This window comes from Cohnella sp. (assembly GCF_041641335.1).
Taxonomy (GTDB): Bacteria; Bacillota; Bacilli; order Paenibacillales; family Paenibacillaceae; genus Cohnella.
This window is the reverse complement of the sequence record NZ_JBEPYQ010000051.1, coordinates 1-47,196: the sequence shown is the minus strand read 5'-3', so window position 1 is coordinate 47,196 and position 47,196 is coordinate 1. Positions and strand designations below refer to the sequence as shown.

The 47,196-nt window shown below is 56.3% G+C and carries 41 protein-coding genes and 2 pseudogenes; 13 read left to right on the top strand and 30 right to left on the bottom strand.

Annotated features, from left to right (window positions below; translation table 11 throughout):
- Positions 1 to 346 (top strand): ArsR/SmtB family transcription factor (locus tag ACESLM_RS17225; RefSeq protein WP_372632815.1); only part of this gene is annotated, 346 nt, incomplete at its 5' end.
- Positions 347 to 561: 215 nt separating this feature from the next.
- Complete coding sequence (locus tag ACESLM_RS17220; protein WP_372632814.1) at positions 562 to 3,888, top strand: DEAD/DEAH box helicase; 3,327 nt, start codon at positions 562 to 564, stop codon at positions 3,886 to 3,888.
- 132 nt (positions 3,889 to 4,020) lie between these two features.
- Here ACESLM_RS17220 and ACESLM_RS17215 read toward each other — a convergent pair whose 3' ends face one another.
- From ACESLM_RS17215 to ACESLM_RS17205, 3 genes are read right to left on the bottom strand one after another with little or no spacing between them, the layout of a single operon-like run.
- Positions 4,021 to 4,848 (bottom strand): hypothetical protein, encoded by an 828-nt coding sequence (locus tag ACESLM_RS17215; RefSeq protein WP_372632813.1) that lies wholly within the window; start codon positions 4,846 to 4,848, stop codon positions 4,021 to 4,023.
- A 15-nt stretch (positions 4,849 to 4,863) separates the two neighbouring features.
- Positions 4,864 to 5,688, bottom strand: a complete 825-nt coding sequence (locus ACESLM_RS17210; protein ID WP_372632812.1) for an imm11 family protein — start codon at positions 5,686 to 5,688, stop codon at positions 4,864 to 4,866.
- Between the two features lie 18 nt (positions 5,689 to 5,706).
- Positions 5,707 to 6,519, bottom strand: a complete 813-nt coding sequence (locus tag ACESLM_RS17205; protein ID WP_372632811.1) for a polymorphic toxin-type HINT domain-containing protein — start codon at positions 6,517 to 6,519, stop codon at positions 5,707 to 5,709.
- A gap of 39 nt (positions 6,520 to 6,558) precedes the next feature.
- Here ACESLM_RS17205 and ACESLM_RS17200 point away from each other — a divergent pair.
- The 3 genes and pseudogenes from ACESLM_RS17200 to chrA all read left to right on the top strand — a co-directional run bounded on the left by ACESLM_RS17200 (position 6,559) and on the right by chrA (position 7,966).
- Positions 6,559 to 6,830 (top strand): annotated as a pseudogene (locus ACESLM_RS17200) (AsnC family transcriptional regulator).
- Positions 6,831 to 6,833: 3 nt separating this feature from the next.
- Complete coding sequence (gene chrB / locus ACESLM_RS17195; protein ID WP_372632810.1) at positions 6,834 to 7,424, top strand: chromate efflux transporter ChrB; 591 nt, start codon at positions 6,834 to 6,836, stop codon at positions 7,422 to 7,424.
- A complete protein-coding gene (gene chrA, locus ACESLM_RS17190) occupies positions 7,421 to 7,966 on the top strand; it encodes a chromate efflux transporter ChrA (protein WP_372632809.1) in 546 nt (181 codons plus the stop codon). Before chrB ends, chrA begins: the two co-directional genes overlap by 4 nt.
- 178 nt (positions 7,967 to 8,144) lie before the next feature.
- Here the strand turns inward: chrA and ACESLM_RS17185 are convergent, their stop codons facing one another.
- From ACESLM_RS17185 to ACESLM_RS17155, 7 genes are all read right to left on the bottom strand, one after another.
- Positions 8,145 to 8,687, bottom strand: a complete 543-nt coding sequence (locus ACESLM_RS17185; RefSeq protein WP_372632808.1) for an RNA polymerase sigma factor — start codon at positions 8,685 to 8,687, stop codon at positions 8,145 to 8,147.
- A gap of 104 nt (positions 8,688 to 8,791) precedes the next feature.
- Positions 8,792 to 9,469 (bottom strand): TIGR00266 family protein, encoded by a 678-nt coding sequence (locus ACESLM_RS17180; protein WP_094044119.1) that lies wholly within the window; start codon positions 9,467 to 9,469, stop codon positions 8,792 to 8,794.
- An 18-nt stretch (positions 9,470 to 9,487) separates the two neighbouring features.
- Positions 9,488 to 10,084: a hypothetical protein gene (locus ACESLM_RS17175; RefSeq protein WP_372632807.1), complete on the bottom strand. Its 597-nt coding sequence runs from the start codon at positions 10,082 to 10,084 to the stop codon at positions 9,488 to 9,490.
- 263 nt (positions 10,085 to 10,347) lie between these two features.
- Positions 10,348 to 12,453, bottom strand: coding sequence for a beta-galactosidase (locus tag ACESLM_RS17170; protein WP_372632806.1), 2,106 nt, complete (start codon positions 12,451 to 12,453; stop codon positions 10,348 to 10,350).
- A 79-nt stretch (positions 12,454 to 12,532) separates the two neighbouring features.
- The gene (locus ACESLM_RS17165) at positions 12,533 to 14,116 is read right to left on the bottom strand and encodes an ABC transporter substrate-binding protein (RefSeq protein ID WP_372632805.1); all 1,584 of its coding nucleotides are present in this window, start codon (positions 14,114 to 14,116) and stop codon (positions 12,533 to 12,535) included.
- A 42-nt stretch (positions 14,117 to 14,158) separates the two neighbouring features.
- The gene (locus tag ACESLM_RS17160) at positions 14,159 to 15,718 is read right to left on the bottom strand and encodes a response regulator (protein WP_372632804.1); all 1,560 of its coding nucleotides are present in this window, start codon (positions 15,716 to 15,718) and stop codon (positions 14,159 to 14,161) included.
- 110 nt (positions 15,719 to 15,828) lie between these two features.
- Positions 15,829 to 17,577, bottom strand: coding sequence for a sensor histidine kinase (locus ACESLM_RS17155; RefSeq protein ID WP_372632803.1), 1,749 nt, complete (start codon positions 17,575 to 17,577; stop codon positions 15,829 to 15,831).
- Positions 17,578 to 17,784: 207 nt separating this feature from the next.
- Here ACESLM_RS17155 and ACESLM_RS17150 point away from each other — a divergent pair, with 207 nt between their 5' ends.
- The 4 genes from ACESLM_RS17150 to ACESLM_RS17135 all read left to right on the top strand — a co-directional run bounded on the left by ACESLM_RS17150 (position 17,785) and on the right by ACESLM_RS17135 (position 22,594).
- Positions 17,785 to 18,705 (top strand): ABC transporter permease, encoded by a 921-nt coding sequence (locus ACESLM_RS17150; protein WP_372632802.1) that lies wholly within the window; start codon positions 17,785 to 17,787, stop codon positions 18,703 to 18,705.
- A gap of 15 nt (positions 18,706 to 18,720) precedes the next feature.
- Complete coding sequence (locus tag ACESLM_RS17145; RefSeq protein WP_372632801.1) at positions 18,721 to 19,656, top strand: carbohydrate ABC transporter permease; 936 nt, start codon at positions 18,721 to 18,723, stop codon at positions 19,654 to 19,656.
- A 212-nt stretch (positions 19,657 to 19,868) separates the two neighbouring features.
- Positions 19,869 to 21,452, top strand: coding sequence for an ABC transporter substrate-binding protein (locus ACESLM_RS17140; protein ID WP_372632800.1), 1,584 nt, complete (start codon positions 19,869 to 19,871; stop codon positions 21,450 to 21,452).
- Between the two features lie 449 nt (positions 21,453 to 21,901).
- Positions 21,902 to 22,594 carry a class I SAM-dependent methyltransferase gene (locus ACESLM_RS17135; RefSeq protein ID WP_372632799.1) on the top strand — a complete coding sequence of 231 codons (693 nt, stop codon included), beginning with the start codon at positions 21,902 to 21,904 and terminating at the stop codon, positions 22,592 to 22,594.
- Between the two features lie 281 nt (positions 22,595 to 22,875).
- Here the strand turns inward: ACESLM_RS17135 and ACESLM_RS17130 are convergent, their stop codons facing one another.
- From ACESLM_RS17130 to ACESLM_RS17070, 13 genes are all read right to left on the bottom strand, one after another.
- Entirely contained in the window at positions 22,876 to 23,973 is a 1,098-nt protein-coding gene (locus tag ACESLM_RS17130; protein ID WP_372632798.1) for a toxic anion resistance protein, read from the bottom strand.
- A 22-nt stretch (positions 23,974 to 23,995) separates the two neighbouring features.
- A complete protein-coding gene (locus ACESLM_RS17125) occupies positions 23,996 to 24,748 on the bottom strand; it encodes a hypothetical protein (RefSeq protein WP_372632797.1) in 753 nt (250 codons plus the stop codon).
- Positions 24,749 to 24,866: 118 nt separating this feature from the next.
- Positions 24,867 to 25,889, bottom strand: coding sequence for an ATP-grasp domain-containing protein (locus ACESLM_RS17120; RefSeq protein ID WP_372632796.1), 1,023 nt, complete (start codon positions 25,887 to 25,889; stop codon positions 24,867 to 24,869).
- Complete coding sequence (locus ACESLM_RS17115; RefSeq protein ID WP_372632795.1) at positions 25,886 to 26,701, bottom strand: HAD family hydrolase; 816 nt, start codon at positions 26,699 to 26,701, stop codon at positions 25,886 to 25,888. The genes ACESLM_RS17120 and ACESLM_RS17115 overlap by 4 nt, the downstream gene beginning before the upstream one ends.
- Positions 26,698 to 27,843, bottom strand: coding sequence for a cysteine protease StiP family protein (locus ACESLM_RS17110; RefSeq protein ID WP_372632794.1), 1,146 nt, complete (start codon positions 27,841 to 27,843; stop codon positions 26,698 to 26,700). Before ACESLM_RS17110 ends, ACESLM_RS17115 begins: the two co-directional genes overlap by 4 nt.
- Positions 27,840 to 29,204 carry a phosphoribosyltransferase family protein gene (locus ACESLM_RS17105; RefSeq protein ID WP_372632793.1) on the bottom strand — a complete coding sequence of 455 codons (1,365 nt, stop codon included), beginning with the start codon at positions 29,202 to 29,204 and terminating at the stop codon, positions 27,840 to 27,842. Before ACESLM_RS17105 ends, ACESLM_RS17110 begins: the two co-directional genes overlap by 4 nt.
- The gene (locus ACESLM_RS17100; protein WP_372632792.1) at positions 29,197 to 30,405 is read right to left on the bottom strand and encodes an HpcH/HpaI aldolase/citrate lyase family protein; all 1,209 of its coding nucleotides are present in this window, start codon (positions 30,403 to 30,405) and stop codon (positions 29,197 to 29,199) included. Before ACESLM_RS17100 ends, ACESLM_RS17105 begins: the two co-directional genes overlap by 8 nt.
- A 125-nt stretch (positions 30,406 to 30,530) precedes the next feature.
- Positions 30,531 to 31,331 carry a TerC family protein gene (locus tag ACESLM_RS17095; protein WP_372632791.1) on the bottom strand — a complete coding sequence of 267 codons (801 nt, stop codon included), beginning with the start codon at positions 31,329 to 31,331 and terminating at the stop codon, positions 30,531 to 30,533.
- Positions 31,332 to 31,377: 46 nt separating this feature from the next.
- On the bottom strand, positions 31,378 to 32,670 hold the full coding sequence (locus ACESLM_RS17090) for a TerD family protein (protein ID WP_372632790.1): 1,293 nt from the start codon (positions 32,668 to 32,670) through the stop codon (positions 31,378 to 31,380).
- A gap of 21 nt (positions 32,671 to 32,691) precedes the next feature.
- Positions 32,692 to 33,273 carry a TerD family protein gene (locus ACESLM_RS17085; RefSeq protein WP_094044155.1) on the bottom strand — a complete coding sequence of 194 codons (582 nt, stop codon included), beginning with the start codon at positions 33,271 to 33,273 and terminating at the stop codon, positions 32,692 to 32,694.
- 16 nt (positions 33,274 to 33,289) lie between these two features.
- Positions 33,290 to 33,868 (bottom strand): TerD family protein, encoded by a 579-nt coding sequence (locus tag ACESLM_RS17080; RefSeq protein WP_094044157.1) that lies wholly within the window; start codon positions 33,866 to 33,868, stop codon positions 33,290 to 33,292.
- 80 nt (positions 33,869 to 33,948) lie between these two features.
- Positions 33,949 to 34,524: a TerD family protein gene (locus ACESLM_RS17075; protein WP_372632789.1), complete on the bottom strand. Its 576-nt coding sequence runs from the start codon at positions 34,522 to 34,524 to the stop codon at positions 33,949 to 33,951.
- 33 nt (positions 34,525 to 34,557) lie between these two features.
- Entirely contained in the window at positions 34,558 to 35,142 is a 585-nt protein-coding gene (locus ACESLM_RS17070) for a TerD family protein (protein WP_372632788.1), read from the bottom strand.
- Between the two features lie 277 nt (positions 35,143 to 35,419).
- Here ACESLM_RS17070 and ACESLM_RS17065 point away from each other — a divergent pair, with 277 nt between their 5' ends.
- From ACESLM_RS17065 to ACESLM_RS17055, 3 genes are read left to right on the top strand one after another with little or no spacing between them, the layout of a single operon-like run.
- Complete coding sequence (locus ACESLM_RS17065; RefSeq protein ID WP_372632787.1) at positions 35,420 to 35,908, top strand: DUF4358 domain-containing protein; 489 nt, start codon at positions 35,420 to 35,422, stop codon at positions 35,906 to 35,908.
- 6 nt (positions 35,909 to 35,914) lie between these two features.
- Entirely contained in the window at positions 35,915 to 37,318 is a 1,404-nt protein-coding gene (locus ACESLM_RS17060; protein ID WP_372632786.1) for an MBOAT family O-acyltransferase, read from the top strand.
- Between the two features lie 16 nt (positions 37,319 to 37,334).
- On the top strand, positions 37,335 to 38,474 hold the full coding sequence (locus tag ACESLM_RS17055) for a DHHW family protein (protein WP_372632785.1): 1,140 nt from the start codon (positions 37,335 to 37,337) through the stop codon (positions 38,472 to 38,474).
- A gap of 849 nt (positions 38,475 to 39,323) precedes the next feature.
- Here the strand turns inward: ACESLM_RS17055 and ACESLM_RS17050 are convergent.
- From ACESLM_RS17050 to ACESLM_RS17020, 7 genes are all read right to left on the bottom strand, one after another.
- Positions 39,324 to 39,800 carry a C40 family peptidase gene (locus tag ACESLM_RS17050; protein WP_094044170.1) on the bottom strand — a complete coding sequence of 159 codons (477 nt, stop codon included), beginning with the start codon at positions 39,798 to 39,800 and terminating at the stop codon, positions 39,324 to 39,326.
- 189 nt (positions 39,801 to 39,989) lie between these two features.
- Positions 39,990 to 40,466: a DinB family protein gene (locus tag ACESLM_RS17045; RefSeq protein ID WP_372632784.1), complete on the bottom strand. Its 477-nt coding sequence runs from the start codon at positions 40,464 to 40,466 to the stop codon at positions 39,990 to 39,992.
- 83 nt (positions 40,467 to 40,549) lie between these two features.
- Positions 40,550 to 41,623, bottom strand: a complete 1,074-nt coding sequence (locus ACESLM_RS17040) for a cation diffusion facilitator family transporter (protein WP_372632783.1) — start codon at positions 41,621 to 41,623, stop codon at positions 40,550 to 40,552.
- A gap of 176 nt (positions 41,624 to 41,799) precedes the next feature.
- A complete protein-coding gene (locus ACESLM_RS17035) occupies positions 41,800 to 42,981 on the bottom strand; it encodes an asparaginase (protein WP_372632782.1) in 1,182 nt (393 codons plus the stop codon).
- A gap of 275 nt (positions 42,982 to 43,256) precedes the next feature.
- Positions 43,257 to 44,144 carry an ROK family protein gene (locus ACESLM_RS17030; RefSeq protein WP_372632781.1) on the bottom strand — a complete coding sequence of 296 codons (888 nt, stop codon included), beginning with the start codon at positions 44,142 to 44,144 and terminating at the stop codon, positions 43,257 to 43,259.
- 30 nt (positions 44,145 to 44,174) lie between these two features.
- The gene (gene thrC / locus ACESLM_RS17025) at positions 44,175 to 45,578 is read right to left on the bottom strand and encodes a threonine synthase (protein ID WP_372632780.1); all 1,404 of its coding nucleotides are present in this window, start codon (positions 45,576 to 45,578) and stop codon (positions 44,175 to 44,177) included.
- A gap of 96 nt (positions 45,579 to 45,674) precedes the next feature.
- Positions 45,675 to 46,622 carry a TRM11 family SAM-dependent methyltransferase gene (locus ACESLM_RS17020; protein ID WP_372632779.1) on the bottom strand — a complete coding sequence of 316 codons (948 nt, stop codon included), beginning with the start codon at positions 46,620 to 46,622 and terminating at the stop codon, positions 45,675 to 45,677.
- A 348-nt stretch (positions 46,623 to 46,970) separates the two neighbouring features.
- Between ACESLM_RS17020 and ACESLM_RS17015 the strand changes: the two are divergent.
- Positions 46,971 to 47,196: pseudogene (locus tag ACESLM_RS17015) on the top strand (RNA-guided endonuclease InsQ/TnpB family protein); the annotation flags it as partial.

Sequence of the window (47,196 nt, the reverse complement as noted above, 5' to 3'; positions counted from 1 at the left end):
AGCCGGACAGAGGGAGTTGGAGAAAATGAGCGACCGATTGGGCGAAATGGCGGAGCTGTTGAAGCTGCTGGGGGATCGTACGAGGTTGGCTATTTTGGGCTTGCTGCAGGAAAAGGACCTCTGCGTCTCGGACATCGTAGAATTGCTGGGCACGAGCCAGCCGAACGCGAGCCAGCATCTCCGCAAGCTCCGTACGGCCGGACTCATCAGCGAGGAAAAACGCGGCCAGTGGGTCTACTATACGTTGAATCTGAGCGATTTCCCGGATTTGCGGATCTTCCTGTCCCAACTGCCGGGGCGCAAAGAGCGACTCCGCTCTCTTGCCAATCTGGAGGAACGGAGCTAGTCTCCTCTCCGGATATCTTAGTCTCGGTCCGTTAGCTCATCTGGAGCAGCGGACTTTTTTGTATTTCTCCGTCAGCTGCCGTCTAGTCGCATCCAGTGATGGACCGTACTCGCCCCGTATTCGCCGCGACGGAATCCGTCCTGATCCCACGTTCGTCGGCCCGACGAATTTCTGGTATCATGGGGACAACAAGTTCCGAATCAGGAGACCCTTCCATGAGCTTCCAACTGACGAAAAAAAAGATCAAAACGATGTGCGGCTCCTACTCTTACGAGAGAGGGGAGGTCGATTTCCGGGCGGGCAAAGTCGCGATCGTCGACTACGACCCCGCCCTTCTCGTCTGCGCGGCGACGGTCAAAGGCACGCACTCTCTTTTCCGCGTCGATATTCGCGCCGGAGATAACGGGGACGTTCGCGCCGATTGCGAGTGCCTCAGCCTTAACTTATCCGCCAGCCAGAGCTGCCGCCATATTGCCGCCGCCCTGTTGACCCTGTACGAGCTTCAGCAATCCGGACAGCACAGCGCCGTCAAATCGGCCAAGAGCAGCCCTGCGGCCCCTGTCCGGTTACCGGATAGAAGCCCCGCTTCGACTGCCGCTCCCACGGAAGCCGCGTTAACGGACGTCATGCTCGGCCTGTTCGACCCGAAGCCCGTCCGCTCCAGCCGGGCGTCGACGATCTTCGATTCCCGCCAGCCGCTAAGCGTAGAGTTCATCATCAGTCTGTTCCCGTACGGATATCGCAAAAACATGTTCTCCATCGAGCTGAAAATCGGATCGCAGCGCATGTACGTCGTGCCGAAGCTGAGGGACTTCCTGGAACGCGTCGGCCAGCGGGAGCGATGCGAGTGTTCCAGGCATTTTACGTACGATCCCGAGCTGCACTGCTTTCACGAAACGAACGACGCCATCATCCGCAAGCTGATCGAAATTCATCGCAACGAGAAAATGTACCGCGACACCTCGGGCTTATACGCCTCCCATACGACTCCCGCAGGAGGAGAACGCGCGCTGCTGATTTCGCCTTCCTCATGGGAAGGGCTCGCTCCTTTGTTGGCGCAGGCTCCATCCGTTCGGTTGGAGTACGACGGCCTGTCCTACGAGGGCCTGCGTTTTTCGGACATGCCTGTACCGCTGCTGTTCGATCTTGAGAGAGACGACTCCAGCGCTCGGACGGAGAATTCGCCGGGATATCGAATGAACGTGCAAGGACTCGACCGGCTTACCGTGCTCGAATCTTACGGCGCCATCTTGTCGGAAGGCGCGCTGCTTAAGGTGAAGCCCGAGCCTTGCAGACGTCTAGCCGAACTCCAGAAAATGCTGGCCAATGCCCGGGACGCCCGCACGATTCGAATCTCGCCCGAACAGATGGCTCCTTTCATGGAGAGAGTCGTTCCCGGCTTGATGGGGCTCGGCAGCGTCCGACTGTCCCAGGACGTCTCCGAGGAAGTCGTGCAGGCTCCATTAAAAGCGAAGCTCTACCTTGACCGCGTGAGAGACCGGCTGCTGGCCGGACTTGAATTTCATTATGGGGACATCGTCCTTAACCCGCTGGAGAACGCCGAACGAAGCCGCAAGGCGGGCCGGATCCTGATGCGGGAAGGGGACAAGGAAGCTCGCATTCTGGAGCTGATGGAACAGGCGAAATTCATTCAAACGGAGAGCGGCTACTTCATGGAGGACGAGGAGGGGCAGTACGATTTTCTGTACCATGTCATTCCGCAGCTCGAGAAGCTGTTGAAGGTATACGCCACCACCGCGGTGAAAATCAGGCTCCACGTCGGGCATGCCCCGCCGAGAATCTGCGTCGACGTAGACGAACGCACCGATTGGCTGGAATGCAAATTCGAGCTGGACGGCGTGCCGGTGACGGAAATTCGCCATCTGATCCAGTCTCTCAACGAGAAAAGACGATATTACAAGCTTCCGAGCGGAGCGCTGCTGCCGCTGGAGACGCCAGATTACGAAGCGATCAACCGTTTTATCGCCGTTATGAAAGTGGACAAGGGTACCTTACACGGTGCGGAATTCCGGCTTCCCGCCGTTCGGGGACTGCATCTGATCGACGCGGAAAACCGGGAGCTCGCCCTGAAGCTGGGCAAGTCTCTGCGCGGGATGCTGGAGAATATGCGCAATCCGGACAGCCTTGATTTTCCGGTGCCGGATTCTCTCTCCTCTATTATGAGAGACTATCAGAAATTCGGTTACCAATGGCTCAGAACGCTGGCCCATTACCGGTTCGGCGGTATTCTCGCGGACGACATGGGGCTTGGCAAAACGCTCCAAAGCATTGCCTATCTCGTATCGGCGCTCCCCGAAATCCGCAGCCACGGGCAGCCTGCCGTTATCGTCTGCCCCGCTTCGCTCAGCTACAACTGGCTGAACGAGCTTCGCAAGTTCGCTCCCGAAGTTCGCGCGGTCGTCGCCGACGGAGACAAGGTCGAGCGCAGCCGCACTCTGGCGCAGCTCTCTCAAGTAGACGTGCTGATCACCTCTTACCCTCTGCTTCGCAGAGATGTCGAGGTGTATGCGGAGGTTTATTTTCACGCGTTGATTCTGGACGAGGCGCAAGCGGTCAAAAACTACGCGACCCAGACGGCCCAATCGGTGAAAGCTCTGCAAGCCCGCCACAAGTTCGCTTTAACGGGTACGCCGATCGAGAATTCGCTGGAGGAGCTGTGGTCGATCTGCGACGTCGTGTTCCCCGAGCTGTTCCAGGACCGCCGAACGTTCTCGGAGCTTACCCGGGAAGCCGTCGCCAAGCGAATCCGGCCGTTCCTGCTGCGCCGCCTGAAGACCGACGTGCTCTCCGAGCTGCCGGAGAAGATCGAGTCCGTACAGCCTTCCGTGCTGCTGCCCGAGCAGAAAAAGCTCTACTTGAGCTACCTCGCCAAGCTGCGCAAAGAGACGCTGAAGCATCTTGACGAGGAAGGCTTCGGCAGAAGCCGGATCAAGATTTTGGCGGGGCTGACCCGGCTTCGCCAGCTTTGCTGCCATCCGGGCCTGTTCGTCGAGGGATACGACGGCGGCTCGGCCAAGTTCGACCAACTCATGGAGCTGATCGAGGAATGCCGCGCCGCAGGCAAGCGGATGCTCGTATTCTCGCAGTTTACGGAAATGCTGGGCATGATCTCCCGGGAGCTCGGCTATCAAGGCGCTTCTTTCTTCTATTTAGACGGGCAGACCCCGGCGGCCGAGCGCGTGGATCTGTGCAGCAGGTTTAACGACGGCGAACGCGAGTTGTTCCTCATCTCGCTGAAAGCCGGCGGAACCGGCCTGAACTTGACCGGCGCGGACACCGTCATCCTATACGATCTCTGGTGGAACCCGGCGGTCGAGCAGCAAGCGGCGGACAGGGCCCATCGCATGGGGCAGAAGAACGTCGTCCAAGTGGTGCGACTCATCGCCCAGGACACGGTCGAAGAGAAGATGTACGCGATCCAGCAGCGCAAAAAACATCTCATCGACGAGGTCATCGAACCGGGACTGGAAGCTCTGTCTTCGATTACCGAGGAGGAGATTCGGGATCTTCTGATGATTTGATGATCGAATAGCATCGGGGTACAGCAAAAAGATGAGAACGCAATTGCGCCTCATCTTTTTACTATGCCGCTATGGAGTAACTCTCCAAATATTCATCTTAAACACCCTTGTCTTGTATATCCACACTTTGTCTTAGAGTTCAGATCTGTCCACTTCATGCCAGAGATAACCCAGAAGAACAGGCGGAATGTATACCGGCATCAACCAGTGGTATTCCTCGTCATCGCCAATTTGCCCCAACCACAATCTCCCTTCTACATCCCTTTGCATTTTCCACTTGCCGCTAGCAACGCCCAATCCGCTGTCCACCTTCTTAATTGCATCCTCGTAAGAAAATTCCGGACCTTTGTTTTTGTCGATCGAATCCAGCTTCTCTTGATACTTCCTCTGCTTCGCTTGCTCCATCTCTTCAGTGAACTCGGAATCCCAAAGTTCGATATACCCTAATCCTTCCAATTGGTGATGTGCTGCCAATTCAATAAATTTATCTGTAACATACAGCTTTGTCCAACGGCGGGTTTCTGGTAACTTAAAGATTAATGTATCATGCGGAATTTTCTCAGGTATGAACACTGTCTTTCTATAGTCAATAAATGCACCGGAACTTAACGTGTTTGCAATTGATCTTTCTTTATCAGCACAATCAATTATATTAGTCACATTTATCAGCCGAAGATCAAATTCGGAATGATTAACCGATAAAAATTCAACCTGATCTGCAAGAAATGGGTCCAACCTTTCACAAGCTAATGCCGAGAATAGGGGAACACCGCTTTCGAGACATAGGAAGTCTTTTCCTTTTCCTTTCTTTACCGTCCTAAGTTCAATTGAGGTCCAATTATCCTTTTTGATTGTGCCATCGAAATCAGAATAAATTGGGTGGTTTTCTTGCTTAGCCTTTTCTATATCATAGTTCAAGACATAACTATTATCCGTTGCATTAAAACTCCATATTTTCATACCAATCACTACGCCTTAGAGTTCAGATTTGTCCACTTCATGCCATAGGTAACCAAGAAGCACAGGCGGAATGAATGCCGGCATCAGCCAGTGATATTCTGCATCTTCTCCCAATTGTCCTAGCCAGAAGTCACCTTTCTTATCCTGCTGCATCTTCCACTTATCGCTGGCAACGGCCAAGCCGCTGTCTACCTTTTTGATCGCTTCCTCGTAGGAAAATTCCGGGCCTTTGTTGTTCTCGATCGACTTCAGCTTCTCTTGATATTTCCCCTGCTTCGCCAGTTCCATCTCTTCGGTGAACTCCGAGTCCCATTCTTCGATAAACTTAAAGCCTTTAAGCTTTTGCTTCTTGACCAACTCCACAAATTGGTCTGTAACATAAATACTGTTGAGATTTTCGGGAATTTTGAAGATGAGTGTTCCATTGGGTATTTTTTCAGGGTCGAAGATTACCTTTTTAAATCCTAGAAATTCTCCCGTCTTCAACCTGTCCGCGACTGACTTCTCTTTGTTAGCACAATCGATAACGTTTATTACATTAACTAACTGAAGCTCCATTTCATCGCAAAGCAGTGGTAGATACTCTACATGGTGTTGAATAGCCGCTCCGATTTTCTCAAATGTAGACTTGGGAAAAACCATTGTTCCAGATAAAAAATACGGAAGATCGCAGTATCTTCCTTTGCGATAACGGACGAGGTAACAAGGGCCCCAGATATCCGAAATTGGGTTTCCGTCAAAGCCGTCTACAAGCAGATCCCTGACCAAATTACCGATTTTGCTTTCGTCAATAGTTAACTCGCAACTATATTCATCGCTTCTAACTCTCCAAATTTTCACCTTAAACACCCTTTATTATTATTTTACTTTCCCGATTGCTAAAGCACCTGTTAATAACTCATCACGTATTTCGTTGATAGCTTGCAAGACTTTGGCTTCTTTCTCGGCGGCATTCCCCCCCGATTTCTCAGCTTTGGATATTTTGTCATAGACATACTCAAAGGAAACATTAGTATGTCCTCCATTGTGAGTAGCTAATGTCTGCCCATCGATGACGGTAAAAACTTCGCCCGGAGACTTTGGCAAAAACACTCCATTTGCAGATGAATTAATGTTAATGTTGAAGCGGGCCAGAATTGTACGTGCATTTGCTGCAAAAACATTAGAATGACTCTCTCCTATGATGTGGTGGGCTTGCCATCCGGGTGGAGGAACAATATTCGTATGCTTAATAATCTCTGCCCTTAATATTTCCGAAGGCGTTCCCTTTGTATAAGTTACATTCTTTGATAAAGTAGCATACTTATCCAATCGGCAAGCATCCAACAAATTATGAGTCAAGTAACCTTGCTCGGAAATATAATAGGTATGATAGTCCTCAACGGTAAAGTTGTAGACTTGAGACGGGTTATACTCAATATCAATAAACTCAATCGTGTGATACTCAAGATTTTCTGTCTCTAATTGATCGCCAACGGCCAACTCATCTGCAGCAACCCAGCCTCTGTCTTTGACCCAGAAGAGATGGTTTGAGGTCGTCCTAATTTCTTTACCATCTACTTGAAGAACGTAGAATACCTCGGCATCAAATGAATACAGTTGCTCAACCGGCTTATAAGCTTGAGCCCCGGTATTAACTAAAAAAATTCGCGTAGAGACCGGAAGGTTCACCGATAGAAGCACCGAAGTATACAGAAGGGTTGTTCCAGCATGCAGATCCATGACATCGACCGGCAGATCATCAAGGCGCTGAACGCCAACGGGCGAATCTCCTACACCGAACCGGCCAAGGAAATCGGCATGTCTCGCGTGGCGATTCAGTCCCGCGTCAACTCGCTGATGGAGGAAGGGGGCATCGTGAGGTTTACGGAAAGATGAAGAAGTTTATGAACGAGAAACTGTATAAGCTGCCCGGCGTCGTCAGCGTCGATTGCCAGGTGCTGATTACCCGGTACAAGAGCCGCATGGGAATGAGGTTGTAGACGATGAAGGGACATTCCGCGAAAAAATACGTCCAGCTCGCATGGGCGATGGGCAAGACGGGCATTCTCGGCTACGGGGGCGGTCCGTCCGTTATTCCGCTTATCCGGCACGAGGCCGTCTCCGCTTACCGGTGGATGGACGACGACGAGTTCGGGGAGACGCTGGCGATCGCCAACGCGCTGCCGGGACCGATCGCCACCAAGATGGCCGCTTACCTCGGCTACCGCGAGAAGGGCGTACCCGGAGCGATCGTCGCCATTCTCGCCCACATTCTGCCTTCCTGCGTCGCGATGATCGCGCTGCTTTCTTTCGTGAATTTTCTGAGCCATTCTCCCGTCGTTCAAGGCATGATCGCCGCGGTTATGCCCGTGATCGCGGTCATGCTCGGCGTCATGGCCTACGAATTCGCCAAGAAAGCCTATCAGGGCCTCGGCAGAGGGATGGTCGTCGTCTTCTGCGCGATCTCGTTCCTGCTGCTGCAGGTCGTGCCGGTCCATCCCGCCATCGTCATCGTGCTGTTCCTGGCCTACGGAGCCGTTCATTACCGGCTGCTCGGCAAACTCAAGAATAAGGCCGGAGGAGAAGCTTCATGATCCTGCAGGACTTGATCGACCTGTTCGCCGGCTTCTTCCTGTCCAACCTGCTTGGTTACGGAGGCGGACCGGCTTCGATTCCACTGATGTACCGGGAGATCGTGACGCATTACCAGTGGACGAACGATACCGAATTCTCCAACCTGCTCGCGCTCGGCAACACGCTGCCCGGGCCAATCGCTTCCAAGATCGCCGCCTTCGTCGGCTTCGACGTCGCGGGCTTCGGCGGAGCGCTCGTCGCTCTGGTCGCGACCGTCGTCCCTTCCGCCGTTTTGTTGATCGTGCTGCTCCGGCTGATGGCGAAGTATCGCCACTCTCCCGTCGTCAAGGGCATGACTCTGCTCGTGCAGCCTGTCATCGCCGTCATGATGATGTTGCTGACCTGGCAGATGGGCAGGACGTCGATCGAAGCCTTGGGCTGGTGGCAGGCGATCCCGATCGCGGCCATAGCGCTGTGGGCGATGGAGAAGCGCAAGATCCATCCCGCTCTCGTCATCTTGTGCGCGTTCGTCTACGGCGGGCTGGTCGTCCCTCACATTTGACTGCGGTTCCGCCTCCGGCTCAGGAATCGAGCAGCTTCAGTCGCTGTAGGATCGACGCCTCGCTCGGGTAGATCGGCATATGCTCGGACAGCCCCACGATGCAAAACAGCCGAGAAACCCGGCGACTGCCGGAATCCTCGGCTTGCTTACCCGTCCGCCTGCGGCGGTTGGTCGTTGTTCAACCCTTGTCCAGATGCTTGCGAAGCAGGTCTCTGCCCCGCTTAAGGCGCGACTTGACCGTGTTCATTTTCACCTGATTCATCTCCACGATCTCTTCCATCGACATGTCCAGCACGTACCGCTGGTACACCATAAGCCGATAAGCCTTCGGCAGCTTGTCGATGGCGGCGAGCACATGCTCCGAAGTCTCCTTCAGAATAAGCGCATCCTCGGGCCGGCTCGCTTCCGCGACTTGATTCTCCCAACCTTCGTGATTCATCATCGGATGACTGAGCGTGAGCTTCGTCTTCCTTTTGCGCAGCATGTCGATGCAGATGTTTTTCGTCGTCGTGAAAATAAGCGAGGAGACCGATCCCGCCGGATCAAGGCGTTCGAAGTTCACGTAGAGCTTGAGGAACGTCTCCTGTACGGCCTCTTCGGTATCCGTCTTGCTCCGCAATATTTTCCATGCGAAGCTGAATATTTTATCTTTATAATGCTCGAATAATTGCTCGTAAGAGACGACCGGCAATCCCCGGCCGACTGCGGGCTGCATATCCATAGGCTTTGCACCTCTTCTCCGTAAATCTCAGTATTCTCTATTATAGCACCATAGAGCTTGCCTGTTCGATATTCACAGAAAATTCGCAAAACCTTTTTTCAGCCCTATCTGCCCGGAAGAAACTTCTTGATCCAGTTGCCGAAGCCCGACGGATTGCGGGTCTGGATGAGCACGATCCCTTCGCCCCGGAAGCGGCAGACGAGACCTTCGCCGCTCGTGATGCTGGAGAACCAGCCTTTGGACGCTTTCTCGATCGAATAGTGAACGTAATCCGGCCAGGCCACGAGATGACCGTTGTCGATAATGCGCTCTTCTCCCGGTGCGAGATTAACCGCGTGGATCGAACCGTACGAAGCCAGGAACACCGTGCCTTTTCCGCTGATCTCGATAATGAAGAACCCTTCGCCCGACAGCAGGCCGCGGCTCAGATTTTGCATTTTCGTATTGACCTGGATGCCGCTCGTGCCGGCGAGGAATCCGTCCTTCTGGACGAGAAGCCGGTAAGACCCGTCCAATTCGACGGCCTGAATGTCTCCGATGGAAGACGGAGCGAGCAGCACTTCTCCGCCGCCGCGGTTCGCCGACAGCTCCTGGAAGAAGAACGTCTCCCCGCTGAGCATCCGGCCGAGTCCAGCCATAATGCCCCCGTCCGCCGTTCCCTTGACGTCGACGTTGGGAGACATGGACACCATCGCTCCCGACTCGGCTTTCAGACTTTCTCCGGCCTGCAGTTGAACCTTCAGCATGGCGAAGGCGCCCTGGTACAACAGTTCGTATTTCACGACAAATCCTCCTATAGGTTAAAATCGGCGTCCGCGCGAGAAATCGTCCCCGAAGCCGTTATCGTTGTTCTTATTCGTCAACCCGTTCATCCTGCCGATCGCGTCTTTATAGATGCGCGTAATCTCCTGCACTTTGTCGAACTCTTCGTCTCCCGGCCCCAGATTCTGATAGAACATTTTCTCCAGCACCGTCTGATAGAGTCGAAGGCGGTCCTCGAGCCGCTCCCGTTCTTGTGCGACGATTTCTTCGAGCGAATGCTGCCCGACCCAGCGGTCGATCTCATCCCCCGTTCCGAGCTCCGTTGCCGGGTCCCGTCCGGATCGTTCCCGTTCCGAAGGGATGCGCTCGTAGCGGTCGCCCGACACGTCGACGGAAGTGCGAAGCTGGGAGAGCAGAATGCGTTGTTTGGCCAGCATGACCTGAAAAAATTTGTTCCCGAGCAAATCCGCGACCACGAGGCGGCACATCTCCGGATTCCCCAGCAGCGTGGCGTCGTAAGGATGCAGAATCCACTGCTCCTGCTCGTAAAACAGGTTAAACTCGAACCAGGCTCCTCCGTAATTAAACCGAATGTTGATCGTGGAGGAATCCAAAATTTCAAAGGTAAAATCCAAGAGCCGCGACTCCTCTCTCCTGTTCGTCCTCTCTCTTATTAATAATAAACGGAATAGTTAGGCAATACCAGCCCTTCTGCCAGCGACAAAGCTTCCTCTGTCGGCGTTTCTGCTCAAAATGCTAGGACGGCGGCTTTTCGAGGGGAGTTGGCAGGTTTCTTGGAACATCGCCCTCCGCGAGCATAGTAAAAAGCACAACCCATAGGGGCCGATTGTTCCATGCCCGCGGGTTGTGCCCTTGTTCGCTAGTTTACCATAGTCCGTTAATTAGCCGTCTGCCGCCGCAAGATGCGAGCGCCGTTCGCCGGAAGCTCAAGCCGGCCGGAAACGCATTCGCCCGTCTCCCCGTCCTCGTAGTCGGCTTGGTCGAGAGCGACCGTTGCCTCGCCGCCCGAGAAGTTCAGCAGGAAGACGTAGTCAGTGACGCCGTCGCTGCGCAGCTGGGCGGTCACCCCCGGCGGAAGCTCGCCGCCGATGGCCCGGCGGACGCCGGCCTGCTGCGCAAGCTTGCCGTAGAACGCCTGGTAGAAGGCGTCATCCGCGATTCTCGCCGCCAAATAATACGCCGCGCCGTCTCCGAGACGGTTCACGGTCAGCGCCGGACGTCCCGCGTAGAAGTCGCCTCCGTACACGGCCAGCACCTCCGCCGTCTCGGCGTGGATGAGCTCGCACAGCTCGCGCACCTCGAACGTCCCCTCGATGCCGAGCGCGTTGCCGGCCGCCATCACGGCCGAATTGCGGTCGCTGTCGTACAGCCCCTCGATCTCCTCGGCCCAGATGCCGACCGTCTGCCGCAGCGGTCCGGGAAATCCGCCGAGATGGCACAGGTCGTTCTCGTTCACGACGCCGCTCCAATAAGTAACCGCCGCGATGCCGCCGTCCCGCACGAAACGCTCGATCTTCCGTCCGGCCTCCTCGCGCAGCAGATAAGCCATCGGAACGAGCAGCAGCTTATACCCGCTCAGCTCGTCTCCGGAGCCGATGATATCGGTCGGCACTCCCAGCTCCCAGAGCGCACGGTAATGCTGCGTCACCGTCTTCTCGTAGTGGATGCCGCAATTGCGCGGGCCCTGCGCGTCGTTAACCGCCCAGCGGTTGTCCCAGTCGAACAGGATCGCCGCTTCGGCCGGCACCGGCGTGCCCACGAGATCCGTCAGTCCGGCCAAAGCGCGGCCCAGCTCGGCGACATCCCCGAATACGCGCGTGTTCTCGTGGCCGACATGGTCGACGACGGCGCCGTGAAACTTCTCGCTGGAGCCGCGGCTCTTGCGCCACTGGAAGTATTGCACCGTATCCGCGCCGTGCGCCACCGCCTGCAGAGAGGACAGACGGTGCATGCCGGGCCGCTTCAGCTTGCTCACCGGCTGCCAGTTCGTCAGGCTCGGCGTGCTCTCCATCAGCATGAACGGCTTCTTCTTCAGCGAGCGGAACAAGTCGTGGTTGAAGGAAAACCACGAAGCGACGCCCGCGTCCGACTCGGCCTCGTGCCAGGTCGGATAAGCGTCCCAAGAGATGACGTCAAGCTCGTCCGCGAACGCCCGATAGTCAAGATCGTAAAATAAGTCCATCATATTCGTCGTGCAGGGCAGCTCCGGATTGGCCGCCTTGAGCGGCTTGACCTCATGCTTGTAGAAATCGAGCGTACGATCGGTAACGAAGCGACGCCAATCCAGATTGTGGCCGTGCACCATCGTCTCTCCGTGCGGCGCCGGCGATTCCACCTGCGACCAGTCCGTATACGTGTGACTCCAGAAGGCGGTCCACCAGGCCAGATTCAGCGCTTCAAGCGTGCCATACCTGGCTTTCACCCACTCGCGGAACGCCTCCTGACAGTAGTCGCAATGGCATTCGCCGCCGAATTCGTTGGAGATGTGCCAGCCCGCGACGGCCGGATGATGCGCGTACCGTTCGGCCAGCTTCGCGTTCATCAGAGCCGTCTTCTCCCGGTAGACCGGCGAAGAGTAGCAATGATTGTGCCGCAGGCCGTGCAGGTTCCGGACGCGGTTCGCACCGACCCGCAGCACTTCCGGATATTTCTGCGACATCCATGTCGGCCTTGCGCCGCTCGGCGTCGCCAGCCAGGCGTAAATGCCGTTGGTCGCGAACGTGTCCAGCACTTGGTCGAGCCAGCCGAATTCGAAGCGTCCTTCCTCCGGCTCCAGCGCCGCCCAGGCGAAGATGCCGACCGACATGACGTTGCAGCCCGCGAGCTTCATCAGGCGTATATCTTCCTCAAGCACCTTCGGATCGTGAAGCCATTGATCCGGGTTGTAATCCGCGCCGTGCATCATGACCGGCAGCTTCGCGCTGATCGGAGGAAACTTCCCTATACCGCCGTTTCTTTTGTTGGAGTCGTTATTCGTTGCCATCTTCGCTCATCTCCCTGATTATGCTATATCACCGTCAACTCGAAAGGTTGTCCATTGCATAGCTGCTTCTCGGCACGTTTTATTCGTTCGACTGGCTGAGGAACGCATCAATCTGCGCCTGCAATTCCCGAGCGATCTTCTCGATGCCCGCGGTCTTAAGCTGGCTGATCAGCTCCGCCTGACCCTTGTCCAGGTCCTGGATCAGGCCGTATTCCAGCGGAATGGCGTAACGAAGCATGACGTTGCCGACATTGGACACCTCGGTCTTCACGGCGGCATCGTTGAACACGAACGTCTCCAGCGGAAAATGGTGCAATTCGTCCAGCCACCTGTCGTGAATGGCCGCCGCTTCTTCCGGGTATTCGGCATCCGTCCGGTTCAGAGGCGAGTTCCATCCCCAATTGGAGAAGCCTGCGTAATTGGCGGCGCTCGGCCCGCTTCGCATTTTGTCTTCGCCGACCGGCTCGTAATGCTTGCCGGAGAGGCCGTACATCGCAAGGTCGTGGATTTCCTTGTCGTTCTGCAGCAGGTCGATCAGCATCAACGAGCGCTCGACATGCTTCGAGGCGGCATGGATCGCCAGTCCGTTCTGGGTGGAGATCGCCCCGATCTTCTTCTTGCCCGGAGTCAAGTCGACGATCGCGCCTTCGAACTCCGGCCTGTCGCGGCGCATCTCGACGAGATTGATCGCCAATGTTCCCAAGTTATGCGCGTACGATCCGGTTTTGCCGACCAGCATGTCCTGCCAGATGTCGGTCTTGTTCGTGATCATATTTTTCGACCAGCCGCTATGGTCCGCCAAATCCTTGTAATACGCGATCAGCTCGCGGAATTCCGGCGTCTCGTAGACGTTGAACACCCGTCCTTCCGGATCGTCGAGCCGATAGGCGAACGGGATGCTGTAGTCGACCAGATTCCACTCGTTCTGCTGCTCCAGCAGGATTTGATCGAGCTCGTGCCACTTCCAGCCGTCCGCCGGCTTGGCGCCGAATGCGCCGATTCCCCGCTCCCCGGTTCCGACCGTCTTCAAGTAAGCCGCGAACGTTTGCGGATCTTTCACCGGGTCGAGACCGTATTTCTTGCGCAAGTCGTCGCGGATAATGACCGCCTTGTCGGTGATTTCCTGATTGTTGTTCGGAATCATGTACAGCTTGCCGTCCACTTTCGCTTGCTCCCAGGCGATATCCGGCATTAGCTCCCATGTCCTGGGGGCGTACCGGGAGAGCAGTTCCTCGGTCAGCTCCAGGAAGCCGCCCTTGATCGCTTGATCGTAGTAGAAAGCCCAGTTGGCGGTATACGCGATGTCGAAGTTTTCCTTCGCCGCGAATTTCAGCGGGTATTTCTGCGACCAATCCGACCAGTCGAGAAATTCGACCTCGACCGTCGCGTTGATTTTATCCTTGAGCAGCGAATTGAGCCGTCCGAACACTTCCTCGTAGTCCACCGGCTTGCCGCCGACGAGCAGCATCTTCAATCGAACTTCCCCGGCGGCGTTCGGATCGCGAACCGTATGCTCCGATCCGGGAGCCGTTACGGCCCCGCCGGTCTCTTGGGCGCCGTCCCGACCGCCCGCGCTCCTTTCCGTCCGGCTTTCGGCTCCGCTCCCGCCGCCGCAGGCGCTCAGCAGAAGCGCCGAAGCGAGAATGACGGCCAGCTTTCGCATGCGCGAGATGCCTCCCATATTCCCCCTCCTTAAGCGCGGACGCTAGATTTTGTGCTTCTTCCTGTACTCGCCCGGCGTCATGCCGGTCGCTTGCTTGAATTGCCGGTTGAAATAAAGAATGTTCTTATAGCCGGAGCGGTCGGCGATCTCGTAGATTTTAAGCGTCGGATCGGAGAGAAGCTCGCACACCCGGCGCATCTTCCGCTCGTTCAAGTATTGGCTGAAATGAACGCCGGTCTCTTCGAGGAACAAGTGGCCGAGATAGTTCGGCGTAAAGTCGAAATAAGCGGCCGTCTCCTTCAGCGTGACTTTCTGATCGAGCCGTTCCTCGATGTAGCGCATAATCTCCTCGATCAGCTTGCGCTTCTGCTTCCGCTTCTTGGAGTAGAGTAGCTCGGACAATTCGAACAGCCGTCGCCGAATCCACGACAGGATGTCGTGAATCGTCTCGAATTGGAACAGCCGCACCGGCTGATGCGACTCCCATTTCAGCAGCTCGTACAAATCCTCGTTCATCGCGGCGAGGCCGGCATGAAGCCGCGAAGTAATTCGCACAATCAGATCGTACGCCTCGCTCTTCCCGTTCGGAGCCGAATCGTCGAACAATTCGAGCAGGCCGTCGTCGATGGCGACAAGATCGTATTGCAGGATGGCTTCGAGCAGCCGGTCGACCGACTCGCCGAAGCTCGCTGCATGCTTGTCCCGCGCCGACGTCTCCGATACGCCGCGGATGAGACGGTTTTTGCCGAGCAGCCATTTCGCGCTCAGCGCCGCCTTCGCCTGACGATAGGACTCAAGCAGCTCGTCCTCGCTCTGCGCGAACGCGCCCGCCCCGACCGTCACGGTGAACGGCAGCTTCTCCCGCACTTCCCGAACCAGCTCCTCCAGCAAGCTGTCGCCGAGATCCTCGGGAGCCGCCGTCAGCAGCACGAACCGGCCGTGATGGTCCGGCAGCAGCATGCCGGCCTGATGGTCGGAGGCGAATCGCCGAAGACGTTCCGCCACCTGCCCGACCCGCTCCCGCTTCTCTTCCTCGGGCTTCTCCCGCAGGTTCAGTTCAAGATCGTCGATCTCGATCATCGCGACGGATACGCCCGTCTCGCAGAGCGGTTCGAGCAGGCTCTGAACCAACGGGCCGCCTTCGGCCCCGTTCAGCCAGCGCAGCAGCAGCTCCTCGTTGACGAGCGAGAGCGCCTGAAGCATGGAGCGGCTCTGCTCCCGTTCCTGTTCGATCTTGCCACATAGCGATCCGAGCAGATCGTAGAGCTCCCGGTCCTCGACCGGCTTCAGAAGATAACCCGAAGCGGCGATCTCGATCGCCTCTTTGGCATAGCCGAAATCCTCGTGACCGCTGATGAAGACGATTTTCACGTTGGGCTGCAGCTTCTTGGCCCTGCGGGCGAAGTCGATGCCCGACAGGATCGGCATGCGGATGTCCGACAGAATAATATCCGCCTGCTCCTGCTCCAACACTTTCAAAGCCATAAACCCGGTGTTCACCGCGCCGACGATCTGCAGATCGAACGGACTGCCGGCGACTCTGCGCCGCATCCATTCCAAGTCGACCGCTTCGTCGTCCACCAGCAAGATGCGAATGCTCATGCTGCTCCAGCCTCCTCCTCCGCAAGAAGGTATAGACTCTCCAAAATAGCATACCCGACGACTTCATTCGCGAACATGTCGCGAAACAATGATCCTGCATACTTTTGCAACTATTCCGGTTCTCCCGAAGGCTCGCCCGACGCGGGAAGCGCGATCAGCACCGTCGTGCCGCCGCCGCGCACGGAGCCGATCCGAACCCCGTATTCCTTCCCGTATCTCAGCTTGATCCGTTCGTCCACGTTGCGCACGCCGTACCCGCCCCCGTGACTGGCCCCTTGCATGATGGTCTTCACCTGGCCGGGCGGCATGCCGACGCCGTCGTCGATCACCTTCAGCTCGATCCGGTCGCCGACCCGGTGCCCGGTAATCCGGATCGTAATCGCGTCTCCGAACCAGGCATGCTTGAAAATATTTTCGACGAACGGCTGAAAAATGAGCTTGATGACCCGCACGTCCAAAATATCGGGCTCGACGTCCACGTGCACGGTGAACGCATCGGCATACTTGACCCGCTGAATGTCCAGATACGTCTGAACCTGCTCCAGCTCCTTCTCCAGCGCGATGAACACCTGGCCCTTGTTCAGCGTCAACCTATAGAAACGGGATAGCCTCTGGATCATCTCGGTCGCCTTCCGCGTCTCTCCGAGATTCGCCAGACTGCTGATCGTCGACAGCGTGTTGAACAAAAAATGAGGGTTGATCTGGGCTTGCAGCGCCTCCAGCTCGGCCTGTTTCTTCTGCATGCCTTCCACGTACACGCTGTTGATCAGCTCCTGGATGTTGCCGGCCATCACGTTGAAGGAATCGGCTATGCGCACGAATTCGTCGTTGCCCGAGAAGCGAATCCGCTTCTGGAAGTTGCCCTCCTCGAAGGAGTGGACGAGCGAGACAATCCGTCGCATCTTGCGTCCGGACAGCCTCGCGACGACAAGACCGATGCAGGTCATCACGACGAAGCTCAGCAGACAGACGGCGACGATCGCCTTGCGGAGCCGGCTCGCGTCCTTCGTCAGGTAGGAGGACGGGACGAACGATTCGATGGCGAGGGAAGATTCCGGGATTTCCTCCCGCAAGCTCAAATAACCCGCGTCGCTCCGGTCGGCCGTTCCCCGCTCGAACAGGACCGAATCCGCGGAGAGGTCGCGCAGACGGAGCGCGATCCCCTCCTCCACCGGAAACGCGTCGAAGCTCCCCAGCAGATCGGGCAGCTTCGCGGTGATGCGCACGTACCCGATCACCGTCGAATAATCGCTGTAGGACACCAGCTTGCGAATATGCGAGATGTTCTCCAGCTGCGCATCCGTATCGATCTGCAGCCAGTCATTGTCCCTGCCCGTCTTCCGGTACGAATTGAACCATTCGGTGCGCTCGATCTCGGCAAAAGGAAGAATGTAATAGTCGTCTCCGTCGATCGGCTCGGACAGGTCGTCTCCCAGCACGTAATTCAGCTCTTCGTTCGTCACGTACAGGATCAGACGAATGTCGTTGCCGTACAGTTGGAGCGGAGATTGGATCTGCGGCACGATCTCGTCCAGCATCGTCAAATAAATATTCAGCGGGTCCCCTCTCGTCTGCAGAGCGCGTTGAAACGGCAGGCTGCCGAACAGCGTGTCGGACATCCGCTGGATTTCGTCCATCTGGTATTCCATGTTTTCGCGCGCTTGCTCCATCGCCGTGCGGAGATTCGTCTCGGCCATCTCGGTTCGCGAATCGATCAGCATTCTATACGAGATGGAGCCGATGACGATGTCCGTCAGCAGAACAAGAATCAAGTACGGAATCATCGTTTTGTAAGTGAAGGGGATGTACCTCTTGATGCGCCCTTCCGCATGTGCCGACTTCGAAGCCGTTAGCGCCATATTTTCCGACCTTCCCCTCGGTTTGCAACGCCTTCATTGTAAGACAGGCAAATCCGGATGTGAATCCCCCTTCCGAGACCCGGGCGCTCCAACTCTCTCCATGCCAAATTCCGAATTGTAGATTTCGTACTAGTTTTCGTTGTTTCACATGATTAAATTCTTCGGCCTGCGCTTGCATAATTAAAAGCGAGGAAAGGGGAGCAGCACATGCGACTACACCAATTTCTATACGACGTGAAACGCTACCGAACGATTCTGCTGATGCTAGCGCCGGCCGTCGCGTTCTTCCTGTTGTTCGCGTACGTCCCGATGGCCGGCATCGTTATCGCGTTCAAGCACTATGATTACGCGGGCGGAATTTTCGGCAGCGCCTGGAACGGACTGGCCAACTTCCGCTTCTTCTTCGAATCCGGGGATGCCTGGACGGTCACGAGGAATACGGCGCTGTACAATATCGCCTTCATCGCGGTGAACAACTTTTTGCAAATTTTCGCCGCGATTCTGTTGTTCGAGATCGGGGGCAAATGGTTCCGCAAACTGACGCAATCGATCCTGTTTCTGCCGTACTTCATCTCCTGGGTCGTCGTCGGCGCGATCGCCTACAATCTGCTCAACTACGACATCGGCACCGTCAACGCACTGCTGCGGGGTCTCGGACTGGAGCCCGTCGACATTTACAACACGCCTTCCTACTGGCCGTTCATCCTCGTCGCCGTCTCCGCCTGGAAGACGCTCGGATACGGAACAGTCATGTACTTGGCCGCGATCGCGGGCATCGATACGGAGATGTACGAGGCGGCCGAGATCGACGGGGCTAACATTTTCCAACGCATTATGAAAATCACGCTGCCCAACCTGTATCCGACGCTGATCATTCTCGTGCTGCTGGCCGTGGGCAACATTTTCCGCGGAGACTTCGGCATGTTCTACAACATGGTCGGCAACAACGGAATTTTGTTCTCTTCGACGGACGTCATCGATACGTTCGTGTTCCGCTCGCTCATTACGTCGAACGATATCGGCATGTCCGCCGCTGCCGGCGTATTCCAGTCGGTGCTCGGCTTCGCGACCATCATGTCGGTCAACTACGCGGTTCGCAAATACGACAAAGACCGGGCCTTATTCTGATCGGGGGTTACGACCATGCAAACATCTACTGAGAGGCTGAATCCGCGCGCCCCGCTGCATTCGCGGGGACGACTGCAGAAAGACCGGCTGCTGTTCTCCGTCATTGGTTACGTGTCTCTGACGCTGCTGGCGCTGCTGTGCGTCCTGCCCTTCCTGCTCGTCGTCTCTTCGTCCTTGACGGAAGAAAGCACGATCATCGTAAAAGGGTATCCGTTTCTTCCCGTGGATTTCTCCCTGGAGGCGTACGGCATTCTGTTCAAGTATCCGACGCAAATGCTCAAAGCGTACATCGTGACGATCGGCGTAACGGCGGCAGGCACCTTGCTCGGCCTGTTCCTGACCTCGATGACGGCTTACGCCTTGTCCAGGAAAGATTTCAAATGGCGCAACCATTTCTCCTTCTTCTTCTTTTTCACGACGTTGTTCAGCGGGGGGCTTGTCCCTTGGTACCTGCTCATCGTCAACTACTTGCATATGAAGGATACGCCGCTTGCGCTCGTCATCCCGATGGTGCTTAACGTGTTCTACATCATCGTAATGAAGTCGTTCATGAGCAGCATTCCCGAAGCGATCGTGGAGTCGGCCAAAATCGACGGCGCGGGAGATTTTCTCATCTACGCCCGGCTCATTCTTCCGCTGTCCAAGCCGGCGCTCGCCACCATCGGATTATTTCTCGCCCTGGCTTATTGGAACGATTGGTACAACGCCCTGCTCTTCGTCTCGAACGAAAACCTGATGCCGCTGCAGTACTATCTGTATAAAATGCTCGGCAACATGGACGGCATGCGCAAAGCGATGATGAGCGCCGGAGCCGTCGTCACGACGACGATTCCATCCGAAAGTCTGAAAATGGCGATGACGGTCGTCGCGACCGGTCCGATTCTGCTCGCCTATCCGTTCGTTCAGAGATACTTCGTGCAAGGTCTGACGATCGGCGCCGTGAAAGGATGAGTCCGGGGAAACCCGGTTTATCACCAGGGCGTGTCTGAATACTTCGAGGGCAGCAGATTTTGCCGGATTTTCGTTCCATGCAAGGAACTTTTGTGAAGGCGTACCGGGGTACGTCAAGCAAAAGTGACAAAGCAGGGGGCGAAAAGGCGTTGAAAGATGCCCCTGAGCGGGTTTTCAGACACGCCCCAATATACCTTAGGGGGAAATCTCGAATGGCAACCAAAAAGAGCTTCCTGCTTCTCGCCGTTATCCTACTGATCGCTACCGTTCTCGGCGCATGCGGCGGAAACAAAAACAGCAATAGCAGCAATACGTCGGCGGCCGAGAGCTCGGCGCCGGCTTCCAATTCGGCGGAATCGTCCGGAGAAACGGGAGCAAGCGGCGGCATCGACACTTCCGAGGAAGTGAAGCTGAAGATGATCTTCGTCGGCCCGAAGCCGGTCGATTATGACAGCGTATTCGCCGAAATCAACAAAAAGCTCAAGGAACAAATCAACGCCACAATCGAAAGCGAATTCCTCGACTGGTCGGATTGGGCGCAGAAATATCCGCTCAAGCTGGCGGCCAACGAAAACTTCGATCTGATCTATTCCGCGAACTGGGCCGGCTACAACGACCAGGCGCTGAAGGGCGGTTTCCTGGAGCTGACGGAAGACATGCTCTCCAAGTACATGCCGAAGACGTGGGAAGCGATGTCTAAGGTCAGCTGGGATCAAGCCAAAGTGAACGGCAAGCTGTACATGGTTCCGCAGAACCGGGGAGAATCCGTCGAGAAGCTCATTCTGTACCGTGAAGACCTGCGCAAGAAATACAATCTGCCGGCCATCGACAGCCCGGAAGCTTACGCGAATTATTTGAAGACGATCGCCCAGAACGAGAAAGGCGTCATTCCGTTCACGCCGGAGACGGGCGACTGGAAGTACCACAACCTCGACCGCGTACTGCTGAAGCAAGAGAACGAATGGAATATGTTCGACCTGGATATGCCGTTCGCGTTTAAGCTAAGCGATCCGCAGGGACAAGTGTTCAACGTCTACGAGACGCAGGAGTTCAAAGACTTGGCCAACTACTACAAAGACTTGGCCGACAACAACGGCTGGTCGAAGAACGCTCTGAACAGCAAGAACGACCACCAGCAAGACTTCAAGCAGGGCAAGACGGCTTCGATCACGCATAACAACGGCACGCTCGGCTCGCTGATAGCGCTCATGCGCCAGGAAAATTCGCCGTATGAGGTAGCGCTGGCTGACATCAACCCGAGCAAGGCCAAATCGGTGGCGATCTCGACGCAGAACGGCACGTCCGTCCATGCCACGTCCAAATACCCGGAACGCGCTCTCATGTTCATCGATCTGATGCAGAACGACAAAGAACTGCACGATCTGATCATGTACGGCATCGAAGGCGTCCACTACGAGAAATCCGGCGAAGACAAATATATCGCAACCGACAAAAATCAGAACTACACCGGCTTCTCCAACTGGAGCTTCAACTCCCCCCTTAATCGCGACAACGTGGACTTCCCGCAGGAAGCCTCCGATCTCGTGAAGAAATGGGAAGAACAGGTGTACCACTATCCGCTGGAAACGTTCGTCTTCGACAACAGCAAGGTGAAGACGGAAATCTCCAACCTTGGCAACGTCATGCTGCGTTACGCGATTCCGTTGGAGTATGGAGTCGTCAAAGACGTCGACGCCGGTCTCGCGGAGCTGAACAAGCAGCTGAAGGCCGCAGGTCTCGAGAAGGTTCAGCAGGAGCTGCAATCGCAGATCGACGCTTTCTTGGCGGCCCAGTAATAGCGGTCTGCACATGCGGCAAGGCCGGCAAATCTTCTCGGACAAGGGAAGGTTTGCCGGCCTTTCTTGTATATTCGACATGCTCGCGCATTCCGTCTAAATCCGCTGGTCCTCCATCATTTCGACGATCGCTTCCGTCTTCTCGCTGCTCGCCGCCACGATCAGAAACACGATAACCAGTCCGATCAGCCCGTTCATCAGCATGCCGCTCACATCCCCTTCGCAAGTGTCCATGAGTCGAAAGTTATCGTTACTTCCAGTCTATCCGGGGGAATGAAGGAATATGATGGCAGACAAGCAAAAACGCTGCCTGAAATGATTGCTCCTCATCGCGGCTCTGTTCATAGGAATGTCCTATGTGTTCAATAGTTTTTATATATTTCAATAATAAGCTTATGTTGACTATGATCGATGTTATAAGAAAGCTTGGATACTCGGGAGGCGGCCAGATGGAAAATCGCAATGATGTAAGCAGCAAATTCGATGAAGTTTCGCGCGAATACGATCGCCAAAGAAGAAAGCTTATCCCCTGCTTCGACGATTTCTATGGGGTTTCGGTGTCTGTGGCGGAAGCCGGCTCCGATTGTCCGGAAATATTGGACTTGGGCGCGGGCACGGGATTGTTCTCGTCGCTCATGCTGAGGAAGTACCCGCAGGCTAACATCACGTTAATCGATATTTCGGAGAAAATGTTGGACATCGCGAAGTCGCGGCTTGAGGGGTTCACCAACGTCACCTACGTGCTGGACGATTATACGAATTACGTTGTTCCGGGCAAATACGACATCATGGTTTCGGCTCTTTCGATTCACCATCTCGCGGATGAGAACAAACGGACGCTGTACCGCAACGCTTATTCAAACTTGAAGAACAACGGCGTATTCGTCAATGCCGATCAGGTTCTGGGCCATACTCCGTTTATTGAGTCCCTGTACAAGAACGATTGGAAGAAAAAAGTCGAGGCCAGCGATCTGACCCGAGAGGAAATCGCGTCCGCCTACGAAAGAACGAAACTCGATAAAATGACGGAGTTGGCGACGCAAATCGATTGGATGAGGGAAGTCGGCTTCTCTGACGCGGATTGCGTTTATAAGTATTTTAATTTTGCTGTTTTGTATGGGAGAAAAGGGGACTGTCCCTAAGTCAGGCAACACGCATTATCGAGATAGAAAAGGGGTATATATCTCCTGGAGAGCGAAGCACCTGCCTCATACGGTCATGAAATTACCCTGTCACGGATTAATCGATTCCTAATTTCATGACGGCGCTTCGGGGTCCCCGGAAAGTAATCGGAATAAGCTACGAAGCTTCTCGTCACTTTCTGGGGTACATTGTAGCGTAAGGAGATATATACCCCGTTCTTATTTATCGATAATGTTTTTGTTGCGCTCTTGCGACTCAGGGACAGCCCCTCTTCTATGCATTAATCGAGCAAGCTGCCGATAGAAGGCTGCTGGATCGCCGCTTGCGGCGAAGAAGCGGCGCCCGGCTGCAAGCCGAGCCGTTGCCCCATCTGCTTGTTGATCTCCTGCAGACGGCTTGTCTGCTCCGTAGCGGAAGCGATAATCGTCCGGTTGGATTCCTCGCACCGGTTGATCGCCGAGGTGAGATCGTTCATCGCCTGGTTGATCTGCTCCATCGACATCGCCGATTTCGTCATCGCCTGAGTCGTCTTCTGCGTCGTCTCGTTGAGCATGCGCGCGTTCTCCGCGAATTGCTTGCCGAGCATGTCGTTCGTCGCGTTCACGGCGTCGATGACCTTCATCTGATCCTCGAGGGCGGTCGCGATCATCGCAGACACCGTGATCAGGTGCTGCGTCTTGTCGATCGTCGCGTCGACGGAATCGATCAGCTTGTCGTTGTTGTCGTTAATGATGTCCGAGCCGGCGATCGCCTGCTGGTACAGCATGATCATCTCCGTGAGCGCCTGGATGCGCGTCACGACCTTGCGCAGACCTTTCTCCAGCTGCGGCTTGCGGCTCTCGTTCTCCGGCTTGGCCAGTTCCTGCTCGAACAGCGTCTTCAACTGGTTGCCCAGCTCGATGCGCTGCTGGACGTTGTACATTTCCTGAATGCACATCTGCTTCAGGTTGCGCATGTGTACGACGTTCTCTTCCAGCGTGTCCTTTCCGTTGCGCAGAGCGGAGATGATCGCCTGAACGTTCGTCCGCACCGATTGGTACTTCATGATGTAGTTTTTCATCGGCGTTTTGCGAAGAATGCGTTGGAAAACGGACAGATCCTTCGAGCGATTCAGGTCGTCGACCTCGTTGCGAAGCTTCATGATGTTGCCGGCGATCTCCGAACGCTTGCCGCTGAGCAGATCGTTGAGGGGACGCTCCAGCAAAGTCAGGTTGGCCCCGGCTTTCTCCATCGTCTTCTGCCCCATGCGGCCGACTTCGTCCATCAGGGAATCGAGCTGGGCGGCATCCGCCGACGAGATGCGTTGAATCGTAGCTTGCGCTTCTTGCTGGACCCTTACGGCGTCCGAATCTTTAAGCAGAATGGCTGGCGTACTCATGCATAAGTCCTCCCATCGAATATTAGTTGCCTGCGCCGTAGCGCTGATGAATGAGCTCGGCCTTGTTTCTCAATTCCATAAGGTCCTTCTGCTCGATGAAGCTTGTATAGGTCGTAATCTGGTTGTCGATGTCCCGAATGCTGTTGAGCAGAAGCCTGCGGTTCTGCCGCTTCGCTTCTCCGCTCAAATGCAGGAAAGGCGTGATCGCCCCGTTCAGGTCCTTAAGCACGAGCCGCTTGATTTTGTGGTTGATGTCTCCGTTGTTGAAAGCGACCAATTGCGGAATGATGCGGTTCAACCGGACCAGAAGAGACAGCGTGCGCTGCACGATCTCGTTGTCGAGATTGTTCTTCTCCCCTTCGAGCAGCACCATGTCTTCGATCGTGCCGATGTATTCCATAATGGAATCCCACTCCGGACCGAGATCCGAAGCTCTTGGCTCCGGAGCGGCCTGCTGCGGCGCCGCAACTGCCGGATTCGCCGCCGGCTGCCCTCCCGGACGGCTGGCTCCTCCGAACGACTGAACGGCCGGCGGTATCCGCTGGGCCTGCTGCGGGTTGCCCCCCGCGGCCGCTGCGGCAGCCGCCGCGTTCGCCGCGTCCCGCTCGGCGGCCAGCTGGGCCACTTTGCGCTCGGCGTTGCGTATAACCGAAGCGAGCATCGTTCCCAGAATCGGAAAAACAAGCGCGATCGCGTCATGAACGAAAAAAGTCGAAATATAGCCTGCCGAATAACCGATGATGATGGACGCTAGTCCCCATTTCGAACGAAGCAAGTCCGCTACCTCCTGTCTATCCAACCGAATCCGACTGGCGTAAACGGTTAACCATGACTTTAGTTTATGGCTTTCGGCAGCGCTCGTCAATTTTTTATCGTAAGCCGACGGCCCGCCTCTATTTCATGAGGACGGGCAGCTCGAGATAGCTTGCCTTGACGCCAAAGCGAGGAACCGGCTGTTCGAAGGGCTGTCCGAGAATCGATTTTACCGCCAAATACGGCATGTTAACCCCGCTTAGACACGAGATGTACAATCCGCCGGACATGCGCGGATTGATCTCGAGCAGCTTCGGCACGCCCTCGTTGTATTTGACCTGGATGTTGTAGACGAACGGAATGCGGCAGCGCTTCGCCACCCGGGACGCGATCTCCAGCAGCTCCGGCTTGTCCTCCAGCAAGTAGATTCGCCCCGACGATTTGCGGCGAGGTATGGCTGCGATCAGGTTGCCCTCGGCGTCCGCCAGGCAGTCGATGCTGACTTCCTCGTCGGGCAGCAGCTCCATCACCATCAATTTCGGGAACCGCTCCACCGCCGACAGCGTCTTGTACGCCTCCTCGAACGGAACGGCCGCGCTCACCCAGCCGTACAGATCGTTCAGCTTATCCTGTTCGCTCCGCTCTCCCTCGATGATCCGGAAGCCCATGCCGCCCTCCGAGTTCGTCGGCTTGAAGCAGACGCGATGCCCGCTTGCGACCAGCTCCTCATATGCCGCCTTGAACTGCTCCGCCGTCTCGGCGACATCATATTCCGGCAGCGGCACGACGTCCGTCCCGGCCAGGCTTTCGTAGAACAGATCCTTCTCCATCAGACGCTCGAGCAGCTCGATATCGCGGCAGACCATCACCTTCGTGCCGATCTCGTCGAAGCGGCGCGCCTCCTTGGCGATGTCCAGCATATGGAGCCGCGGAATGAAGACGCCGATGTCGTTGCGACGGCAGAAATCGAGCGCGTAATCGACGTACTCGGGGCCGTCCAGCACCGGCTCCTGTTCCGCGTGGTCGCAGGCTTGCAGCGAAAGATGCCCCGGATCGGGATGAGTCCCGTAGAAAGTAAAGCGCTGGCCGTCCGGATTGTCGCGGATCATGCCGATATAATGATAGACCGAGGAGAACCAGCGGTTAAAATAAATGTTCGTCATCTCGTATGCCCCGCTTCCTTGCGGCAATTGGCCGCGGCTTCCAAAATGTCTTCCGACGCCAGAATGCCGGACCGGCCGGCAAACCGGATGCCCCGTTCGTCCTTGCCCGCGTAATTCCGGAACAGCTCGCCATGCCCCGGGGCCATCGCTTCGTCCGCGACACGCAGCATGCTTTCGTCCAGCAGGCTGTCGCCGGCCGCGAATACGAACGATGCGCCTGCCAGCTCCTTCACGTAACGGACGGCTGCGCCCTTGCTCACCGGATCGGGCACCAGGTACACTTTGCGCCCCTGCAGCGAGCAATTCCAGCCCATACGCGCCAGTTCTCCCGCCAGCTCTTCCATCCAGCCGCCCGGAATCTCTTCCCTGTTCACGACAACCGCATAGAACAGCTCGTCGCAGTACCGCTCCTTCAGCACCCAGCTCGCGTCCGCCAGCCGGTCGAACAAAGCCTTCGCTTCTTCGCCCGAAGCGGCCCCGGAACGAACGGCTTGCCGGATCATGCCGTCCCACTGCGCGTCCGTCCGGCCGTCGACCAGCACCCGGCCTCCGTTGCTGACGATCGCGTAGCGGATGCGAATATCGCCCGTCAATCCGTGTATTCTCTCGTATTGCTCGTAAATTCTCGTCGTCGTCGGCACGAAGTCGATCTCCCGGCTCAGCTCCCGAAGCCGCGCGTAGGCGGTACGGGTCATGAAGCTCAAATCCTCGCCCTCGTACTTCTCGACGGGAACGAGCTCGCTCTCCTCCATCGGCCCCATCGAGCGGCGAGAGTAAATCAGCGTCTGATCCAGATCGCAGGCGAATATCAAGCGGATTCCCCCTTAAGCGGCTTAATGATGCCGCAGCACGAATAAGTCAGACCGGGATATTCCTCGACCGGGACGCCGCGATCCGCCGCCAGCAGCAAAATCGGAGCGAGATTCGGATTGCCCGCGTCGTCCACGAGAATTTTCCAAGGCACCCGGCGCAGCAGCACGCGGGTCGTCTCCCCGACTCCGGGCTTCACCAGGTTGACGTCGGCGATGCCGAAATCCCTCTGGATGCCGCGAATGTCCCGTTCCCCCTGCCAAGTGACCGGGTCGCCGGTCTGCGCGAGCAGCCGCTCGGCTTTCGCTTTGGCCGCTTCCCGGACCGATTCGAAATGCGCTTCGATCGTGTCGACGTATTCGTTGGACAGATCGTCTTCCGCCAGCTCGCGATAATATTTCGCTCCGTGGAAATCCTCCGGCCCGATCAGATCGTCGCGCAGAACGGTTCGACTCACGAGGCCCGACACCGTCGAATTCAGGCAAGCGCTCGGAATGAGAAAGTCTTCCCGAGTGCCGAACGTCGCGGAGCAGCAGCCGGGATCGGCCAGAACGGCCAGATCGTCGCTTAGACGAACGCCGAAGCGTTCATAGAAGCTGTCGCAAGCCTCGATCAGCACTTTGCGGATGGCGCCCTTGCCGGTCCAGCCGTCGACGAACTGAATATTCCCCTCCGGATGGCGGCGCAGCATGTACTTCAAGGCGTTCTCGTCGATTCCTTTGCCCCGGATGATCGAGATGCTGTAGTGAGGAACGTCGAGCCCGTGGAACGTGTGCAAATAGCGTTTGATCAGCACGCCGATCGGCGTGCCCGCCCGCGCCAGAGACGCGAGCACGACGTTCGCTCCGCGCTTGGCAACGATCTGCTCCGATACGGCGGCGACCGCCTCCGCCACCTTGCCCGCGGTGGCGAGCAGCGTCTCGCGGTACAGCCGGATATAGTCGTCCGACGGCCGGTACTCGATCGGCAGCATCTCCGAATAATGCGTCCCGGATTGGATCGCCTCTTCCCGATCTTCCGTGCCGCGCTCCAGCTCGACCGAGCTTAAATCCTTCAATAAAAATACGACGTCCCACGGCTTATAGCTGCCCATAGGGGACGGTTGAGCGACATGGCCTTCGTGTACGGACAGAAGCTGCTTCATTCCCCGTCCCTCCGATCGTCTGATGCGCCGAACGAAACCAGGTGAACGACGGGTACGCCAAGCCGGGACAAAGCCCGCTCGAACGACGCGCCCCGCTTCGGATCGTACTCCCGTTCGACGAAGACGAACGCTTCGTCATACTGTCCGGGCTCGACATTGTAAATAAAGTTGGCGACTTCCTCTCCGTCTACCGAATCGTAACGATAAGCGGAGGATACCGCATAGCCCTCCCGGCGCAGCGGGTGGATCGGGCTTCTCGTCGTCGACTGGCTGTGCACGCCGTCGCCCATTCGCTCGGCGATCCGCATCGGAACGTACATGAATTCCCCCGTTCCGAGACACAGCGTCCGGCTGCCCGTTCTATGCGCGGCCAGTTGTTCCGCCGCTCCGGCGACGGAGCGGTCCAGCGCTTCCCCGTCGGCCGCGCTCATGCCGAATCTGCCGGTATGCAGCAGATAGGAGCCAAGCTGCGGCGAACGCGCCCTGTCTTCCGGAGAAGATCCGGCATGCTCGAATAATGGGGAGAGATCGTGGCGGCGTATACGGAAATCCGGCAGCGGCTCGAAAGCATCGTGAGCTTCCTTCGCCCCTTCCTCAAGCGGACTCCCCTTCACCTCGATCTCCCCTTCGATCAATGCCAGGCAGCGAATCCGGATGCCCAGCTCGCGCTCCAGCTCCGCGAAGCGTTCGCGATCCGCGACGGATCGCCAATCGAGCAGACTGGCCACCGCGAAGTCGCGATGACCGAAAGCCGCGTGCAGCTCGCGGATAATGTTGAGCGCCGTCTTCCCCGTCGTAATCTCGTCGTCGACGAGCACGATGCGGGACGCCTCGCGGAAAACGGACGAATCGCGAACGTAGCACCGGTGCGCGACCGCGTGCGAATGCTCCTCTTCGAAGCGGATCGGCGGGACGAGCCCTTCGATCTCCTCGCGCGTCGTATGCACGAACGTCACGTTGCCTTCGAACGCGTCGAACAGACTATGTCCAAGCGCGGTCGCCGTCTCCGCGAAGCCGATGAACAGCGTCGGCTCTTCGATGCGGATTTTGCGCGCCATCAGCTCCCGGTATCCTTCATCCGCCTCTCTTCTGCTCGCGAACATGCCCCGCAAGCGATCCGCTTCCAGCGGAGAAGGGCGCTTCCACGCCTCTTCCGCGTACAGGCGGCCCAGCAGCGCTCCCGCCCCCAGCGACGCCGAAGGAACGACCGGAATATGCTTGCCCAGCAGCCTGCTGACGAACAGAAACCCGCGCTTCTTGTTAATGCGCGCCGCCATGCCGAACAGTTGGTCAAGCTCGATCCCGTACGGATTAGACGTCACGACGACTTCGACTTCCAATCCGTCGATAATGCTATACAAGCGCCCCCGCCGGCTCGAGGTCGGCGAGCAGGCTGGTGAAGTTATGTTTTTCATGCAGCACCCCGAAAATCTTTGATCGATTCATAATCCGGTTGGACCAGTTCAAATGCGGCTTGATCTCGTTCATCTTGTTGGCGTACTGGCTCTTCATGACGCCATAATCGCCCTGGCTGTTCGCGATGATGCTCGCCGCGTCGCTGTATTCCTCGTGAGTGACGACGTACATCGCCTGCACCGGCTGAAGATGCGTCGGATGAATGATCGTCTTGCCGATGATGCCGTTCTCCTTGTCGTAAGCCACTTCGCGAATCAGGCCGTCCACGGACCTGTCCAGATAGGACATGCGCAGCTTCAGCCCGTCTTTGCCCATCGCCTCCTGGAACGGCGTCATCCGAAGCTGCGGCTTCAGCACGCGGTCGCTTCTGAAATACTCCCATACCGGTCCGGAAATCACGAAGCCGTCTTCCTGCCGCCCGAACACGTTGATAATGTCCGTCACGCAATCGCGGATGACGCCGATGTCGTAGATCGTCATGTCGGGATTGCGCCGCAATCCGAAAATGCTGGAGAAGTCGGTCGCTCCGATTCTCACGTTAAGCACGTACGGACTGTATCGCTTCAGCAGAGCCTGAATGTCGAGCAGCGCGGACGACCGGCTTTCCCGGTAGATCACTTCCGCCGTCTCGAGAATCGGCATTCCGTACAGCGTCGGCGCATTCGGCCCGGCGCTTCCGTTGTACTCCTCCAACAGCCGGAAGTAAGCTTCGCCGATGACGGGCGAGAACTTCGGAAAAGCGAATCCCGTCACCAGGTACAGCCGTTCCTCCAGCAGCGACAACAGCCGCCGCATCTGCTCCGCCGAGCGAACCCGCACGAAGATGAGCGGAAGAGCCGATGACTCGATAAAGCCTTCGATCACGAAGCGATGCAGCTTATCCAACGTCTCGTACAGATTTCTCTCGGCAAAGTCGACTTGGCTGTCCGCTACCGCGTCCTCCAGGTCGATGACCAAGGACACTAACCCCTTAATTTTCCCGCTTACGACGTCATCCGCGATTCGGGGACGAATCGCGGGCATATACAAGGCGGCGCCCACCGCATAAGCCAAAGTTTCCTTGTCGTCGCGATTGCTGAACTCCGACGGGAGTTGAAGAAATAAATCTTGTTCCTGCTCCGGGGTCAGATAGTCGAAATAGCGCAAGGACCTCACCCTCCTAACCTCTAAATCTCTAATCCTTCAAAATACTTCCAAATCTCTCCTTAAAAAATATCCCCCACGCTCACATGAGGGATATTTCCAAGGGAATGCGACTGCAATCGGTTCGATTAGGACTTGGCGGAAGATTTGGCTGCTTCGGCTTTTCTCCTGATGGCACTGAGGACCATCGTACCGATAAAAATGGCAATCAGCACGGAGAAGAACACGGCATGCGACACATGGAATCCGAAAGCTCCGGCGATCATCTTCGTTCCGATGACGACAATCAGGATAAACGCCGCTTTTTCCAACTCCGGGAACTTCTCGATCAGTTTCAAGAACACTTGGGCAACTCCACGCATCATCAGCACGCCGAGAATACCGCCCAGGAACAGTACCCATACTTCTTCGCTGACTCCGAATGCGGCCAGAACGCTGTCGATGCTGAAGGCGATATCCATCATCTCGACGGCGAGTACCGTACGCCAGAAGCCCATTCCTTTGTTTTCAATCTCGTGCTCGTCCTCGTCCGGTTTCTTGCCGATATACGGAATGAGCGGCACTCCGCCCACGCGCGCCAGCTTGAATTGGAGATCGAACAAGTTGCTTAACGCAATCCAGAGCAAGTATAGACCCCCGGCGACCTTAATCCAGGTAATCTTGACGAGATACGTCCCGATCCCGATCGCCAGGAAGCGGAAGACGTACGCGCCGACAATTCCGTAGAACAACGCCTTCCTTTGCTGCTCTTTGGGAAGATGGCGAACCATAACCGCGAGTACGAGCGCGTTGTCCGCGGACAACAAGCCCTCGAGAACGATCAGCGTACCGATAATTCCCCAAGTCGATGGCATCGACAGCACTTCGCCGATATGCTGCCAATCGAAGAAGGTAGCGAAGTTGTCAATAAAGCTTTGCAAAAAATCCATGATGGCCCTCCTGCCGGTTCTAGCTCCGTTAATCTAATCGATTGATTTACTTGCTTCCTCTTGTCCAGCGCAATCCCCAATTGTACGCGACGTCCAGCTTCTGCTGATCGTCGAAAAACTGCACGAGCCTCTCGACGCTGAACGTCTGGTCGTTCACGTTGCGAATCATGGCGATGGCGCACAAGCCCTTGCTGTTGTTGTACTCGTCCATCCGCACGATGATATCCGGTCCGCCGGGATACTTGACGGTAACGACGCCGTCCGCTTGGGACCAGTTCGTCACGCCCGAATAGATAAAGGCGAAGATGACGATCCGTTCGATCTCCGCGACCTTGGCCCCGTTGATCCGCAAGTTCTCCCCGCCTTCGAGCGCGCCCGTCCGATCGTCTCCGTCAAGCGCCACGTAAGGCGGCCGTTGGAAATCTCCGAAGGCGTTGCCCAGCGCTTGAACGCCGCCCTTCGTGCCGTCTTTCAGCTCGAAGAGACAGCCGAGATCCAGGTCGATGCCGGACGCCGCCTTGAAGAAGCCGCCGCCGGACTTCTTGCGATTCCAGTTCAGATTCACGAGAATCTCGCCGAGCGTTCCGGATTTCTTCTCCAGGTTAATGACGTCGCCTTTCTTCTTCAGCTCGATCTTGTCCAGCCGAATCGACGGAGCCGCCGGAGGCGGCGAGGACTGAACAGGCGGAACGGACGGAGAAGGAGAAGCTTGTCCAACCGGAGGCTTGGCCGCCTCGGGTTTCGGCGTCGGAGGCGGAGCCGCCGGCGGTTCTTCCCGAACGACGATGCCGAAGCTGCCGCATAGAGCGGCGAGGCCGCCCGAGTAGCCCGATCCGACCGCGTTGAACTTCCATTCGCCGTTGTATCTATATAATTCTCCCACGACGATCGCCGTTTCGACGGGAAATTGATTGCCAAGCTCATATCGGAGCAGCTCGTTGCCCGTCGCTTCGTCGATGATCCGCAAGTAAGCGTCCTTGACGAGAGAGAAGTTTTGCCGGCGGGCATCCCCTTCGTAAATCGTCAGCGTGAACGGAATCCGTTCCAGCTCCTGCGGGACGCTTCTCAGGTCGATGCTCACCTGCTCTTGATCCGTCTGGGCGCCGTAGCCCTTCTTGTCCTGCCCGAGAATTCGAATCGAGCCTCCGGCTCCATTGGGATTCGAATAGAAGATCAAATCCTGGTCCGAACGCACCTTGCCGCTTGCCTGCAATGCGAAAACCGAAAAATCCAATTCTACGCCGGCGCTGGCTCCCCAGCCCATCCCGACGACGACTCGCGAGATCGGAGTGTTCTTGGTAACGTCTGCTTTCTGGCCTTTAATGATCTTCAGAGACATGCGCTGCGAATCCTCCGTTGTCTACTTGGCATCCAAGCCGTAGTTGTTGGCGAGTGCGGCCAAGCCTCCGGAGAAGCCCGATCCGACCGCTTGGAATTTCCAGTCCGCACCGTGGCGATACAGCTCGCACACGACGACGGCCGTCTCGACGGAGAAGTCTTCTCCCAAGTCGTAGCGAAGAATTTCGCTTCCCGTCTGCTCGTCCACCAGCCGCACGAACGCGTTCGAAACCTGGCCGAAATTCTGATGGCGGCGTTCGGCGTCGTGGATCGTTACGGTAATGCCGATGCGATGGACATGGTCCGGTATTTTGGTGAAATCCAGCTTGATCTGCTCGTCGTCGCCTTCACCCTGACCGTCGCGGTTGTCGCCGGTATGGATAACGGCTCCGCCGTAAGCGGACAAGTTATTGTAAAAGACGAAGTCCTCGATGCCGTTCGCCTTGCCGTTGGCGTGAAGCAGGAACGCCGAAGCGTCCAGGTCGAAGTCGTCTCCGCCCGTGTACTTGTTCGTATCCCAGCCCAAGCCGATAATCGCTTTTTTCAGACCCGGGTTCGTCTTCGTCAGATCGATTCTTTGTCCTTTGGACAAGCTGATGGTCATCTGGAATCCTCCTCCCTTATACTTGTACTCCGAAGTCCCGGCACAAGCCGGCCAGCCCGTCGCGATATCCGCTGCCGACGGCGCTGAATTTCCATTCGCTGCCGTGCCGGTAAAGCTCGGCCACGACGACGGCGGTCTCGATCGAGAAATCTTCTCCGAGATCGTAACGGATCAGTTCTTCGTTCGTCGCCTCGTTCAAGACGCGGGCGAAGGAGTTCGCCACCTGGCCGAAGTTCTGATTGCGCGCCGCCGCATCGTGAATCGTGATGCAGAAGGAAATCTTCTGGATGTCCGCCGGCACCTGCCCGAGATCGATGACGAGCGATTCGTCGTCCCCGTCTCCTTCTCCGGTCTGATTGTCTCCCGACAATTGGATGGAGCCGTTCGGGTTGGTCTTGTTGTTGTAGAAAATAAAGTCGCTGTCCGAGTTTACCTTGCCGGAGCCGTTCAGGCAGAATGCCGAAGCGTCAAGATCGAACGCGCTGCCTCCGTCGTACTTGTTCGTATCCCAGCCCAGTCCGATTTTGACCTTGGTCAATCCCGGATTGTTTTTCGTCAAGTCGACTTTCTGGCCCTTGGACAAATTAACCGCCATTTCCGCCATGCCTCCTCGTTAATTGGAAAGGGACCGCGATCCGATTGAACAGCGGTCCCCAAAACCGGGGTACTACGGTCTTACATCAATCCGAAATCTTTAACCAAGCCGGCCAAGCCGTCTTTGTATCCGCTGCCGACCGCGTTGAATTTCCATTCGCCGCTGTGACGGTAGAGCTCGCCTACGACGACCGCAGTCTCGACCGAGAAGTCTTCGCCCAGATCGTAGCGGATCAGCTCCGCTCCCGTGTCTTCGTTCACGATGCGAACGAACGCGTTCGTGACTTGTCCGAAGTTTTGGCCTCTCTCGGCCGCTTCGTGGATCGTGATGCAGAAAGAGATTTTTTCCACTTCCGCAGGAACGGTCGACAGGTTGATTTTGACTTGCTCGTCGTCGCCGTCGCCTTCGCCCGTCAGGTTGTCGCCCGTGTGCTCGACCGCGCCGTTGGTGCTCTTCAGGTTGTTATAGAAGATGAAGTCTTTCTCGGATCCGGCTTTGCCGGCGCCGTTCAGCAGGAATACGGAAGCGTCGAGGTCGAAATCCTTGCCGCCGTCGTATTTGTTCGTGTCCCAGCCGAGACCGACCAGTACTTTCGTAAGACCAGGGTTTGTTTTCGTCAGATCGATTTTTTGACCTTTGGATAAGCTGATAGACATGTGAGATGACCTCTTTTCTTGGATTTGGATTGATTATTGATAATTTCTTGCCAACAAGTCGACGTGCGCGGCGAAAGAGCCTTCGCCGATCGCGTTAAACTTCCACTCCCCGCCGTGGCGGTAAATTTCGCCGACGACCAACGCCGTCTTGCCTGCGTAGTTGTCGGTCAGATTAAATCGGATGAGCTCCTGCTCGTTGGCTTGGTTCAGCACGCGAATGTAGGCCGAGGAGACCAATCCGAAATCTTGCTTACGGTTGACGCAGTCATAGATGTTCACAACGAAAAGAATTTTGTGAACGTGGGACGGAACGCGCGCGAGATCGACGGTAATTTGCTCGTCGTCGCCGTCGCCTTCGCCCGTCCGGTTGTCGCCGGAATGAACGACCGAACCGTCGATGCTCTTCAGATTGTAGAAGCACACGAGGTGCTTGTCGCGAAGCTTGCCGTTCTCGTCGAGCAGCAGCGCGGAAGCGTCGCAATCGATGTCCACCGTTCTTGAACCGAAGAACCCTTTCTTCTTGACCGGATCCCAACCGAGGCCTACCGTAATTTTGCTTAATCCGGCGTTGCCCTTCGTGAGATCGACTTTCTGTCCTTTCACAAGCGAAATCGTCATGTCTAGCAAGGTCTCCCTTCAAACTCAATTCGGCTGATTGCGCCGGGACCGGATTCTATGAATCTCTCATCCCTCGACTACCTACATTTACGATGTACCGCCAAAAAGGTTTCAACCTAGTCAATTATAAACCAAATAATAACGCGTTTCGATAATCGGAACCTTAAATTCCCGTAAAATCTGGGAAATAAGTCGCAGATGTAACCTTTTTCGCGCCGGTTGCGTCAGAGGCTGTGTCGAATTCGCAAAACTACCAACACGACGAGGAGAAGTCACCATGACTAAAAGAATAACGCTGCTGCTGATGACCGTACTGATCGGGCTGGCTCTTGCCGCCTGCTCCAATAACAACAAGCCCGCCCTGCCCGAAGCCTCGGCCCCGCCCAAGCAAATGGCGGACGAGATGCTGCAGCGGATCGAACAGCCGATGCTGGTCGAACTGGAAAGCGCGATGGTGGAGCAGCTGTACCATCTGGACCCAGCGCTGCTCGAAGACTATACGATCCGCACTCCTATGATGAACGTGAAGACGAACGAGATCGCCATTCTGAAAGTGAAGGACGCCAAGGACGTCGCCGCCGTGGAGGCGGCCGTCAAGCAGCGCGCCGCGGACGTTCAGAAGCAATTCGAGACGTACCTTCAGGACCAATACGAGAACGCCAAAAATTACAAGCTCGTCGTAAAAGGGAATTACGTGCTGTTCGTCATCTCGGAGAGCGCGGACGATTTCGTCAACGCATTCGACGGCTTCTTCGCGAAGAAGTAACCGGCGATGGTATTCAGCAGTCTCCTTTTCCTGTTTCTGTTTCTGCCGGTCGTCCTGCTGCTGTACTACTGCTCCCCGTGGAGAATCCGCAATCTGGTGCTGTTTCTGACGAGCCTTGTGTTCTACGCATGGGGCGAGCCGGTCTACATCGTCCTCATGCTTGTGTCCACTCTGACGGACTACGGCTTCGGACGTCTTCTGGACGGTCCGAAGCTCGGGCCCGCGAAGCGGAAAGCGGTCGTGGCCGCGTCGATCGCCGTCAATCTGGCTCTGCTGTCTTACTTCAAGTACGCCGACTTCTTGATCGGCAACCTGAACGGTTGGCTCGGCACGGACATTCCGCTTACCGAACTGGCGCTCCCGATCGGCATCTCGTTCTATACGTTCCAGTCGATGTCCTACATCGTGGACATCTACCGGGGGACGGCGAAGGCGCAGCGGAACTGGATCGACTTCGCCACCTTCGTGGCGCTGTTCCCCCAATTGGTCGCCGGGCCGATCGTGCACTACAAGGCGGTGTCCGAACAGCTCCGCAGCCGCAAGGTGGACGCCGCGATGTTCGCGGAAGGCGTGCGCCGCTTCGTGACCGGGCTGGCCAAGAAGGTGCTCCTCGCGAACAATATTGGGCTGCTCTGGCATACGATCTCTGCCGCCGACGCCGGCACGCTGCCCGTGATGACGGCATGGCTGGGCATTATCGCCTTCGCCTTCCAAATTTATTTCGACTTCAGCGGCTATTCGGACATGGCGATCGGACTCGGCCTGATGTTCGGCTTTCGGTTCAACGAGAACTTCAACAAGCCTTATGCCGCCCAGAGCATCACCGATTTCTGGCGCCGTTGGCACATCTCGCTGAGCACCTGGTTCCGGGACTACGTCTACATTCCGCTCGGCGGCAACCGCAAGGGACCGAGCAACCAGCTGCGCAACATCCTGATCGTCTGGACGCTGACCGGCATCTGGCACGGCGCGAGCTGGAACTTCCTGCTCTGGGGGCTGTACTTCGGCGTCATTCTCATTTTCGAGAAATGGATCGGCCTGTCGCTGCTGGAACGCTCGCCCCGGTGGGTTCGCCATCTGTATGCCGCGCTGCTCATTCTCGTCGGCTGGGTATTGTTCGCGTTCGAAGATCTGCCGGAAGTCGGCCGATATTTGGCCGCGATGTTCGGCCTGGCCGGCCAGCCTCTATGGAACGGCGAAACGATGTACTTCGCCTACACGAACGCTATTCTGCTGGCCGTGCTGACGGTTGCCGCCCTTCCCTACGGCAAGCTGCGGCGACTGGCGGCGGACGGTCTGGGCGGAACCGGGGACGCGCTGCGCATGGTCGGGTGCGGCGCTCTGTTCCTGCTGTCGGTGTCTTATTTGGTGGATGCGACCTTCAACCCGTTTTTGTATTTTCGTTTTTGATAGGAGGTTAAGAACTATGAAGCGGATCACGGACCGACTGCTCGTCGGGTCGTTCGCCGGCACGCTGTTCCTCCTGTCCGCAGCTTTCCTGGCTCTGCCGACCGAACGGTTCTCGGAGCTGGAAAACCGCTATTTGCAGCAAATGCCCCGACTCACCTGGGACAATCTGATTTCCAAGAAATTCGCGGACGAGACCGAACGCTTCGTCACGGATCATTTTCCGCTCAGGGCGGACTGGATCGGGGTGAAGTCGGCGGCGGAGCGATTAAGGCTGCAGCAGGAAAACAACAGCATTTACCTGGGCAAGGACGGGTACTTGTTGGAGAAGTTCGCCGAGCCCGATTACAATAAGATCAATGCCTACGCCGAAGCGGTGAAACGGTTTGCCGCGAAGCATCCGGAAGCGGACGTCCTCTTCCTGCTCGCCCCGACCTCGGTCGGGATGTACCCGGAGCGCCTGCCCTGGAAAGCGCCCAACTATCCGCAGGAGAAAGTTAACGCCCGCGTGGGCTCGGTTCTCGGGGACAGCGTCGATTATTTGAACGGCTTTGACTTCCTGCGTCCGCACTCCTCCCAGCCACTCTACTACCGGACGGACCATCACTGGACGACGCTCGGCGCGTACTACGCCTATACCGCCTACGCCGCGACGATGGGCTGGACGGCCGCTGCGCTGGACGAGTTCGAGGTCGAGAACGTCAGCGACTCGTTTCTCGGCAGCTTCCATACGCGAGGGCAGTTCGGCGGCTTGAATCCGGACATCGTTCAGGCGTTCCGGCCGAAGCAGCCCGTCGGCTCGGAGATGTACGTCGCGGACACGGATAAGACTTATAAGAGCTTGTACGCGCAAGAGTTCCTGGCGAAAAAGGATAAGTACTCGTATTTCCTCGGCGGAGTCCACGCATTGTCCGTCATTAAGAGCGATTCCGGGGACGCCGATCTGGGCAAGCTGCTCGTCGTGAAGGATTCCTACGCCCATAGCTTTGTCCCTTTCTTGACCAAACATGTATCCGAAATTCACGTCATCGACATCCGCTTCTACAATGGCAGCATCGGCGATTATATGGAAGAGAGCGGGATCGAGAAAGCTCTGATGCTGTTCAACACGGCAACTTTCGTCGATAACGGCGAAATTCTGAAGCTCGGCAGCAAGTGACGATCAAACGATTGGGCAAGCACAGACAGCCGATCAACCTGAATGGCAAATTCGCAGCGCTTATCCGCAACATTTTCGGCCCAGATTCCGTCAGTAGTACCGTACGTTATTCAAACATCGAGAATCGCAATTCCGATAAGAACAACAACGTACCGCCTAGCGCCACGAGTTCGGCATCCGCGAGTGCTGTTCCTCATCTCGGAGAGCACCGACGATCTGAAGAAGGCGTTTAAGGGCTCGTTCAAATAGGGAGTTAATCGAAAGTGTCGTACGTAGAAGAGCTTTTCGTCACGGTCTCGTCTAACCAGGGTGCCAATATGCGATTCTTTCGAGCAACGCCCTCCGTTCGTGCGCGATCCGGAAGACAATAACCGATTCTTTAGAACATCGCCCTCCGTTCGTGCGCGATCCGGAAGACGATAACCGATTCTTTAGAACATCGCCCTCCGTTCGTGCGCGATCCGGGAGACGATAACCGATTGTTTAGAACATCGCCCTCCGTTCGTGCGCGATCCGGGAGACGATAACCGATTGTTTAGAACATCGCCCTCCGTTCGTGCGCGATCCGGGAGACGATAACCGATTCTTTAGAACATCGCCCTCCGTTCGTGCGCGATCCGGGAGACGATAACCGATTGTTTAGAACATCGCCCTCCGTTCGTGCGCGATCCGGGAGACGATAACCGATTGTTTAGAACATCGCCCTCCGTTCGTGCGCGATTCGGGAGACGATAACCGATTCTTTAGAACAATGTCCTTCGTCCGCCTGCAAAAGCCCATCCATTTATATGAAAATGTACAAAAAAACCATCCCGCGAAAGCGAAAGGGATGGTTTATCATTTTGACGATTAGAGCACGCGGCGAGCCGTTACGTAGGCTTTCGTCCAATAGCTCGTATTCATGCTGGAGACGGTTACTCCCTGGCTGCTGCTGGCGTGGAGCATTTTGCCTTCTCCGGCGTAGATGGCGACGTGGCTGATTCCGCTTCCTCCCGTTTTGAAAAACAGAAGATCGCCGACGCTCAAGTACGCTTTGTCGACCTTCTCGCCTACCGAAGCTTGAGCGGACGAAGTCCGGGGCAGGGAAATTCCGGCTTGTTCGAACACGTACTGAACGTAAGAGGAGCAATCGAATGCGGCGGTCGAGCCGGCCGTGGCTCCGAATTTGTATGGCGTACCGATATAGTCTTTGCCGAAGGACAGCAAGTTTAATGACTCGGGCGTAGCCGCGCTCGCTTGGGAAGAAGTTCCGATCGCCGTCCCGAACAATCCCGTTACCGCCAAGCCGCACGCAAGCACCCATTTTATCGCAAGTTTGTTTTTCATGTTTAAGTAAATCCTCCCGGGCATCTCTGGTTGCATCGAACCGTCGTTGTCGGGATTTACTATAACATATCCGTTTTTTCCGATATTTTTCCAAAAAGAAAAGAATAGCCGTTATCCGGGGGATTTTAAGCTTTTCTTAAAAAACGGTTAGAAAACGTTAATTTTGTTACAACTGCTCTGCAAAGGAGTTTATACCCCGCTTAATCCCCTTCGAATCAGGTTCGCGCTGACCGGCGGTTTGCCGAGCTCGCGCGCCCAGACCGAAAGCTGTCCGATATGGTGAATTTCATGGGCCAGCGCATGTCTCATGACTTCTCCCCAAGCGAGATTCCGGATCGTACCGTCCCTCGCGCGATCGACGTATATCCGGTTTTCCAAGCTTTCGTCCCATGATTCGATGAACGGCCGAACGTCGCCCCGGAACGATTCGTCCAGCTTCCGAACCTTCTCCAAACTGCGATATTCGTCAAATTCGCCCTGAAAATCCGGGTATCCTTGAATTTCGCGAATCCAGCTCCACTCTACGTCGATGATATGGAACAGCGTGCGCAGAATTCCTCCGACGCCTCCCGTTCGCGCCTTCAAGAGCTCCTCCTCTGGAACCTCCCCGCACCATGCGTACCATTCCTCCCGGACTTGCCAATTGTATCGGAACAGCATTTTCAATGCGAAGCCCTCCTCCATTCTGCGGTCGATGTCCTTACTCTAACGCTGTGCGGCCGACAGAGCAAGGCCGTATTTGGCTTCAACTAAACCTTCAGCTCCATATGCCGGATCTCCGACGTCTCGATCTGGATCGTGGAGTGCTGGATTTTGAACTTCTCCTCGATCGTCCGAATGGCCTGCTGCAAAATGCTTTGCTGATCCGAGGCATCCTCGACAAGCAGATGGCAGCTTAACGATTCCATTCCCGAAGTAATCGTCCAGATGTGCAGATCGTGGACGTCGAGAACGCCCGGGATACCGGTTAGCGCCGATTTGACCGCGCCTTGGTCGATCGTCGCCGGGGTTCCCTCCATTAGAATGTGGACGGTGTGCTTGATGACGCTCCAGGCGCTTCTCAAAATGAGCAGCGAGACGAGCACGCTGATGATCGGATCCGCGACGTACCAGCCGAAGGCGAGCATGACGATCCCGGCGACGATAGCGCCGACGGAGCCCAGAGCGTCTCCGAGCACGTGCAGGTAGGCGCTTCTAAGGTTCAGGTTGTTCTTGACGTCTCCTTTGCGCATTAACGCTAGCGCGCTGAGCAGGTTGGCGACGAGTCCGACGGAGGCGATCAACAGCATCGACAGGCTCGACACTTCGGGAGGAGCGAAGAAACGTTCGTAGGCTTCCCACATAATGAACCCGGCGATGACGAACAAGGTTACGCCGTTGAACAACGCGGCCAATATTTCGAACCGGTAGAAACCGTATGTCTTATTCGGAGATGCCGGTCTGGCTGCGAACCAAAAAGCGATTAGGCTCAGCGCCAGAGCGCTGGCGTCGCTCAGCATATGGCCGGAATCCGAGAGCAGCGCAAGGCTGTTCGTGACGAGACCGCCGACAAACTCCAACACCATGATGCCCGCGGTGATGATGAGCGCGATGGTTAAGCCTTTTTTATTCCCGTCGCGGTTGCCGTCGAAGTGGTGATGGTGGCCTCCGATGCCGTGATGATGGCCGTGATCGTGATGATGGCGGTGGCCATGATCGTGCGGGTGTTGGTCAAGATTAGGATCGTGTTCGTGGTCATCATGATTATGATCGTGATCGTGATCGTGACCAGCATGCTTATGATTGTGGCCATCTTGATTGTGATCGTGCGTGCGTTTGGACATGTTCCATCCCTCATCCCATAACATATGAATATTTGCTCATATATTATAATGTTGCAGAAAGAAACAATTGTCAATAGGCTTCCCGACGACAGCGCGATCTATTTAGACGCGAAAAGAGCCCCGAATGCCGCTTCGCAGCGGAATTCGAGACCCCTTCCCGAGAGTCGGAATATGGGTTAGGACGCTAGCTTGGAGCCGTCGATGTCCTGCGTGCCCACTCCTTCGAACCATCCTTTGATGGTCTCGAAATCGTCGGAGAACGCCAGCGCAAGAATAAGCAGAATGCGGGCGTGCTGGGCGTTCAGGCTGTCGCCGGCGATAATTCCTTCGCTGCCGCCGTAGATCGTGCCCGAACCCGTGCGAGTCGTCGTGACGAAGATAACGCCTTTGCCGATCGCTTCTTTACGAGCTTCGCCCATCAGGGACGAAATGCCTCCGGCACCCGTGCCGGCAGTGACGATGCCCTTGGCTCCGTCGGCGACCAAGCCGCGTATCGCGCCTCCGCTCATCTCTTGCCCGTTGTAGGCGATGCCTACGATCGGCAAATCCTTCTTGGCGATTTTCTTCAGGTCGAACGGCGTTTTCCAGTCTTCTTTGCCTGCTTTCAACGCCCGTGCCGGAGCGCGGTAGATGCGAATTTCTTCATCGATGTATCCCAGCGCGCCCATGATCGGCGTCTGGAACGTATCCATGCGATGGGCGTTCGATTTCGTGACGTCGCGTACCGCATGAATCATGTCGTTGAGCATCAGGACGGTTCCGAACCAGGTCGTCTTCCCGCTTCCCGCCAGCTTGATCGCGTTATACAGGTTGGCCGGACCGTCCGTACCGATGACATCCCAAGGCCGCATCGCCCCCGTGATGACGACCGGCTTCTCGCTCTGTACCGTCAGATCGAGGAAATACCCGATCTCCTCCATCGTGTCCGTTCCCGTCGTGACGACAACTCCGTCGTAAAGCTTCAGAGCCTGGTCCACGACCAGTGACAGATCGTACAGATCGGCGATGGCGTAACCGCCGGAGCCTTTGTTGCCGAACTGGTAGACCGAGACGTCGGCGATTTTGTTTTTGTCCGGAAGCTGCTTCACCAGATCTTCCATCAGGAACGTTCCTGCTCTGTAATTCTGGAAGCTTGTTTCGTCGGCCGCTTTGCCGGCCAGCGTACCGCCCGTAGCAATAACCATGACGTTAGGAAGAGGAGAAGATTTGAAGGCGAAAGGGACAGGAGGAATTTTAACCTCGGAAGATGCCGAAGCAGCCGGCGCATCGGCGGCGAAGGCGGCATTCATGCCCGTTACGAGAAGCACCAGAGCCAGAAGCGAGACCGAGATTTTGCGAAATACGGATGAAGAAGACATGTTTGTAACCTCCTATGTAAGATTAATTCTTTGTTGATAATCAAATCATAAGTTTATGTCAGATTTTATTACAAACCCTTAATCCTCGTATTAAAGCGAATTCATCACTTCTTCTCTTGAATTCTCTACCCCCTTCTCTTTACTTCGCCGTTTTTCTTTTTCAATAATGTAAGTTAATATTACATTTAAATGACATAAAACATCGAGTATTCACTTCTACACATAAAAAATAGAGGCCAACCCTCGCGGGTTGACCTCTAACGTCCCCAAATTTTCTACTTCCGCGACTCTTCGAACGCACGAAGACCAAGAGCGATCGAGCCGCACAGGCCGGCGTTGTCGCCAAGACCCGGTGGCACGATATATTGGTCGATACCGCCAGGCTCAAGAGCAGGCGAAGCGACGTAGCCCTTCAGCCCGCTGCGAACCTGCTCGCGAATGAGCGGGAACAGCTGAAGCTGGTGCATGACGCCGCCGCCGAGAATGATTTTCTTCGGGGACAGCAGCAAAATCGCGCTCACGAGCGCCTGCCCGATATAGAACGCCTCCATCTCCCACGCCGGGTGATCCGCGGGCAGCTCGCTGCCTTTCACCTTCCACCTGGCTTCGAGAGCCGGCCCCGCGGCCATGCCTTCCAAACAATCGCCGTGGTACGGGCATTTGCCTTCGTACGTATCGTCGGGATGCCGTCTCGTCAGCACGTGGCCGCCTTCCGGGTGCACGAGCCCGTGCACCATGTTGCCTTCGGCATAGACGCCGACGCCGACGCCCGTGCCGATCGTGTAATACAAGCAGCTGTTCAATCCTTTGGCTGCGCCCCAAGTCGCCTCGCCGAGCGCCGCCGCGTTCACGTCCGTATCCCAGCCGATCGGGACGTTGAGCACCTTCTTCAGCTCCGGCAGCATCGGATAGTTCGACCATCCCGGCTTCGGGGTCGTCGTCACATAACCATACTGAGCGCTTTCGCGGTCGATATTGATCGGTCCGAACGACCCGATGCCGATCGCCTCCACCTGCTTGTCCCGGAAATACGCCTCTACTTGCGCCAGCGTCTTCTCCGGTTGTTCCGTCGGAAAGCTGATCCGATCGAGAACTTCCCCTTTTTCATTGCCGATTCCGCACACGAACTTCGTTCCGCCCGCTTCTACCGCTCCGATAAGCAATCCATTTTCCCCCGTTTCGTTGTTGTCGATCTAGCCGTCCACTCGATAAAAGTCCACCAACAGCGCCGCGACCGCCTCTTCCGAATTGTCGACGTCGACTTGCCGCTGCGGCTTGTCGAACAGCTCGGAGATCCGCTCCGGGAATTCCTGCTCGATACCGATCAGCTTGATCGCCTCGTCGAACTTCGCCGGATGCGCCGTCGCCAGCGAGACGAAGACGCCGTCGCTCTTGTTGCCCGCGCGCTCGTATGCCGCCACGCCACAAGCCGAATGAGGGTCCAGCAAATAGCCGCGCTCTTCCTTATACTTGCGGATCGTCTCCAGACACTCCTCGTTGGACACGCTGTAGGCCGACAGATCGCGCTGAATGCGCGCGACTTCTTCCGCAGTAAAGGTAAGCTGGCCTTCCGCTTTGAACCGATCCATCCGGGCCGTGACCTCTGCCGAGTCTTCGCCGAGGAAGTAGTACAGGTAACGCTCGAAATTGCTCGCGATCTGAATGTCCATCGACGGGCTGTGCGTGCTGCGGAAGCCTTCCGGCTTATACACGCCTTCGCGGATGAACCGCTCCAGAATGTTGTTTTCGTTCGTCGCCAGCACGAGCTGTTTGATCGGAACACCCATTTTCTTGGCCAGATAGCCGGAGAAAATGTTGCCGAAGTTGCCCGTCGGCACACTGACGTTGACGCCGTTCGCCCGAGCCTCTGCCGGCAGCTTCAAGTAAGCGTAGAAATAGTACACCGCCTGCGCCAAAATGCGCACGAAGTTAATCGAGTTGATCGCCCGAAGGTGATACTTGGTCTTAAACGAGACGTCGGCGAACAGATCCTTGATAATGCGCTGGCAATCGTCGAAATTGCCTTCCACGGACAGGTTCAGCACGTTGTCGTCCTGCACCGTCGTCATTTGCAGCTCCTGCACCCGGCTGACTTTGCCGTTCGGGTGCAGAATGCAGATCTGAATGCCTTCCTTGCCGCGAACGCTGCTGATCGCCGAAGCTCCCGTATCGCCCGAGGTCGCGCCGAGAATGTTGATCACTTCGCCGCGCTTCTTCGCCACGTAAGCGTACAGATTGCCCATCAACTGCAAGGCAACGTCCTTGAACGCGAATGTCGGCCCGTGGAACAGCTCCATAACGCTCAGCTCGTCGTTGATTTTCGTCAGCGGCAGCACGTCGGGGCTCGTAAAACCGGCGTAGCTGTCTTCGATCAGCTTGCGCAGGTCCTCGTCCGGAATTTCTCCGTTCGTATATAATGAAAAGACGTTAAACATCACTTCCTGGAAGGACAAGCCCGACCAAGCTTGCAGTTGCTCTTCCGCAATGGCCGGAATCGTCTCGGGAACGATCAGCCCCCCGTCTTCGCCCAGTCCCATCAGGAACATATCGATAAAGCCGATCGGCGCGACCTTCCCTCTCGTGCTTATATACTTCATATTCGGTTTTCTCTCCTTGACGCCAAGATGGCCTAGCCTAATATTCTTCATCCATTGTGGACGAAAGCGGACATAATTTCAATAAGATGTTCGCTGTTATTCGCAGACGAGCACTTGCCGGGAAAATCGGTTGCCCTTATTCACCGCACAACGGTCTCGTATCTCGAACCCGGCCTCCCGGATGAACGAATCCATCTCCTCGATCGTCACGACGACGGCTCTGGAAGCGAAGCGTCTGGCGCTGCGCATCATCTCCGTCTTCTCGGAGTCGGAGAGAACGGAACACAGATTGTAAGGCATATCGATGATCGCGACATCGTAACGTTCCTCGACCTCCCTCATATCGCCGAGCGTTACGGAAGACGGAGAACCGTAGCCGTAATAAGCCAGATTTTCCCGCGCTCCGAGAACGGCCAGAGGATTGACGTCCCTTCCGACGATGTCGACGCCCAGCGACATCGCCTCCAGCAGCACCGTTCCGATGCCGCAGCACGGATCGATCGCGCGTACGCCTGCCCTGCGAGGCACGGCGATATTAACGATCGAACGGGCGACGCGGTTGCTTAACGCCGTTGAATATTGACGGGGTTGATCGCGGTGCTTCATCCAATCCGTATTCCCCCGCTCCAGTTCCCCGAACAGCCAACGGCCGCCGAAACGGGCGAAGCCGAATTCCAGCTCCGGACTACGCATTTCCGCCCGGCCGCGAATTCGAAATCCGACCTCCCGTTCCAACTCGCGCTTAAGGGTATAATCGAAGCGCCCTTGCTCTTCCGGGTCGTCGTTATCGATCGCCGACACCTTGAACGTCCGCCCGTCCAGCTCCACGCCCGCGCCCGCCAATTCGGCCAATTCCGCCAGTTCGTCGCTCTCGAGCAGGACTCGAATTCGATTTTTAATGAAAGGGCTGCGACCGGGCTCGACCTCTTCCCGGCTCCCGATCAGATTATACCGGCCATCCGCTCCCAGCAAACAACGCATCTCGAGCAAGCATAAGCCGCGCTCTTCTTCGGTGGAAGCCATCGCATACAGGTAGTCCGCCAACTTCTATCCTCGTCCTTTTCCAATATCGTCATCTTCTATTGTAAAACGAATTTCCTCTCCACGCCAAAATACGAGACAACATCGTCACAATCCCCGTTAGAATCTTCCGGCAAAAAGGACTACGATAAGAGCAGCAAACAAGCCGAACCGTTATGGAGGAATGTCCGCATGTCCTATCTATCAAAATCGCCAAGAGGACGCCCGCTTCAAGCCAAGAAGGAGCTAAGTGGGTGGTGAATCGGCAACTGCTGCGAATTGCCTTCCAAGGGCCTATGTATTTCATTCATATTAGGGTAAAATGGAGTGAGATACGGGAACATATGTGCGTGGGTTGAAGGAGGTGAGATCATGGCAGAAACCACCTACAAAACGTTTCAGATCTGGATCAAGCCAAGCCACCGCTTATTCTCCTACCTCGAGCAAAGGTGTCAGGAAGCCAAGCATTTGTATAATACCACGAACTTTTATATCCGGCAGGTGTTTACCTCGTTCCGGCAGGACAAGCCGCTTCAACCTCTGCAGCTGGAAGTGCTGAACACCCTGCAACAATACATCGGACCCATGAATGAAAGTC

Bases quoted from the DNA above. Each gene is read 5' to 3' on its own strand.
- ACESLM_RS17220 (WP_372632814.1), top strand. From the start codon at position 562: ATGAGCTTCCAACTGACGAAAAAAAAGATCAAAACGATGTGCGGCTCC.
- ACESLM_RS17215 (WP_372632813.1), bottom strand. From the start codon at position 4,848: ATGAAAATATGGAGTTTTAATGCAACGGATAATAGTTATGTCTTGAAC.
- chrB (WP_372632810.1), top strand. From the start codon at position 6,834: ATGAAGGGACATTCCGCGAAAAAATACGTCCAGCTCGCATGGGCGATG.
- chrA (WP_372632809.1), top strand. From the start codon at position 7,421: ATGATCCTGCAGGACTTGATCGACCTGTTCGCCGGCTTCTTCCTGTCC.
- ACESLM_RS17185 (WP_372632808.1), bottom strand. From the start codon at position 8,687: ATGGATATGCAGCCCGCAGTCGGCCGGGGATTGCCGGTCGTCTCTTAC.
- ACESLM_RS17170 (WP_372632806.1), bottom strand. From the start codon at position 12,453: ATGGCAACGAATAACGACTCCAACAAAAGAAACGGCGGTATAGGGAAG.
- ACESLM_RS17165 (WP_372632805.1), bottom strand. From the start codon at position 14,116: ATGCGAAAGCTGGCCGTCATTCTCGCTTCGGCGCTTCTGCTGAGCGCC.
- ACESLM_RS17160 (WP_372632804.1), bottom strand. From the start codon at position 15,718: ATGAGCATTCGCATCTTGCTGGTGGACGACGAAGCGGTCGACTTGGAA.
- ACESLM_RS17155 (WP_372632803.1), bottom strand. From the start codon at position 17,577: ATGGCGCTAACGGCTTCGAAGTCGGCACATGCGGAAGGGCGCATCAAG.
- ACESLM_RS17150 (WP_372632802.1), top strand. From the start codon at position 17,785: ATGCGACTACACCAATTTCTATACGACGTGAAACGCTACCGAACGATT.
- ACESLM_RS17145 (WP_372632801.1), top strand. From the start codon at position 18,721: ATGCAAACATCTACTGAGAGGCTGAATCCGCGCGCCCCGCTGCATTCG.
- ACESLM_RS17140 (WP_372632800.1), top strand. From the start codon at position 19,869: ATGGCAACCAAAAAGAGCTTCCTGCTTCTCGCCGTTATCCTACTGATC.
- ACESLM_RS17135 (WP_372632799.1), top strand. From the start codon at position 21,902: ATGGAAAATCGCAATGATGTAAGCAGCAAATTCGATGAAGTTTCGCGC.
- ACESLM_RS17130 (WP_372632798.1), bottom strand. From the start codon at position 23,973: ATGAGTACGCCAGCCATTCTGCTTAAAGATTCGGACGCCGTAAGGGTC.
- ACESLM_RS17120 (WP_372632796.1), bottom strand. From the start codon at position 25,889: ATGACGAACATTTATTTTAACCGCTGGTTCTCCTCGGTCTATCATTAT.
- ACESLM_RS17110 (WP_372632794.1), bottom strand. From the start codon at position 27,843: ATGAAGCAGCTTCTGTCCGTACACGAAGGCCATGTCGCTCAACCGTCC.
- ACESLM_RS17095 (WP_372632791.1), bottom strand. From the start codon at position 31,331: ATGGATTTTTTGCAAAGCTTTATTGACAACTTCGCTACCTTCTTCGAT.
- ACESLM_RS17090 (WP_372632790.1), bottom strand. From the start codon at position 32,670: ATGTCTCTGAAGATCATTAAAGGCCAGAAAGCAGACGTTACCAAGAAC.
- ACESLM_RS17085 (WP_094044155.1), bottom strand. From the start codon at position 33,273: ATGACCATCAGCTTGTCCAAAGGACAAAGAATCGATCTGACGAAGACG.
- ACESLM_RS17080 (WP_094044157.1), bottom strand. From the start codon at position 33,868: ATGGCGGTTAATTTGTCCAAGGGCCAGAAAGTCGACTTGACGAAAAAC.
- ACESLM_RS17075 (WP_372632789.1), bottom strand. From the start codon at position 34,524: ATGTCTATCAGCTTATCCAAAGGTCAAAAAATCGATCTGACGAAAACA.
- ACESLM_RS17070 (WP_372632788.1), bottom strand. From the start codon at position 35,142: ATGACGATTTCGCTTGTGAAAGGACAGAAAGTCGATCTCACGAAGGGC.
- ACESLM_RS17065 (WP_372632787.1), top strand. From the start codon at position 35,420: ATGACTAAAAGAATAACGCTGCTGCTGATGACCGTACTGATCGGGCTG.
- ACESLM_RS17060 (WP_372632786.1), top strand. From the start codon at position 35,915: ATGGTATTCAGCAGTCTCCTTTTCCTGTTTCTGTTTCTGCCGGTCGTC.
- ACESLM_RS17055 (WP_372632785.1), top strand. From the start codon at position 37,335: ATGAAGCGGATCACGGACCGACTGCTCGTCGGGTCGTTCGCCGGCACG.
- ACESLM_RS17050 (WP_094044170.1), bottom strand. From the start codon at position 39,800: ATGAAAAACAAACTTGCGATAAAATGGGTGCTTGCGTGCGGCTTGGCG.
- ACESLM_RS17040 (WP_372632783.1), bottom strand. From the start codon at position 41,623: ATGTCCAAACGCACGCACGATCACAATCAAGATGGCCACAATCATAAG.
- ACESLM_RS17035 (WP_372632782.1), bottom strand. From the start codon at position 42,981: ATGTCTTCTTCATCCGTATTTCGCAAAATCTCGGTCTCGCTTCTGGCT.
- thrC (WP_372632780.1), bottom strand. From the start codon at position 45,578: ATGAAGTATATAAGCACGAGAGGGAAGGTCGCGCCGATCGGCTTTATC.